Annotated in this window: 54 protein-coding genes and 3 tRNA genes (1 of these 57 running past the window's edge); 20 read left to right on the top strand and 37 right to left on the bottom strand. The window is 32.4% G+C overall.

What is annotated here, in order from left to right:
• The 3 genes from accC to AC1EUY_RS05215 all read left to right on the top strand — a co-directional run.
• On the top strand, positions 1–1,382 hold the 3' portion of the coding sequence (gene accC / locus AC1EUY_RS05225; protein WP_480194452.1) for an acetyl-CoA carboxylase biotin carboxylase subunit. It extends 67 nt beyond the left edge of the window; the window shows 1,382 of its 1,449 coding nt (coding positions 68–1,449); its start codon lies off the left edge, out of view; its stop codon occupies positions 1,380–1,382.
• The gene (locus AC1EUY_RS05220) at positions 1,372–2,913 is read left to right on the top strand and encodes an acyl-CoA carboxylase subunit beta (protein ID WP_480194451.1); all 1,542 of its coding nucleotides are present in this window, start codon (positions 1,372–1,374) and stop codon (positions 2,911–2,913) included. The genes accC and AC1EUY_RS05220 overlap by 11 nt, the downstream gene beginning before the upstream one ends.
• A 167-nt stretch (positions 2,914–3,080) precedes the next feature.
• Positions 3,081–3,476: a nuclear transport factor 2 family protein gene (locus AC1EUY_RS05215; protein ID WP_480194450.1), complete on the top strand. Its 396-nt coding sequence runs from the start codon at positions 3,081–3,083 to the stop codon at positions 3,474–3,476.
• Here the strand turns inward: AC1EUY_RS05215 and AC1EUY_RS05210 are convergent, their stop codons facing one another.
• Genes AC1EUY_RS05210 through AC1EUY_RS05185 form a run of 6 tightly spaced genes read right to left on the bottom strand, consistent with a single transcriptional unit; the run spans position 3,477 to position 9,401 of the window.
• Complete coding sequence (locus AC1EUY_RS05210) at positions 3,477–6,266, bottom strand: alpha/beta hydrolase family protein (RefSeq protein WP_480194449.1); 2,790 nt, start codon at positions 6,264–6,266, stop codon at positions 3,477–3,479.
• Positions 6,267–6,317: 51 nt separating this feature from the next.
• Positions 6,318–6,722 carry an alternative ribosome rescue aminoacyl-tRNA hydrolase ArfB gene (arfB, locus tag AC1EUY_RS05205; RefSeq protein ID WP_480194448.1) on the bottom strand — a complete coding sequence of 135 codons (405 nt, stop codon included), beginning with the start codon at positions 6,720–6,722 and terminating at the stop codon, positions 6,318–6,320.
• On the bottom strand, positions 6,712–7,377 hold the full coding sequence (locus tag AC1EUY_RS05200; protein WP_480194447.1) for an AAA family ATPase: 666 nt from the start codon (positions 7,375–7,377) through the stop codon (positions 6,712–6,714). Before AC1EUY_RS05200 ends, arfB begins: the two co-directional genes overlap by 11 nt.
• Entirely contained in the window at positions 7,338–8,048 is a 711-nt protein-coding gene (pnuC, locus tag AC1EUY_RS05195; RefSeq protein ID WP_480194446.1) for a nicotinamide riboside transporter PnuC, read from the bottom strand. The genes AC1EUY_RS05200 and pnuC overlap by 40 nt, the downstream gene beginning before the upstream one ends.
• On the bottom strand, positions 8,041–8,769 hold the full coding sequence (locus tag AC1EUY_RS05190; RefSeq protein ID WP_480194445.1) for a phosphoglycerol geranylgeranyltransferase: 729 nt from the start codon (positions 8,767–8,769) through the stop codon (positions 8,041–8,043). The genes pnuC and AC1EUY_RS05190 overlap by 8 nt, the downstream gene beginning before the upstream one ends.
• Positions 8,770–8,771: 2 nt before the next feature.
• Positions 8,772–9,401, bottom strand: a complete 630-nt coding sequence (locus tag AC1EUY_RS05185; RefSeq protein ID WP_480194444.1) for a 4'-phosphopantetheinyl transferase family protein — start codon at positions 9,399–9,401, stop codon at positions 8,772–8,774.
• A gap of 58 nt (positions 9,402–9,459) precedes the next feature.
• Here AC1EUY_RS05185 and ahcY point away from each other — a divergent pair, with 58 nt between their 5' ends.
• From ahcY to AC1EUY_RS05170, 3 genes are all read left to right on the top strand, one after another.
• Positions 9,460–10,776: an adenosylhomocysteinase gene (gene ahcY, locus AC1EUY_RS05180; RefSeq protein ID WP_480194443.1), complete on the top strand. Its 1,317-nt coding sequence runs from the start codon at positions 9,460–9,462 to the stop codon at positions 10,774–10,776.
• Between the two features lie 101 nt (positions 10,777–10,877).
• Positions 10,878–11,669, top strand: coding sequence for a universal stress protein (locus tag AC1EUY_RS05175; protein WP_480194442.1), 792 nt, complete (start codon positions 10,878–10,880; stop codon positions 11,667–11,669).
• Between the two features lie 6 nt (positions 11,670–11,675).
• A tRNA-Ala gene (locus AC1EUY_RS05170) sits at positions 11,676–11,749 on the top strand.
• A 74-nt stretch (positions 11,750–11,823) separates the two neighbouring features.
• Here the strand turns inward: AC1EUY_RS05170 and AC1EUY_RS05165 are convergent.
• The gene (locus AC1EUY_RS05165) at positions 11,824–11,949 is read right to left on the bottom strand and encodes a hypothetical protein (RefSeq protein ID WP_480194441.1); all 126 of its coding nucleotides are present in this window, start codon (positions 11,947–11,949) and stop codon (positions 11,824–11,826) included.
• Between the two features lie 249 nt (positions 11,950–12,198).
• On the opposite strand from AC1EUY_RS05165, the gene parS reads away from it, so the two are divergent.
• Positions 12,199–12,702: a type II RES/Xre toxin-antitoxin system antitoxin gene (parS, locus tag AC1EUY_RS05160; RefSeq protein ID WP_480194440.1), complete on the top strand. Its 504-nt coding sequence runs from the start codon at positions 12,199–12,201 to the stop codon at positions 12,700–12,702.
• Positions 12,699–13,160 (top strand): RES family NAD+ phosphorylase, encoded by a 462-nt coding sequence (locus AC1EUY_RS05155; protein WP_480194439.1) that lies wholly within the window; start codon positions 12,699–12,701, stop codon positions 13,158–13,160. The genes parS and AC1EUY_RS05155 overlap by 4 nt, the downstream gene beginning before the upstream one ends.
• 349 nt (positions 13,161–13,509) lie before the next feature.
• Here the strand turns inward: AC1EUY_RS05155 and AC1EUY_RS05150 are convergent, their stop codons facing one another.
• The 14 genes from AC1EUY_RS05150 to AC1EUY_RS05085 form a co-directional block, all read right to left on the bottom strand.
• Positions 13,510–15,015, bottom strand: a complete 1,506-nt coding sequence (locus AC1EUY_RS05150; RefSeq protein WP_480194438.1) for an aminotransferase class V-fold PLP-dependent enzyme — start codon at positions 15,013–15,015, stop codon at positions 13,510–13,512.
• Between the two features lie 82 nt (positions 15,016–15,097).
• Positions 15,098–16,108, bottom strand: coding sequence for a TlpA family protein disulfide reductase (locus AC1EUY_RS05145; protein ID WP_480194437.1), 1,011 nt, complete (start codon positions 16,106–16,108; stop codon positions 15,098–15,100).
• 2 nt (positions 16,109–16,110) lie between these two features.
• Complete coding sequence (locus tag AC1EUY_RS05140; RefSeq protein ID WP_480194436.1) at positions 16,111–18,120, bottom strand: protein-disulfide reductase DsbD family protein; 2,010 nt, start codon at positions 18,118–18,120, stop codon at positions 16,111–16,113.
• Between the two features lie 101 nt (positions 18,121–18,221).
• A complete protein-coding gene (locus AC1EUY_RS05135) occupies positions 18,222–19,058 on the bottom strand; it encodes an alpha/beta hydrolase family protein (RefSeq protein WP_480194435.1) in 837 nt (278 codons plus the stop codon).
• The gene (locus tag AC1EUY_RS05130; protein WP_480194434.1) at positions 19,059–21,791 is read right to left on the bottom strand and encodes a PD-(D/E)XK nuclease family protein; all 2,733 of its coding nucleotides are present in this window, start codon (positions 21,789–21,791) and stop codon (positions 19,059–19,061) included.
• A gap of 82 nt (positions 21,792–21,873) precedes the next feature.
• The gene (locus AC1EUY_RS05125) at positions 21,874–23,244 is read right to left on the bottom strand and encodes an OmpA family protein (protein ID WP_480194433.1); all 1,371 of its coding nucleotides are present in this window, start codon (positions 23,242–23,244) and stop codon (positions 21,874–21,876) included.
• A gap of 114 nt (positions 23,245–23,358) precedes the next feature.
• Complete coding sequence (locus AC1EUY_RS05120) at positions 23,359–25,503, bottom strand: peptidylprolyl isomerase (RefSeq protein WP_480194432.1); 2,145 nt, start codon at positions 25,501–25,503, stop codon at positions 23,359–23,361.
• Positions 25,504–25,598: 95 nt separating this feature from the next.
• A complete protein-coding gene (locus AC1EUY_RS05115) occupies positions 25,599–26,861 on the bottom strand; it encodes a hemolysin family protein (RefSeq protein WP_480194431.1) in 1,263 nt (420 codons plus the stop codon).
• Positions 26,862–26,865: 4 nt separating this feature from the next.
• Complete coding sequence (locus AC1EUY_RS05110; RefSeq protein ID WP_480194430.1) at positions 26,866–28,212, bottom strand: M24 family metallopeptidase; 1,347 nt, start codon at positions 28,210–28,212, stop codon at positions 26,866–26,868.
• Complete coding sequence (locus tag AC1EUY_RS05105) at positions 28,199–28,408, bottom strand: hypothetical protein (RefSeq protein WP_480194429.1); 210 nt, start codon at positions 28,406–28,408, stop codon at positions 28,199–28,201. The genes AC1EUY_RS05110 and AC1EUY_RS05105 overlap by 14 nt, the downstream gene beginning before the upstream one ends.
• A gap of 3 nt (positions 28,409–28,411) precedes the next feature.
• Positions 28,412–28,978: an LPS export ABC transporter periplasmic protein LptC gene (gene lptC, locus AC1EUY_RS05100; protein ID WP_480194428.1), complete on the bottom strand. Its 567-nt coding sequence runs from the start codon at positions 28,976–28,978 to the stop codon at positions 28,412–28,414.
• A gap of 10 nt (positions 28,979–28,988) precedes the next feature.
• Positions 28,989–30,359, bottom strand: a complete 1,371-nt coding sequence (locus tag AC1EUY_RS05095) for a hypothetical protein (protein WP_480194427.1) — start codon at positions 30,357–30,359, stop codon at positions 28,989–28,991.
• Between the two features lie 17 nt (positions 30,360–30,376).
• A complete protein-coding gene (bamG, locus tag AC1EUY_RS05090; protein WP_480194426.1) occupies positions 30,377–31,645 on the bottom strand; it encodes a BamG family beta-barrel-assembly machinery protein in 1,269 nt (422 codons plus the stop codon).
• Positions 31,642–32,367 (bottom strand): type III pantothenate kinase, encoded by a 726-nt coding sequence (locus tag AC1EUY_RS05085; protein WP_480194425.1) that lies wholly within the window; start codon positions 32,365–32,367, stop codon positions 31,642–31,644. The genes bamG and AC1EUY_RS05085 overlap by 4 nt, the downstream gene beginning before the upstream one ends.
• A gap of 100 nt (positions 32,368–32,467) precedes the next feature.
• Here AC1EUY_RS05085 and AC1EUY_RS05080 point away from each other — a divergent pair.
• Positions 32,468–32,543 (top strand) — tRNA-Phe (locus AC1EUY_RS05080).
• A gap of 36 nt (positions 32,544–32,579) precedes the next feature.
• Here AC1EUY_RS05080 and AC1EUY_RS05075 read toward each other — a convergent pair.
• The 8 genes from AC1EUY_RS05075 to AC1EUY_RS05040 form a co-directional block, all read right to left on the bottom strand.
• On the bottom strand, positions 32,580–33,437 hold the full coding sequence (locus AC1EUY_RS05075; RefSeq protein ID WP_480194424.1) for a pseudouridine synthase: 858 nt from the start codon (positions 33,435–33,437) through the stop codon (positions 32,580–32,582).
• Positions 33,438–33,480: 43 nt separating this feature from the next.
• Positions 33,481–34,431, bottom strand: a complete 951-nt coding sequence (locus tag AC1EUY_RS05070; RefSeq protein WP_480194423.1) for a carbon-nitrogen hydrolase family protein — start codon at positions 34,429–34,431, stop codon at positions 33,481–33,483.
• A gap of 1 nt (position 34,432) precedes the next feature.
• Entirely contained in the window at positions 34,433–35,368 is a 936-nt protein-coding gene (locus AC1EUY_RS05065; protein WP_480194422.1) for a geranylgeranylglycerol-phosphate geranylgeranyltransferase, read from the bottom strand.
• Between the two features lie 11 nt (positions 35,369–35,379).
• Positions 35,380–36,309: a mevalonate kinase family protein gene (locus AC1EUY_RS05060; protein ID WP_480194421.1), complete on the bottom strand. Its 930-nt coding sequence runs from the start codon at positions 36,307–36,309 to the stop codon at positions 35,380–35,382.
• A gap of 85 nt (positions 36,310–36,394) precedes the next feature.
• Complete coding sequence (locus AC1EUY_RS05055) at positions 36,395–36,976, bottom strand: toxin-antitoxin system YwqK family antitoxin (RefSeq protein ID WP_480194420.1); 582 nt, start codon at positions 36,974–36,976, stop codon at positions 36,395–36,397.
• Positions 36,977–37,121: 145 nt separating this feature from the next.
• On the bottom strand, positions 37,122–38,201 hold the full coding sequence (locus AC1EUY_RS05050) for a diphosphomevalonate decarboxylase (RefSeq protein WP_480194419.1): 1,080 nt from the start codon (positions 38,199–38,201) through the stop codon (positions 37,122–37,124).
• A gap of 32 nt (positions 38,202–38,233) precedes the next feature.
• Positions 38,234–38,950, bottom strand: a complete 717-nt coding sequence (locus AC1EUY_RS05045; RefSeq protein WP_480194418.1) for a LytR/AlgR family response regulator transcription factor — start codon at positions 38,948–38,950, stop codon at positions 38,234–38,236.
• Entirely contained in the window at positions 38,934–40,013 is a 1,080-nt protein-coding gene (locus AC1EUY_RS05040; RefSeq protein WP_480194417.1) for a sensor histidine kinase, read from the bottom strand. The genes AC1EUY_RS05045 and AC1EUY_RS05040 overlap by 17 nt, the downstream gene beginning before the upstream one ends.
• 217 nt (positions 40,014–40,230) lie before the next feature.
• Here AC1EUY_RS05040 and AC1EUY_RS05035 point away from each other — a divergent pair, with 217 nt between their 5' ends.
• Together AC1EUY_RS05035 and AC1EUY_RS05030 are read left to right on the top strand one after the other, a co-directional pair.
• Positions 40,231–40,575, top strand: coding sequence for a MotA/TolQ/ExbB proton channel family protein (locus tag AC1EUY_RS05035; RefSeq protein ID WP_480194416.1), 345 nt, complete (start codon positions 40,231–40,233; stop codon positions 40,573–40,575).
• A 61-nt stretch (positions 40,576–40,636) separates the two neighbouring features.
• Positions 40,637–40,870 carry a hypothetical protein gene (locus AC1EUY_RS05030; protein WP_480194415.1) on the top strand — a complete coding sequence of 78 codons (234 nt, stop codon included), beginning with the start codon at positions 40,637–40,639 and terminating at the stop codon, positions 40,868–40,870.
• Between the two features lie 65 nt (positions 40,871–40,935).
• Here the strand turns inward: AC1EUY_RS05030 and AC1EUY_RS05025 are convergent, their stop codons facing one another.
• Positions 40,936–41,817 carry an energy transducer TonB gene (locus tag AC1EUY_RS05025; protein WP_480194414.1) on the bottom strand — a complete coding sequence of 294 codons (882 nt, stop codon included), beginning with the start codon at positions 41,815–41,817 and terminating at the stop codon, positions 40,936–40,938.
• Positions 41,818–41,838: 21 nt separating this feature from the next.
• On the opposite strand from AC1EUY_RS05025, the gene AC1EUY_RS05020 reads away from it, so the two are divergent.
• The 4 genes from AC1EUY_RS05020 to AC1EUY_RS05005 all read left to right on the top strand — a co-directional run bounded on the left by AC1EUY_RS05020 (position 41,839) and on the right by AC1EUY_RS05005 (position 44,202).
• Positions 41,839–42,171 (top strand): ArsR/SmtB family transcription factor, encoded by a 333-nt coding sequence (locus AC1EUY_RS05020; RefSeq protein WP_480194413.1) that lies wholly within the window; start codon positions 41,839–41,841, stop codon positions 42,169–42,171.
• Between the two features lie 97 nt (positions 42,172–42,268).
• Positions 42,269–42,760 (top strand): DUF6428 family protein, encoded by a 492-nt coding sequence (locus AC1EUY_RS05015; protein ID WP_480194412.1) that lies wholly within the window; start codon positions 42,269–42,271, stop codon positions 42,758–42,760.
• A 30-nt stretch (positions 42,761–42,790) separates the two neighbouring features.
• On the top strand, positions 42,791–43,417 hold the full coding sequence (locus AC1EUY_RS05010; RefSeq protein WP_480194411.1) for a low molecular weight phosphatase family protein: 627 nt from the start codon (positions 42,791–42,793) through the stop codon (positions 43,415–43,417).
• Positions 43,418–43,419: 2 nt separating this feature from the next.
• Positions 43,420–44,202 (top strand): MIP/aquaporin family protein, encoded by a 783-nt coding sequence (locus AC1EUY_RS05005; protein WP_480194410.1) that lies wholly within the window; start codon positions 43,420–43,422, stop codon positions 44,200–44,202.
• 58 nt (positions 44,203–44,260) lie between these two features.
• Here AC1EUY_RS05005 and AC1EUY_RS05000 read toward each other — a convergent pair whose 3' ends face one another.
• From AC1EUY_RS05000 to panC, 4 genes are read right to left on the bottom strand one after another with little or no spacing between them, the layout of a single operon-like run.
• Positions 44,261–45,475: a BaiN/RdsA family NAD(P)/FAD-dependent oxidoreductase gene (locus AC1EUY_RS05000; RefSeq protein ID WP_480194409.1), complete on the bottom strand. Its 1,215-nt coding sequence runs from the start codon at positions 45,473–45,475 to the stop codon at positions 44,261–44,263.
• Positions 45,472–46,401 carry a GYDIA family GHMP kinase gene (locus AC1EUY_RS04995; protein WP_480194408.1) on the bottom strand — a complete coding sequence of 310 codons (930 nt, stop codon included), beginning with the start codon at positions 46,399–46,401 and terminating at the stop codon, positions 45,472–45,474. The genes AC1EUY_RS05000 and AC1EUY_RS04995 overlap by 4 nt, the downstream gene beginning before the upstream one ends.
• Complete coding sequence (locus AC1EUY_RS04990; protein WP_480194407.1) at positions 46,401–47,369, bottom strand: lysylphosphatidylglycerol synthase transmembrane domain-containing protein; 969 nt, start codon at positions 47,367–47,369, stop codon at positions 46,401–46,403. Before AC1EUY_RS04990 ends, AC1EUY_RS04995 begins: the two co-directional genes overlap by 1 nt.
• Positions 47,370–47,397: 28 nt before the next feature.
• Positions 47,398–48,240: a pantoate--beta-alanine ligase gene (gene panC, locus AC1EUY_RS04985; RefSeq protein WP_480194406.1), complete on the bottom strand. Its 843-nt coding sequence runs from the start codon at positions 48,238–48,240 to the stop codon at positions 47,398–47,400.
• Positions 48,241–48,344: 104 nt separating this feature from the next.
• Here panC and AC1EUY_RS04980 point away from each other — a divergent pair, with 104 nt between their 5' ends.
• The 3 genes from AC1EUY_RS04980 to glmS are packed head-to-tail and all read left to right on the top strand — an operon-like array spanning position 48,345 to position 52,593.
• Complete coding sequence (locus tag AC1EUY_RS04980) at positions 48,345–49,151, top strand: glycogen/starch synthase (RefSeq protein ID WP_480194405.1); 807 nt, start codon at positions 48,345–48,347, stop codon at positions 49,149–49,151.
• A 29-nt stretch (positions 49,152–49,180) separates the two neighbouring features.
• The gene (locus AC1EUY_RS04975) at positions 49,181–50,728 is read left to right on the top strand and encodes a DUF4270 domain-containing protein (RefSeq protein WP_480194404.1); all 1,548 of its coding nucleotides are present in this window, start codon (positions 49,181–49,183) and stop codon (positions 50,726–50,728) included.
• Positions 50,729–50,739: 11 nt separating this feature from the next.
• Positions 50,740–52,593: a glutamine--fructose-6-phosphate transaminase (isomerizing) gene (gene glmS, locus AC1EUY_RS04970; protein ID WP_480194403.1), complete on the top strand. Its 1,854-nt coding sequence runs from the start codon at positions 50,740–50,742 to the stop codon at positions 52,591–52,593.
• Here the strand turns inward: glmS and pth are convergent, their stop codons facing one another.
• From pth to AC1EUY_RS04955, 3 genes are all read right to left on the bottom strand, one after another.
• Complete coding sequence (gene pth, locus AC1EUY_RS04965; RefSeq protein ID WP_480194402.1) at positions 52,594–53,160, bottom strand: aminoacyl-tRNA hydrolase; 567 nt, start codon at positions 53,158–53,160, stop codon at positions 52,594–52,596.
• 156 nt (positions 53,161–53,316) lie between these two features.
• Positions 53,317–53,964 (bottom strand): 50S ribosomal protein L25/general stress protein Ctc, encoded by a 648-nt coding sequence (locus tag AC1EUY_RS04960; RefSeq protein ID WP_480194401.1) that lies wholly within the window; start codon positions 53,962–53,964, stop codon positions 53,317–53,319.
• Positions 53,965–53,980: 16 nt separating this feature from the next.
• On the bottom strand, positions 53,981–54,922 hold the full coding sequence (locus tag AC1EUY_RS04955) for a ribose-phosphate pyrophosphokinase (protein WP_480194400.1): 942 nt from the start codon (positions 54,920–54,922) through the stop codon (positions 53,981–53,983).
• A gap of 139 nt (positions 54,923–55,061) precedes the next feature.
• Between AC1EUY_RS04955 and AC1EUY_RS04950 the strand changes: the two genes are divergently transcribed.
• Together AC1EUY_RS04950 and AC1EUY_RS04945 are read left to right on the top strand one after the other, a co-directional pair.
• A tRNA-Leu gene (locus tag AC1EUY_RS04950) sits at positions 55,062–55,143 on the top strand.
• A gap of 100 nt (positions 55,144–55,243) precedes the next feature.
• Positions 55,244–57,604 carry a sodium-translocating pyrophosphatase gene (locus tag AC1EUY_RS04945; RefSeq protein WP_480194399.1) on the top strand — a complete coding sequence of 787 codons (2,361 nt, stop codon included), beginning with the start codon at positions 55,244–55,246 and terminating at the stop codon, positions 57,602–57,604.
• Positions 57,605–57,671 lie beyond the last annotated feature (67 nt).

The raw sequence follows: 57,671 nt of genomic DNA, 5'->3' as shown, positions 1-57,671 counted from the left end.
TGGGTATTAAAACGGTTGCTGTTTTTTCTGAAGCCGATAGAAATGCACCACATGTGCGTTTTGCAGATGAAGCCGTTTGTGTGGGACCCGCTCCTTCGAATCAGTCGTATTTATTGGGTGATAAAATTATAGAAGTTGCTAAATCACTCAATATTGATGGCATTCATCCAGGATATGGATTTTTAAGTGAGAATGCCGCTTTTGCTGAAGCGGTTGAAAAAGCAGGCATTATTTTTATTGGCCCCAAATCAAAAGCCATTAAGATAATGGGGAGCAAATTAGCAGCTAAAGAGGCTGTTAAAGACTACAATATTCCTATGGTACCAGGTATTGATGAAGCCGTTACCGATGTAGCTTACGCAGAAAAAATTGCTAAAAAAATAGGCTATCCTATTTTAATAAAAGCCTCTGCTGGTGGTGGTGGAAAAGGAATGCGCATTGTAGAAAAAGAAGCAGACATTACCGAACAAATGGAACGTGCGATCTCAGAAGCTACTTCTGCTTTTGGAGACGGCTCCGTTTTTATAGAGAAATATATTAGTTCTCCACGTCATATTGAAATTCAAGTATTGGCAGATAGCCATGGTAATACCGTGCATTTATTTGAACGAGAATGTAGTGTACAGCGCCGTCATCAAAAAGTAGTTGAAGAAGCACCTTCTAGTGTATTAACTCCCGAAATAAGAATAAAAATGGGTGAAGCTGCTGTAAAAGTGGCAAAGGCATGTGATTATTTAGGAGCGGGTACGGTTGAATTCTTATTAGATGAACATAAGAATTTCTATTTTTTAGAAATGAATACACGTTTACAAGTAGAGCATCCTGTTACGGAATTGATCACTGGTATTGACCTTGTTGAAGAACAGATTAAGATTGCTAGAGGTGAGCAATTATCCTTTAAACAAGAAGATTTAAGTATTGATGGACATGCTTTAGAATTACGTGTGTATGCAGAAGATCCGTTGAATGATTTTCTACCAAGCATCGGAACTTTAGAAGTGTATAACCCACCCAAAGGTGAAAATATTCGTGTCGATGATGGTTTTGAAGAAGGTATGGAAATTCCTATTTATTACGATCCTATGATTTCGAAACTCATAACCTATGGAAAAACACGTACTGAAGCTATAGAATTGATGAAAGATGCCATAGCCAATTATAAAGTGAAAGGAATACAAACTACATTACCTTTTGGAAAATTTGTGTGTGAGCATGAAGCCTTTACCTCTGGTAATTTTGATACACATTTTGTTAAGAAATACTATTCAAAAGAATTATTAGAAGATGCCTACAAAACAGAGGCTGAAATAGCCGCTACAATAGCTTTGAAAATGTATTTAGAAGAACAACAAACCCTAAAAGTACCAACCCGTGAAATCTAAAATAGATAAATTACAAAATAAAATTGCTAAGGCGAAATTAGGAGGCGGAGAAAAGCGAATAGATCGCCAACATCAAAAAGGAAAACTAACGGCTCGTGAGCGTATTGACTATTTATTAGATGAGGGTTCTTTTGAAGAGGTTGGTATTTTGGTAACCCATCGAACTACCGATTTTGGTATGGACAAACAACAGTTTTATGGCGATGGCGTAGTGACGGGTTATGGGACTATAGATGGGCGACTGATCTATATTTTCGCACAAGATTTTACCGTTTTTGGAGGTTCATTATCAGAAACACATGCCGAAAAGATTTGTAAGATTATGAATTTGGCTGTAAAAGTTGGCGCTCCTTTAATAGGGTTAAATGACTCTGGTGGTGCTCGTATTCAAGAAGGTGTTCGTTCGTTAGGTGGCTATGCTGATATCTTTTATAGAAATGTGCAAGCGTCTGGTGTAATACCTCAAATTTCTGCCATTATGGGACCTTGTGCGGGTGGTGCTGTATATTCTCCAGCAATGACTGACTTTACCGTGATGGTTGAAAATTCAAGCTATATGTTTGTTACAGGCCCAAATGTGGTAAAAACAGTAACCAATGAAGAAGTAACATCAGAAGAATTGGGTGGCGCAAGTACACATGCTACCAAATCAGGTGTAACACATTTAACTTCTGAAAACGATGTGCAATGTCTTGAAGACATTAAAACCTTATTGAGTTTTATGCCTCAAAATAATCAGGAAACTACCAAGAAACTATCTTATGAATTAGCTGAAGAATACCGAGAAGAATTATCAGATATTGTTCCAGAGAATGCCAATAAGCCGTATGATATGCGAAAGGTAATTAATGGTATTACAGATACAGCATCTTTCTTTGAAATCCATAAAGATTATGCCGAAAATATTGTGATTGGTTTTGCGCGTTTAGCAGGAAGAAGTATCGGCATCGTTGCCAATCAACCTATGAGTTTAGCAGGATGTTTAGATGTAAATAGTTCTAAAAAGGCAGCTCGTTTTACCCGTTTTTGCGATTGTTTTAATATTCCATTATTAGTGTTGGTTGATGTGCCTGGATTTTTACCAGGAACAGATCAAGAATGGAATGCTATTATCACTAATGGAGCTAAATTATTATATGCGTTGAGTGAAGCTACAGTACCAAGAATTAGTGTGATTACGCGAAAAGCGTATGGAGGTGCGTACGACGTGATGAATTCGAAGCATATAGGTGCCGATATGAATTTCGCTTGGCCATCAGCTGAAATTGCAGTAATGGGCGCAAAAGGAGCTAGTGAAATTATCTTTAAAAAAGAAATCGCTGAAGCGGAAAATCATGAGGCAAAATTGGCTGAAAAGGAAGCTGAATATGCTGAAAAGTTTGCAAACCCATATCGAGCGGCACAACGAGGTTTTATTGATGAAGTTATTTTGCCAGAAGAAACACGAAGAAAATTGATCAAAGCATTTGCCATGCTCGAAGGTAAAAAAGTAGATAGACCCAAACGCAAGCACGGGAATATTCCTTTATAAATTATTAGTTTACAATGTTGAGCGATAAGTTCAAGTCATTTCGAACGTATGTGAGAAATCTAAAAAACATAAAGATTTCTCAATCGAAGCCGAGCTTCTCATTTCGAAATGACTGATAATTTAGTATTGTTATTCCTACTTAGAAGAAATCAGTGAATATTTAAGTTATGAATCAATCAAAAGGATTAAAAACGTGGCATCAGTTTATCGAAAATAGAGATGTATCGTTATTGGACAAATTTCTTACTGAAGATGTAGTACTTTTTTCTCCAGTGGTTTTTACACCTATAGAAGGCAGGTTTTTTGTAAAAATGTACTTACTGGCTGCCGAACAGATTATTGCCAACGAAAGTTTTGAATATGTTAATGAAATTTCACAAGAAGACTATGCAGTCTTAGAATTTAAAACAGAAATTGATGGTGTTATCGTAGAAGGTATAGACATGATCACATTCAATCCTGAGGGCAAACTAAAATCGCTCAAAGTAATGGTACGTCCGTTAAAAGCAATGAACATTGTCCATCAGAAAATAGGCGAATTTTTAGAAAAGATGAATCAATAATTAATTCTTATCCTCTACTAATTCCAATCCTTGATTAATCCCTTTTTCTATGGCTGGAACGCCACGTTGCATCCATACTGGTTTCGGAGCCCCTTTTAAGTAATAATCAAAAAATTGTGAAAGTCTAATATTAAAATCTCTTCGGTTTTGAAATTTAAGAGGCCAATGTGGCTCATCATTATAATTTAAAAACCACGAAGGTTTACCTAAACGCCTTAAATTCACAAAGAGCTCTATACCTTGATACCATGGTACATGACCATCAGTATCGTTATGCATAATTAGTAAAGGAGTATTTACTTTGTCAAGATTAAAAATAGGTGAATTCTCTATATAACGAGCAGGATATTCCCATGGTGTACCACCAATCCTACTTTGTGTATGCTCATATTGAAATTGACGGCTAAGACCAGTCCACCAGCGAATTCCACCATACGCACTAATCATATTAGGCACCGGAGCACCCGCTTCTGCAGCTTTAAAAATAGCTGTCTTGGTCACTAAATATGCAATTTGATAACCACCCCAACTATGACCTTGTACACCAATATTATCTTTATCGATGAATCCTTTTTCAATTAAAGAAGTAACTCCAGGAATCACACAATTATAAGCACTTTCACCAGGATAACCTTCACGATAATACACATCAGGATTAAAGATTACATATCCGTTACTGGCATAATATGGATAATTAATTGTTGATCTACCAAAGGTTGGAGCCCGATGCCTATGCAAACCATTAGAACTTTTTTCGTAAAAATTAACAATCATAGGGTACTTCTTATTTGGGTCAAAATTCTCAGGCTTGACCAACATCCCTGTTAATTCTTTTCCGTCAAGAGATGTCCATTTTATCTGCTCAATAGTAGCCCAATTGTAATCGTTTTGTTGAGGATTAGCATCACTAATCTTAACTTGATTTTTAAAGCTGAGGTCAGCATATCGAATATCTGGAAACTCTTGAAATGATTCTCTAGTAAAAATAAACTCATCATTTAATTTAGCTTTTTTGGCTCTTGAATATTGATGTGGGCTTTCAACGAGCTGTTTTCCTTTATTATTTTTCGGGTTGAATTCATAAAAGCCACCATCTTTAGTGTTTTCATTAAAAGTAGATAGCAACCATTTTTTATTAGGATCTAGAAATCGCTCTTCGTCATCTAACATTACATACCTGTAAACAGTTTTCGATTCTCTACCTTTTGTTAATCTAGAGCTTTCACCAGTAGTAGGATTATACTTAAATAGATCATAACGATCATAAAGAATTAGGTATTTATCATCTTTAGTCCAACCAGCATTACCATAAGGATAAGGAGGCGTTGGACTGTCGTGTAATTCGTTGTAATAAATTTTTCCCTTAGTTAAAGGTTGGTATTTAGAATTTTTGATGTTATAGGCAAACCAAGTACTATCAATACGATTATAGCCATAAGCATAATTACCTTTTGGGCTTAAATTTACATTACCAGCAATTTTAGCAAGTATTTTTTTACGATTACCATTGACAACATTCACAATAGCATATTCTCTTGCCCATAAACCATCCCATTGACTTTCGAGTTCATAAGGTTCAGGATTATCAACTAAAGCATAATTCGCATTGCCTTCATCGGCTAATTTAATATTGGGATATTCTTGGGTAGCGAGTTGAACCAAATTTTTATTTGAGTTTAAATGAACAACTGTTTGATATGATTTCTTCTTATCATTTTTAACTTGTAATTCTTGAACTGTATAGAGCCTAGGCTCATCATAGGTCCATACTTCGACATTTACAATTTCGTCATCTATGAGTGTGGTATCTTTTACTATTGGAGGAGTTGCTAGACCAAAATATAATCTCGATTCATCTTTTGAAAAACTTGTTTTACCATCTGAAGACACTAAATATCCCTTTGGTGAAGAATTGCTATCAAGTAATTTTTTGGCTGAAGTGTTATTTTCTTTCCAGTGATATAATTCATTTGGACGTACCTGAACTTTTGTGGTATCGTTATCAACTACAAATGCAAGATTTTTACCTGAATCGCTAAAATTTAATTGATAGAATTTTGCTTTTTCAGTTTGATATATTGGTTTTAGATCTTCATTTTCTAGGTTTAACATATAAACACCAGCTTTTGCTTTGTCTTTTTCACCAGTAGTTGAAAAAGCAAAGCGCTTTCCTTCTTTAGCAAACGTAAAATGAGTGACATACTTAAATGTATCTTGCTTTTTTGTTGTGAGGTTTTTGAGCACTAAATGATATCCGTTTTCTTTTCCAACTTTTTTAGACTTGTTTTTCTTTTTTGTTAGAGTTGAATCCTTTTTTTCTTTCTTTTTTGATTTCACTTCTTCAAAAGTATAAGCAATATAACCAGACCATTTTTCTGGGATTTTGTAGGATTTTACATTGGCTATTTTAGTCAATGATTTATTGGTTAAATTAAAAAGACCTATAGAATCTTTCGGTAATTTATCTTTTTTCACCTTTTTTCGTTTCAATTCTACGATGCTATCTTTCCAAGGTTTGATAGTAAAAAATGCAAAATTAGAATCGTACGAAAATTGTCCTTGCTGCCCTCGGTCATATTCAAAAACCAATGAAGTATTGGGTCTTTTTATCTTTAAAAAGTTATCCTTTTCTCCTTTTTCCAAGGAATACATAATATAGTCACCATTTGGTGATATGGTTTGATCTTTTATGGCGTTCCAAATTTCTTTATCAGAATGATCTAAAACTTTTTTTTGGGAAAATGAAAAAATAAAAAGGCAAATAAATAGGGCGGAAATAGTAGTTTTCATAAGGAGTTAGTTCTGATGTATAAATATAATACAATTGAAACTTAAACAGAATTAGTTAAGGTTAGGTTTTTTTCGACCACTTTTCTTTTCTGATTGTTTCTTCTTTTTATCTAGCCGCTTTTTTACAGATGCTTTGGTTGGTTTTGTAGCTTTTCTTCGTTTAGGTTTTTTTAACCCTTTTTTTAAAAATTCTAATAAACGTTCAATTACTAGCTCTTTATTGCGGTGCTGACTTCGACTTTCGTCACAAAAAAGAATCAGCAGCTTATCGTTGGTAAGCTTGGTTGAAAGATTTTTGTAAAGTAGTTCTTTTTCCTCTTCAGATAAATGATAAGTATTTGCAACATCAAACGTTAATTCAATTTTTGAGGATACTTTATTCACATGTTGCCCACCTGCACCAGAACTTCTAACAGCTTTAAATTGAAGTTCTTTTCTAATGCCTTCAAAATCCATCGCCCATATTAAAGTTTTGCTGATCGATGTTTTGATGTAAGAAATGAAGGTCAAGATCTATTAATGACTCAGAAAAACTATCGAGGTCATTACGATTACTAAGTAGTTTATCAATGGCTTTTATAGCTTTTTTTAAACGTGTTTCTTTGTCTCCTTTCAATAAAATATAAGGTCTGTTGTGTTTTTTTAAAGCATTTTCAAAAGCATTAAACATTTCTAAACGTTGTTCGGGCCTATCGCGTAAGTCATCAGCCTCCCAAGGTGTGTCTATATAGGTTAGAAGATATAGATCATATTGATTTTGTTGGGCAGCTTCGTCTAATTTTGGATCTACAAATCCACCATAATATTCTTCTGAATACACTTTTGTTTCTAGAAGATCAGTATCACAAATTAAAACTTTATCAGCTTTTTTAGCAAGGGTATTCTCTAATTTTATTTGCCCGATAGCAATAGGTAAAAGATCTGAATTTTCGCAAGTCTTACGTTTATTATTCCACTTTTCTTGTAAATATTCACGAGCATATTCTGGCGCCCAAACAGTATTGTAATGACGTGAAAGTTGGATAGAAAGCGTCGTTTTTCCTGTAGATTCGGGACCAAACAATACAACTTTTATGATGTTTGCAGGTTGCTGTTTAAGCTTTTTTTCCATAAGATATATCCTTGAATAGCTAAAATTAAGAAAATTGTGTATTGAATTCCGGTAAAACCGTAACCTTTTATAAAATAAAGCGGAATAGAAACGATGTTTCCTACAATCCAGAATATCCAATGCTCTATTTTTTTATTGGCCATTAACCACATAGCCGCAAAGAAAATTCCTGTGGTAAATGTGTCTAGAAAAGGAGTGATCTTTCTAAAATTTTCTAGACTGCCCGAAAACATATTTGTAACAGCATAATTAACACTCTCTGAAAGCCCTAAATTATTAGGCATCACATTGTAATATCGATAAACAGCAATTACAAATAGCGAAGTAAAAATAAAAATACCAGTAGTTTTTGATTTGTCGCTTTTATGAGTTCTTGTAATTGGAATGTGGTGTTTATCGTCATCAATAACTTTACTCCACATATACCAACCATAAATACTCATAGCAGTGTAGTAAATGTTAATGATTAAATCGCCATAGAGATTCCATTGAGATAATAAATACACATATAAACCTGTACTAATAATGCCAGTGGGGTAAACTAAAATATTTTCTTTTTTAGCATAAAAAACACTAACAACTCCAAAAAAAGCTGCGATAAATTCTAGAACAATATTAATTGTTTCGGCATTTTTATAAGGAACAATAAAAAAATCTAGTAGTTCAGTCATTTTTTATTTCATTAAAGAATTCGTCATTTTCTTCGAAAGCGGTACCAATTACTACTATATCAGCTCCAGCTGAATAGGCATCTTTTATTTGTTGCTTAGTTTTAATACCACCACCCACAATTAAAGGAATATCAAGTTCTTTTTTCACAGAAGTGATAATACTTGGCTCTACGGGTATTGTTGCTCCTGAACCCGCTTCAAGATAGATAAGCTGTTTCCCTGAATATGCTCCTGCTACTGCCGTATTTGTTATTAATGAAATATCATTTTGAGAAATAGGCAATGTTTTGCTCACTCTCTGTACTGAAGTTTCAACGCCACCATCAATCAATAAATACCCAGTTGGTATAACCTCAATGGTAGTTCTTTGAAGTTTTGTAACTGCTTTTATATGCTGTTCAATCAAATATTCTGGATTTCTTCCTGAAAGAAGACTCAAAAAAAGAATTCCATCTGCCTCCCCAGTTATTTGAGAATAATCTCCTGGGAATAGGATAATTGGCAATTTTGTTAATCTTTTAACAGCTTTAACAACTTGTTCAGTTTTATGATAGGCATCTGTACTACCCCCAACAAAAATATGAGTTGCGATAGATTGATGTACTTTATCAAAAAAAATAGGTAAACTTTTTAGGTTAACTTTATCAGGATCAATAAGAACGGCAAGCAATTTCTCACCCGCATTCATTGCATTTGTAATGTTTTTATAAATGATTTGCATACTTAGTGTAGTGCATAAACGCAAGTAAAGCCTTCAAATTCAAGGAAATTAATAGAGTAGTTATTTATTTTTCCATTGTAGTGAATCGACCCTGTTGTTTGTAAACTATCAAATGAAAAATCAGTAATATCTATATGATTTCTAAAAAGCAATCCTGGTTTTTCATATATTTTATATAGACTTTCTTTTGCTCCCCAAACAATTGTTAATTTTCTTACGATAGCTTCATGATTTGCTAGTGTTTTATATTCTTCAAAAGGAGTGAATTTATGAGCAATTTTTACAATTTTATCTCGTTGCTTTTCAATGTCGATACCTACGGGAGTATTTTTACTCACTATGATTCCTGAAAAAATAAAAGAATGTGTTATAGATATAAACGAGCCATCTTTTAAATGCGGTTTTCCTAGATCATCATAAAATAAATCGGAATCTACATACTCAGCTTCAGCCAACAAATGGCGAACGCTCATAAAACCTCTACGATGTAGATCTGATTTCATACGATCAACACGTTCGCGGCAAGGCGGTGTAAGTACAATACCTTTTGAAAGTGTATCAAAAGATTCTTCAATCTTCCAGATATAGACTTTGGTATCTTGATTTACATCAATGGTTTTAAAAAGCGGCATATTTCTAAGTTATTCAGTATATTTGCAACCTGAATTAGTATAAAACAAAGATACAAATATGAGTACAAAAACAGTTACTTATGTGCCTTACAAAGTTAAAGACATTTCTTTAGCAAATTGGGGGAGAAAAGAAATTGAGTTGGCTGAGGCTGAAATGCCAGGTTTAATGTCATTGCGCGAAGAGTACAAAAACGAACAACCACTTAAAGGAGCGCGTATTGCGGGATGTTTGCATATGACAATTCAAACGGCGGTATTAATCGAAACACTTATAGCACTTGGTGCTGAGGTGACTTGGAGTTCGTGTAATATATTTTCTACGCAAGATCAAGCTGCCGCTGCTATTGCTGAAGCTGGGATTCCGGTGTATGCATGGAAAGGAATGAATGAAGAAGAGTTTGATTGGTGTATTGAACAAACATTGTTTTTTGGTGAAGATAGAAAACCATTAAACATGATTTTAGATGATGGAGGTGATTTAACCAACATGGTTTTAGATAAATACCCTGAATTAGCAGCTGGAATAAAAGGATTATCTGAAGAAACAACTACAGGTGTTCACAGATTATATGATCGTGTAAAAAATGGCACACTACCGATGCCAGCTATTAATGTAAATGATTCGGTAACGAAATCGAAATTTGATAATAAATACGGGTGTAGAGAATCTGCTGTAGATGCTATTAAACGTGCAACAGATTTAATGATTGCAGGTAAACGTGTTGTAGTTTGTGGTTACGGAGATGTAGGTAAAGGCACTGCTGCTTCCTTTAGAGGAGCTGGAGCAATTGTGACAGTGACAGAAATTGATCCGATATGTGCGTTACAAGCAGCTATGGATGGTTATGAAGTGAAAAAATTAGATACCGTTATCGGAAAAGCAGATATCGTGATAACAACTACGGGTAATAAAGATATCGTAGTAGGGCGTCATTTTGAGGCGATGAAAGACAAAACCATAGTTTGTAATATTGGTCATTTTGATAATGAGATAGATATGGCTTGGTTAAATGGAAAATACGGTGCTTCTAAGGTTGAAATTAAACCACAAGTTGATAAATATACTTTAAACGGAACGGATATTATTGTTTTAGCTGAAGGAAGATTGGTAAATCTAGGATGTGCTACGGGGCACCCAAGCTTTGTGATGAGTAACTCATTTACAAACCAAACATTAGCGCAAATAGAATTATGGAAGAATTCTGAAAAATATGATAATGAAGTGTATATGTTGCCAAAACATTTAGATGAAAAGGTAGCGCGTTTACACCTTGAGAAAATAGGTGTGGAGTTAGAAACTTTAAATGAAGACCAAGCTGCATATATTGGTGTTACGGTTGAAGGCCCTTATAAACCAGAATATTATAGATACTAATTTCATTGCTGCAAAAGCAGGAATCTTATGATATAAACCCTTGCTTTCGTTAGTAAGGGTTTTTAATTTTATTAAATTATCTTTGTATAAACCTGATAGAAATGAGAAATTTATTAGTTACAATAGGTACGAGTGGTAATGCTAAGAACACATTACAGTACGCAATAGATATGGCTGAGGAATTTAATGCTAAGGTATATGCTATAAAAGTATATGATAGTACTAGAATTGCTGGATCATTGAAAAATATAGATGCCGTTTTAGAAGAAACTGTAACGAATGAGGTTAATGAAATTATAACTAAAGTTGATAGGCGTGGTGTTGAGGTTGCTATTATATCTGCAAAAGGTAATCTAGTAGAGAGTATTGAAAAAATTTCTAAAGAATTAACTATTGATCTAATAGTTTCTTCTGCTAAGAGTATTTCTACTGATGAAACCTTATTTCTTGGAAAAACATCAGGTAGTATTGTTAAAGATACTTCTACACCTGTTTTGATTGTGCCTTCTCAATACAGATTTAAAAAAATATCTAAAATATTAATAGCTGTAAAATCAGGAGTGATAGAATCAGATAATGTATTAAATCCACTAATTAATTTAGTAAATAAGTTTCGTGCAAATTTAGATTTGATTCAGGTAATTACTCCAAAATCTAATAAAAAAGAACAAGAGATTAACAATAATTTAAGGGCTTTAGCGTCATCATTTACCACTACAGAGAATGCTACTATTTTTCAAGGTGTTTTAGAACATTTACATTCTACAGAGCCCGATATGTTATGTGTAATGCGTAGAAAAAGGGGATTCTTTGCTCGATTATGGCAAGATGATGCCGTTAAAAAAGCAAATTTTGAAAGTAGGCTTCCGTTGTTAATCCTAAAGGACAAATAAACATATGGGGATGTAGCTCAGCTGGCTAGAGCGCTTGACTGGCAGTCAAGAGGTCGTGGGTTCGAGTCCCATCTTCTCCACAATTTTTTATTATAAAACACACATTATGTGTGTTTTATAATTTTAAAGGGGTATAAAAAGGGGGTTATTTATATTAATATTTCTCACCAGCACCAATCGATTCACCATCTTGGTATTTATGTTTTATAACCGCTTGACATATTAAAGAACCATCGGAGTAAGTTTTACCAGTATATAAACAAGTTTTTAGTTCTTTCATTTTTTGAATTTTTCATAAGATTATATTTTTAATTATTCACAATAAAAATTAATTGAATTTAGGGGTTAAAGAATTAAGATAGGTAGTGCTCAGCTTTAGTTCATTTTCTTGAAGTTCAGTAAATTAAATTATGATTATTTTAATATAGTCGCCGTACTATATTGTTAATTGATTGATAAAAATTGATGTAATGAAATAATTATTTGTAAATTGGCGTTATTATTGTGTCAATTTACATAAATTATAATTATGGCAAAGAAAGAATCATCATCTACCTTAGAGTCGATTAATTTTGGAGAACTTAAGATTGAATCGTCTAGCAAAAAATTAATAAATGCTTTTGCTAAAACGAAATTTGTTCCTAGACTAATGACAAAAAAGTCGTTAGAACATTTGATTTCTTTAAGTAGAAAAGGTTTAACATATTCAGAATTTGAAAAGATTAGTTCAAAGCTAAACTTATCAAAAGAGGATTGGTGTAATATTTTGGATATCTCATCTAGAACATTAGATCGATATAAAAGTGAAAATAGAACTTTTGATAGTTTACCTACTGAAAAAATTTACGAAATAGATATAATCTATAAAAAAGGCATTTCAATTTTTGACACACCTGAAAAATTTCTTATTTGGCTTGAAAGCGAAAATGTAATTCTGGGCAATGAAAAACCAAAGAATTTACTTGACACCAGCTTTGGTATTGAACTACTTAAACAAGAATTAAATAAACTTGAATTTGGTTTGTTCGTATGATATGTTATAGAATTTCTCCAGAGGAATACGCAGATAGTTTAAGTGGTTATGGGGCTTATTTAAATGGGGGAAGATGGAATAGTAAAGGGGTTTCAGTTTTATATACAGCAGAATCAAGGTCATTAGCTTGTTTAGAAACACTTGTTCATTTTACTGCCACACATTTAGTTCCTAAAAATTATAAAGTTGTTACGCTATTTGTAAATGATTCTGTACACATAAATAGAATAGTTACTGAAAATTATGATGATTATCTTCAAAACAAAATTGAAAATACACAGCTAACAGGAAACTTTATGTTAAATAATGACTGTTTTGGTTTTAAAGCTCAGTCATTTATTGTAAAAAATGAGTACAATATAATGTTAAATCCAAATCATAAGGATTTTGACAAAAAAGTAAAGATTCTTGATATAGAGGATTTTAATTTAGACGGTAGGCTTTTCAAGATAAAGTAAAACATTCAAGGAATAAATAAAATCGAAAATCCTTAACGATAAACTCTAGACAAAATGTGTAATGTGTCTAGAGTTTTTTTATTTTTAATAGTACAAGAACTTCAGTATAAAAAACGATAGTTTAATATTAGATCAAATAAAATAATATCAACCTATATATAGCCCTAAATGGAATCAGAAATCATCAAAATTGGTAAGTCTAAAAGGTATTATTATAACTAATTTAACAATATAATATTTGATTAACTATAACCTCCTGTTAATCAAATATAAGTAATTAAAAAGAATTAATTAAGTATTGGAGTCCCATCTTCTCCACAATTATAAAGAGCTGGTTTTAATCAGCTCTTTATAGTTTAAACCATTCTGATACGGTTTCAATCATTTCGGCATCACCTTCTACACATTCGAACTCATTGTTTTTAGGATTGTAGGTGTAGCCTTCTTTCCATATATCAATATTTTCTACTATGAGTCGAATAGCATTACAGATAAATAGCACTTCGTCATTTGTGGTGATAGGATGTAATGATAAACGTACCCAACCTGGTTTTATCGTGAGATCTTTCTCTGAAATACCTTTCGTAATTTTTTTAGAAGAATCTTCACACAGATCGAATAGGTGATGACTATACGTACTAGCACAAGACCACCCTCCTCTAACTTGAATACCAAATCGATCATTTAACAACCTGACAATTAAATTGTAATGAATATTTTCAATACCAAAAGAAATACAACCAATACGAGGTTCTTCATTAAAACCTAATAAGTACAGACCAGGTATTTTTTTTAATTCAGTAAAACATAATTCAAGCAATTCTTCCTCACGTTTCTCAATATTATCTTCACCCATTTTTTCTTTTAAACGTATGGCTAAAGCAGCACGCATTACTTGCAAAAAGCCAGGTGTACCGCCATCTTCTTTGGTCTCAATATCATCATAATAACCATATTCGCCCCATGGATTTGTCCATTTTACGTTTCCACCACCAGGCACGTCTGGGCAATTGGTATTGTATAAATTCTTATTGAATACTAATATGCCACAAGTTCCGGGTCCACCCAAAAACTTATGCGGAGAAAAATAAATAGCATCTAATCGCTCTTCTGGATCTTTAGGATGCATGTCTATCTTTACATAAGGTGCCGAAGCAGCTAAGTCGATAAAGCAATACCCACCATGTTGATGCATCATCTTAGCTAATTGATGATACGGTGTAATGATACCTGTTACATTAGAACACCCTGTAAAAGCACCAATTTTTAAAGGTCTATTCTTATATTTCTCTAAAGCTTCTTCTAGTTTATGCGGACATACTAACTTGTGCTCATTACATGGTAAAATTACAACATCAGCGATGGTTTCCATCCAGGGTACATGATTCGAATGATGCTCCATATGCGTGATAAAAACAACAGGTCTTTCATTTTCTGGGATAGAAATTTTGTCTTTTACTGCATCAGGCCAACGTAATCCCATCACTCGGTGTAATCGAGAAAGCACATCAGTCATACCCGTACCAGCCGTTACTAGCACATCATTTTCATCAGCATTTACATGTTCTTTTATAATTTGACGAGCATGCTTGTAAGCATAGGTAGATGCTTTGCCAGTTTCACTCGAAAAAGAATGTGTATTGGCTACCATAGGGCCAATAACATTTCGCATCGTATCTTCGATAGGAGCATATAATCTACCACTAGCTATCCAATCTGCATAGATAATTTTTTGATCTCCGTTAAGAGATTTAAAATTGTGACCGTCACCAACAACATGCTTTCTAAATTGTTGAAAATAGGTCTCTAGAGATTTAGGTTTTGTAATATCTTGTTTTTTAATAGTAGTTTTCATGATTTGAAATTATGACATAAAAAAAACACTTTGGTAAAATTAACCAAAGTGTTTTGAATACTGTAAAAAGCACCTATTTATTTTAGATTTTCAAATCATCGAATAATTTTACCAATTTAGGATCAGAGGGTCTGGGCGCATCCGCAGAAACAATCTTTCCCTGTGGATCTAATAGAATAAAACGAGGAATACCGTTTACCTTATAAGCATCAACAAAGCTTTGATCTTCGTTAGCATATAACTGAATTCCAGTTAATTCTTTTTCTTTGACCATTTTTTTCCATTTGTCATACGCACTTTTACGGTCTAAAGAAATACTTACAAAGGCAATGTTTTTACCATGAAAGTCTTTTTCAACTTGTTTTAAATACGGTATTTCAACTTTACACGGACCACACCAAGTAGCCCATAAATCGATATACACATATTTGCCTTTTAAATCATCTAATGAAATTTCTCCACCCGCATAATTTTCATAATTGGTAAACGTAGGTGATTGGGTTCCTTCACTTAAGACAGTTGCCAAATAATGCTTTTGTTCATATATGTTATTGATGAAACTTTTTAACCCATCAAAATTTTTCTTTTGATCGGCAATAAAAGTAGAATCTAAATCATTAGCTGTTTCTAGCTTATTTAGAAAATCATCAGTTAAAGAATTTACTTTTTCATTAAACTTTGTACGTTCTAATTTAAATAGTGAATTGTCTTCAAATATCTTTTCTTGAACCAGTGTTGCTTCAGCAAGTTTATTATTTGCTTTAGAACCCACACCTGTGAATTTTAAAGACGTATCAAATGCAGTTGCATCTATGCTCATATTAATATCATCTCCATTCTTTACGTAAATATTTAAATATTCTTTTCCATCAAAAACCGAAAAGTAACTCTCATTTGCTTTTAACGTATCTTTAAAAGTACCATCATCATTTACTTTTATTACTTTTTTATACTGAATTTTAGGATTTAATACTACTAAAGAATCAGAGTTTTTATTAGTGATTTTCCCTGAGAAAGTCACATAATCTTTAGGTTCTTGTTTACAAGAAACAATTACCATAGCCATAACAGCTATATAAATTACTTTTTTCATTATTACTTATTTTTATTCTTAAAATTACTGATACCTTCTTTTAACCATGTGAGGTACGCATCTATATTTGGATTGTACGCAGAATACTCATTTAAATTTTCACCATTATGATCTAACAATACATAATAGGGCTGCGCATTTGCTTTATATTTTTTTATTTGAAAATCACTCCATTTTTGCCCTATAGATTTAATATTCTTACCCGTAGTTTCAGAAATATATTGTTCATTTTCTGGAAGCGCTCTTTTATCATCAACATACAAAGAAATGAGTACAATGTCGTTTTTTAAAATATCTAAAACCTTAGATTCTGACCAAACACGTTCTTCCATTTTACGGCAATTTACACAAGCATGACCAGTAAAATCTAATAAAACAGGCTTTCCTTCTTTTTTAGCATATTCCATTCCTGTATTATAATCTAAAAAAGTGATGATATCATGAGGTCCATATTTTGCGCCTTCAGGTAGTTTTTGTTTTGCTGATATACCACCAGATTTTACATAACCTACCCCATGTGGAGATTCGCTATATTGCATTGGTGGTGGGAAACCACTAATAAACTTTAACGGTGCACCCCATAAACCAGGAATTAGATAAATTGTAAACACTAATGTGGTGATTCCTAATAATAAACGACCTACTGAAATATGTGTTAACGGTGAATCATGAGGTAGTCGAATCTTTCCGAGTAGATATAACGCCATGACTCCAAAAATAGCAATCCAAATTGCTAAAAACACTTCTCTTTCTAGCCAATGTAATTGCAATACTAAATCTGCATTTGACAAGAATTTAAACGCAAATGCTAATTCTAAGAAACCTAGAACTACCTTAACTGTATTTAACCAACCTCCAGATTTAGGTAAAGAGTTTAACCACCCTGGGAAAGCAGCAAACAAAGCAAAAGGCAACGCTATGGCTAATGAAAACCCTAGCATACCAATAATTGGAGCGATGCCTCCTTTTGAAGCAGCTTCAACAAGTAAAGTACCCACAATAGGTCCCGTACACGAAAAAGAAACGATTGCAAGCGCTAAAGCCATAAAGAAAATACCGATGAGTCCACCGCGATCGGCTTGAGCATCAATTTTAGTTCCCCAAGAACTCGGTAATGTTATTTCGAAAGCGCCTAAAAATGAAATCGCAAAAACTACTAACAATAAGAAGAAAACAATATTAAAAATTACATTGGTTGACAGGGCATTTAAAGAATCAGCTCCAAAAATAGCTACCACAAGAGAACCTAGTAAAACATAAATTATTATGATTGATAAACCATAAATAATAGCATTTCGAATACCAGCAGCTTTGTTTTTACTCTGTTTTGTAAAGAAACTCACCGTCATAGGAATCATTGGAAACACACATGGAGTCAACAGCGCAGCAAATCCTGATAAAAAAGCAATAAGAAAGATACTTAACAATCCTCTACTTTCTTCTTTTTTCTTTAAAGTACTTACTTTTTCATTTTCTAATGCATCCTTTGAATCAGCTGTAAGATCATCTTTATTTTTTACTGTAGTATTTTCTGAGGTTATCGGAGTTGTTGAAGCTTTACCTTGAACCGAAAAACTTAGTTCGACCTCAGTAGGTGGTAAGCAATTAGTATCATCACATACCATAAATTCAACCGTCTCATTGATGGCTATTTTATCATCAGTTCGTAATCGAATACGTTGTTTAAACGTAGCCTTATCTTCAAAGTATTTGATGTTCATTTCAAATACTTTATCAAACTCTTCATGACCCTTATCTTCTTTGGTACTACCTACAAGTGCATACTTACCTTCAATATTTTTAAAGCTAAAAGTGGTGGGTATTGGACCATCTTCAGGAATGCTTTGCGAGTACAAGTGCCATCCTTCATCTATCGTAGCTGTAGCAATAAGGTCAAATTCAGAATCAGAAATCTTTTCTACAGTAGTTTCCCATTGTACTGGCTCAAAAATTTGTGAGAAAGAAAAAACACTTGAAAATAGCAGTAGTAAGGCTATATTTAATTGTTTCATTAACTAAATTTTTTGTTCACAATTAACATTTTAGGCGTATTGATAGCGTAAACATTACAATTAGTGTTATAATTAATTACAAAGGTCAAAAGTAGCTGATTTTAAATAAATTCGATGGTTTTTTCTACCACTTTTTGCAAAGGATTTGTTAAAAAAGAAGCAGTCCATGGATGCTTAGTACCAAACGTATGTGATCCATTTTCAACAATGATCAATTCACTTTTAGAGTTCCATTTATGAATTGATTTTGCTTCCCTAATTTTAATGGCTTCATCATTATCACCATGAATAATCAAATGAGGAATGCTAATTCTTTTTGTTGCCTTTTCTATATTTAATCGCTCTTCATTTGCTTTGAAATTTTCATAAAATTGATAGTTATGAGGCATCATTTGCTTAGTTCTACCATTCATTACATATTTAACACCCTCTTTTTTCCATTCTTCAAGATTACCAATAGTTACTGTTCTTTTACCAAAGTCACTTACACTTGCCCATGTAATTAACTTAGTAATTCTAGGGTCTTCAGAGGCTTTTATGGTGACGATGCCACCACCTCTAGAATGTCCAATAAGTATAATTTGATTCTTCCTAATTTCATTTTCAAATTGCGTTTCCTGTAGTATCCAATTAATTACAGAATCTAAATCATCAAGTTCTTTTGTATAGTTATTTTCTGCAAAAGCGTCAAGATCTGGAAAATCGATAGGTTGCTCAGGCGTACCACCATTGTGTGAAAAGTTGAATTTTAGAAAAAAGAAGTCTTGCCTAGCAAATTGTTCGGCTACCAAGTTCCAACAACCCCAATCTTTAAAACCTTTATAGCCGTGAGCAAAAATTACCAAAGGTTTTTTTGCATTATTTCTTTTAAAAAAAGTGTCAACTAGAATTGGGCGATTATGTTTACCCGATATACTATGGTTTTTAATGATTTCCATTTATACCTTTGTTGTTAGTTTTTCTTCAAAAGGAATCTCTATATCAAAAATTTCTAATACCAATTTTTTTAATTGTCTTTCAAATTCAAGTAATGTATCTTCGGTTATAAGTGTTTCTTTTTTAGCATTATACCCCTCTCGATCTTTTTTAGTAAATTTTAAAAACCCGGCATTTAGGTTTTTAAAAGAAATAATACCTGCTTCTATAGGAAGAGCTACTTGATTACTATGATACATTAAATATGTGTAGGCTAACACTTGAAAGGATTTACTGTAGTTGTCATAATCTGTGAGTAGGTCTTCCCAGTGCACCAACGAGACTTTCTTTTGGTCAACCTTTCCTGTTTTATAGTCAATAATACGAGTTGTACCATTCAATTCATCGATTCGATCTATTTCACCTTTTAGACAAATTGTTCTGCCTAATTCTTCTATAAAAATTTCGGTTTCTACTTTATGTTCTAGAGCGATTATTTTGATTGCATTTTCTTTGTCGATAAGATTTCGCTCTTTATCTAAAAAATTATTGATATACTGCTTTGCTATATTGAAGATCATCAAATTTTTTCCTGTAGAAATATCTCCATTTTTATATTCTTCTTCGAATTTCCTTTTAACCTCAATGTTGATTTTCGACCTCATTGTAGTAATATCCTCGCTAGCAAGTATCTTTCCTTTAAAAGGTATGTAAAGTGTTTCTAGTGTTTTGTGAATAATGGTTCCTAAGGTATTTACAGCAAGGGTTTCTTCTAGTTCATCAACCTCCTTTACTCGCAATACTTTTTGCTTATAAAAATCAATTGGGTTATATATATATGAAGTCAGTGTGGTAGGAGAGAAGCCTTTACTAGCTAAAGCTTCTAATACTTTGAGAATAGACTCATTCTTTTTAATAACCTTAGGAAGAATTTTCGAAGCTTTTACTTTAGGACTTACAATATAATTCTGTATTTCTTCAGACTTACTCATTTCTAGTTGTGTAATAAAACGACTTTTCTCTCCTGAGCCGTATTGGTCATTTTCGGTATTATATAGTAGGTAAATGTTTTTTGCTCTTTGTAAGAGTCTATAAAAATGATACGAAAATATGGCATCTTTTTCCTGATAGGTAGGAAGTCCAATTTCTCTTTTTACATCGTAAGGAATAAATGAATTTTCTGATCTTCCAGAGGGTAAAATACCTTCATTTACAGATGTTATTATTACCGTTTCAAAATCGAGAACACGGGTTTCTAAAACACCCATTAATTGTAAACCTGATAGCGGTTCTCCTTTAAATGACAATTTCTCACTTTGTAGTAACTGCACATAAAATTGAAATAAAGTCTTGAGGTCTTTTATATAGCCATATTCTTTATTCAATGTATCTAGTTCACTAAAAATAGTTTTTATTTTAAATAGAAATTCTTTTTCAATTTGATTGTTGGTTGCTGTTTTGAGTATTTCGATTACGTCTGAACAAGTATGCAATAAAACAGAAGCATCATCTGAGTTTATAGAAGAAAAAATGAGCAGTATCGATTTAACTTCTTCATTATCTCTAGTTATTTTTGATAAAGTTTCATATGTTAGGCAGGAATAGTTATTTTTAATAATTTCATTAATTAAAGAATCACTTTTATAAATACCTTTTATTGAGGGGTGGTTTAAAATCTTCAGTACCTCTTTATAGTAATAGCGACCATTTTTAGCATTGATATGGAGCTTGAAAATATGATGAAAAAGTTTACTAATTCCCATGTTTTTTAAGTCATATCCCATAGTAATATTCACATTTTTAACATCTTCTGACAAAGAATTAAGAGCTAAAGGGAGTAAAGATTCATCGGCTAAAACTAATGCAGTATTTTGAAAATTATTTTTTATCTCTTTAGAGAGAATCTCACCAACATACTTTAATTGACTGTTATTTTTTGGTGTACCAATAATGTGAATATTTTTAGATTCTTTGAAATGATTTTTAATCCATTTAAAAGGTTGTTTTTCGTAGTATTTCCAATTCTTCAAGTATTTATTTAAGAATATAGAAGTTTGATTGTTATTAAAATAAAATTCATCAGCATCCCAGTAGATAGATGCAAGCTCATTATCAAGTAATTGCTTTATAATTATTTCTTCTGAAGTATTTAGTGCGTTGAAACCAATGAATATGAACTTTTTATTATTATTGTTTTCAATGTATAAAGAAATGTTTTCTACCGCTTCTCTATAAAGCATTCCTTGATATCCTAATTTTTTATTTAATAACCGCTCATATAAAGTAGTATAATAAAGGTGTAGCTTATTAAAAAATGAAAAATAGTTTTTAGTAAAATGGGTTTCTTTACCAATTTCCCAGTTCTCAATTCTGTCGATATTTTGTAAGTAAGTAAAAATATAGTTAGAATTGACTCTATGACGATCTATTTCGTTAAAATCTTGTAAAGCTATATGCGCCCACTTAGAAAAATTATCAAATGTTTCAACTTTATCCTTTTCGGTATGTTCTGAATAAACAGTATAAAATTCGAATAGAAGCTTTGTTGAATCTATTGAAGTAAGTGAAGACAGCTCTTCTATAAAATCTTCTATACTTAAAATTTCCGGAAAAAGAATAGCTTTTTTGACTTTTGCTTTTATTTCTTTTTTTAAGAAAACACCAGCTCTTTTACTAGGTAAGATAAATGTATATTCAGAAATAGAATAATTTTTCAGTAAAAGGTCATCAAGCACATCGCCAATAAATGTTTGCATAGAACTAAAATACAAATATTTGAATATAAAAAAAGCCGTACTTTATTATAGTACGGCTTTTAAGATTTGTTTGAAATCTAATTTAGTCAGCTAAATTAATTTCAGTTCTTCTATTTTTAGCTCTACCGCTTCTCGTTCTGTTAGAAGCAATTGGATTTGCTTCACCAAAACCTTTAGCAGATAACCTTGAAGCGCTAACACCCTTAGATACTAAATAATCAAGTACTGCTTGCGCTCTTTTTTCAGATAATCCTTGATTTAGAGTTTCAGAACCAACACTATCAGTATGACCTTCAATACTGAAGTTAGAATCTTTAAATTCTTTCATAATATCAGCTATTAAATCAAGTTTCTCAGTTACACCTACTCTAAATGAATCCTTACCTGAGTTAAAGTAGATAGCTTTTGCAAAATCGTCTAATTTAGCTTTAGCTTCTTCTGTAATGATTACTAAAGGACAACCTTGATTAGAAGCAGGACCTACTTCATTAATACAGTTATCATCTTTATCTAATACGCCATCACCGTCAGTATCTGGCCATGGGCAACCTTTGTTTTCAGCAGGACCAGCAGTATCTTTACATTCATCATCTTTATCATAAACACCGTCACCATCAGCATCTGGGCAACCGTTATTAGCAGCAGTACCAGCATCGTTTGGACATTGATCATCTTTATCTGCTACGCCATCACCGTCGGCATCTGGGCAACCATTTAAAGCTGCCAAACCAGCTACTTCTGGACATGCATCGTCACTATCTTTTATACCATCACCATCCGTATCAGGACAACCATTGAATGCTTCTAAACCAAATACTTCAGGACATTCGTCATCTTTATCGTAAATACCATCTTTATCAGTATCTTTTCCACCAAATTTAATAACTAAACCTAAAGCGTGTTGAAAATGAGGTAAAACACGATCCTCATCAAATGAGTGCTTGTAAGTAGATTGTAAGTTCACACCAACAAAATCAGTGAACATTACGTTGAAACCAGCTCCACCGTTAAAAGTACCAGCACCTAGTTCATCTATCCACGTATAACCACCCCCAACAGAGACGTAAGGATCAAACCATTTAGATTTACCAAATAGATTATTCAAATTATAACGTATATCTAAATCTCCCGCATAGTAAGAAAGATCATTGGCTGGAATATCACCGAATTGCTCAATTCTATTTAAAGAACCAGCTAACCCTAATGAAAAACCATCACCTAAATAACGACCAACTCTAACTCTTGAAATAGAAGGTAAAATATTATAGTGATCTTTAACGTTAAAAAATTCATCAAACCATTTGCCTTGACCAGCTGAAGTTTGGTTAGTTGGATATGTATCGACTGCATTAATACCGAAGTCAATTGACCAAGGATTGTTTTCATCTTGTGCGTTTATGCTAAAAGAAGCAAAGACTGCCAAAACAAAAATTAATTTCTTTAAATGTTTCATGTTTAATAGTTTTAATTTATAGTTTCTGTTAAAAAATCTATTTACAAATTTAATTTTTATAACTGCAAATATAAAAAATCTTAATAATTATAGTGTTCTAGTGTAAATTTAATTTTAATAAAATATTGCACGGTTATCTTCAATAGTTGCTGTCTTCTTTAAAGCGTTGTAAGAATTATTGGATTTATTCTTTAAATCTCTGCTAAGATTACTAGCAAAGCTATTGAAATTTTCAAGTTTAGCTGGTGCTTCTACTTTATTTATCTTTATAGCGAAAACAGCATTATTACTTCTAATATCATATTGTTTGTCCTTTTCTAATAAGGTCAAGGTATTTATTAATTCAGGCACACGACCAACTCCAGGCAACGTAGGAGTATTTAATGTAACAGCTCTACTAGAAGATATATTAGTTTTATACGCATTAGCTACTTGTTGTAAGGATTTACCTGCTATTTCATCCATGATGATTTGAGCTTTCTTATCATTCATTAACTTACTTCTAATCTTAGATTTATCATTACCAATAGATAATCCTTTTTTAATTTTCTTATCAAGTTTTACAACTGCATATCCATTATCGATGTCAAACCTCTTAATATCATCTACATCTGTATCTTTTTCAAAAGCCCATCGTACAATTTCTCTTTGATTACCCAGTATAGATATTCTTTCGTCAAGTTCTTTTATTGAATAAATTGGCATTACTGTATATCCTTTTTCTTTACCAAGTTCTACCATGTCTTTAGTATTAGAGAGATCAGATGCAAAAGTTTCTGCTTCTTCAAAAATAGCATTTTCGGTTGCTTCTGAAGCTTCTATTTTTCTTGTGAAAGTTGCCAGCTGAAGGGCTTTTTGTTTATTCTTTTGACCTTCAATTTCGATAATATGAAAACCAAAATCGGTTTTTACAACTCCCAAATCTCCCACATTTCCTTCAAAAGTGAAATCTCTAAATTCTGGAACCATTTGATTATAAGGATACCAATCATACTTACCTCCCTTGGCAATACTCGCTTTATCTGAAGAATATTCTTTAACGAAATCTTCAAATTTTGATTTATTTATTTTTAAAATAGTAAGCAAACTATCTGCTGTCTTTTTTGCTTCTTCTTGTGTTTTAGTAATGCTAGCATCTGCACCTCTAGCACCTAGAAAAGGAATTAAAATATGTCTAGATTTTACCGAGTCAGGTAATTGTTTTACATCAACTACTTTTGTTAACTTGTAGTATTCACCATCCTTATAAGAGCCATAAACATCACCTTTATTAAAAGAAAAAATGGTATCAGCTAGTGGTTTTACCATTCTAGCTTTTGTGTAATATGCCATATCTAAAGGCGTATCTGAACCATTTTCAGTAAAAAATCTTGCGTAATCGCTTGTATTTTTTAATCCAACAATATTTACATTACCTTTAGTCGCAGACGAATATTCTTCTCTATCATTAATTAATTTTGCAACCTCAGCTTTTATAGCAGCTTCGTCTTCTGGAGTAGCTTTTATATCAAACTTTACAAATGTTAAATTTCTAGCAGCTTCAAACTTAAACTCATCACGATGACTTTTAACATAATCTTTAATTTCATCATCGGTTACCGTTGCTAAACTATCAGAAATTTTTGTGAAAGGAATGTGAACATACTCTAAATCTAGTTTAGTATTTTTAGAAATATAATCTCGTTCACCTTCAACTAAAGTTGCACCTAAGCCCGCTTTTATTAAATTAGAGTAGGTGTTAAGCTCAAGATTCGTTTTTAAATTACGTTCGTAATTCAACCAACCCAACCATTGTGCTTTACTTTGCTCATCATCACTCGCGCTTTCTTCAAGTGTAGCGATATATTCTTTTAATTTATCTTCATCAAAAAGACCAGCTTCATTCTTAAATTGTGGACTATTCTGAATAAATGGTTGCTTCAAAACTTCATCCCATATATCTTTTTCTCCGACAACAATTCCAGATTTTTTTAATTGAGTTTCATATACTTTCTCTCTTACTAAATTATCCCAAGCAGTTTTAACACTTTGCAATTGTGAGCCACGGTTATTATTTCTGGTTCTTTGTTGGTCAACCAATTCAGCAAATTCTTCACGTGAAATAGATTCACCATTAATTTCACCAATTATGTTTGTGTTTTTATTAAATAACGGACTGTTAGCATCAAATAAACCAGTAAGTACAAAAGCAAATAAAGCCATTGCAATAATGATAATTAAGAATACCGAACGTTCTCTAATCTTTCCTAAAATAGCCATTCTTCTTTTCGTTTAAATAAATTAGTGTGCGAAAATACAATTTACCTTGAAATAAAAAAAAGATAATCTACAGGAAATTACCTAAGAATACAATGCTATTCTTCTTTGTATAAAACCTTTAGATAAATGTCTTCAATCTTAGATGAAGAAACTTGTTTTATTAAAAATTGAAAGTTGTCTATTTCAACAATTTCATCTTGCTCAGGAATGTTTTCAGTATAATTTGTAATAAGTCCACCAATAGTTTCGTAGGCATCATCTTCTGGGAGCGATAGATTATACGCTTCATTTACGTAATCTACTTCTAGACGCGCAGAGAATTCAAATTCGCGATCGTTTATTTTATGTTCAAGTAGTTCGGTAGTATCATGTTCATCTTCAATCTCTCCAAATAATTCTTCAATAATGTCTTCTATAGTAATTAATCCCGAGGTACCGCCGTATTCGTCTAAAACTATGGCAACACTTTTCCTTTTTTTAGTTAATCCGTTAAGAATATCGTTAATCATCATCGTTTCGGGCACAAATTCTATGGGTACAATAATGGAGCGAATATTTTTAGGCTTTTTAAACAATTCAAAAACATGTACGTAACCAATAATGTCGTCTAGTGAATCTTTATATACCATGATTTTTGATAGCCCAGTTTCTATAAATAATTTTTTAAGATTTGTTAATGTTTCGCTAACATCAATGGCAATGATTTCTGTGCGCGGAATCATTGCTTCTCTTGCTTTTACATCATGAAAATCTAATGCATTTTGAAATATTTGAATTTCTGAGTCTATATCTTCTTCATCTGAAGTTTCTAATTGTTCTGTAATATAATTTCCCAATTCAATTTTACTAAATTCTAGTTGTGCTTCATCTTTTGTAGTATTAAAAAATACATTTAATATGAAATCAGAAATGGCAGCAATAAAACCTGAAAAAAAGTAAAACACTAAAAAGAAGAAATACGCAGGTAATGCAAAGAATTTTAAAGCTTCGTTAGCATAAATTCTAAAAATGGCTTTTGGTAAAAATTCTGCTGTTATCAATATAATGAGTGTAGATATTATAGTTTGTAATAGTAAGACAACAAATGCATTTGAAATAATTGGTATAATGTAGGGCGTAAGTAATTCACCCATAAAGTAGCCATAGACTACTAATGCAACATTATTTCCCACCAACATTGTGGTGATGAATTTTGATGGATTTTCGGTAAGTCGGGTTAATATTCTAGCAAGCCATCCTTCGTTTTTCTTCTCAATTTCAATATGCATTTTATTAGAAGAGATAAAAGCAATTTCCATACCTGAGAAAAAAGCAGATAGTAAAATAGATATGACAATAATACTTATTTGTAATACCATCGAATTACTTAGCTTTTACAGGAATTATTGCTTCTTGTCGTCCTGCGATATAAGTGAAACCATTTTCATCAAAATACCCTGGTTCTTCTAACATGATTCTTATGTCTCTATTCCATTCTTTTATATGCACCGTTGTGTTTAGCTCGATAGCATATGCCGTTTTGTAATGAATAGGATAATCACCGTTTACTGGAACGCCTTGTTGAGAATCCCACATACCGATAGTTGTTCCTGATGAATGCCCATAGAGCCCTAAAGGATGCGTGTAAATGGATGGCCTCAAACCTTCTTTTTTTGCTTCTGAGAGGGATTCTAATAGAAGCCCATTTCCAGTTTTTCCTTCAGCGAAATTAGTAGTAAGAATGTCTTGAAGACGATTTCCTTTTTTTAATGCTTCTTTCAAGAAAGTTGGTACTTCAGATTCATTATCTTTTAATACATAAGCGTGCTGTTGACAATCTGTATTAAGTCTAAGGTATGTTATACCAAAGTCACAATGTAATAAATCTCCTTTTTGGATGATGTTTTCTCCTGGTCTTTTAGAAAAAGAAGTAATATGACTACCTAATTTTTCACTACTACGCTGAATATCTACCGTTGGATGGAACCAAGTTTTTAAACCAAGATCATTTAATTTTTGCCTTAGAAACCAAACTACATCTTCGGTAGATGTTACACCTGGTTTTATGGTTTTATTTGAAAAGGCTTCAGCAATAATATCATGTGTTAATTTTGAAAGCTGCTTAAAATATACCATTTCTTTCTCGGTACGAGTCTCAATCCAAGCAATGGCTAACTTTTCAGCAGATACAATTTTGCTTTTATATTTTTCTGGTAAGTTTTTGGTGAACCAATCATAATCTGTTTTTACCAAACCATCGGCTATACCAAAATATTTTGAAGTGTTTAATGCAATTTTAGAAGGTTCTCTATCTTTTATAATTTTTAATAGTGCTTTCCATTGATCGGGTTCCTCTTCTTTTTTCCAAGCAGATTGTATGTTTTCACCAACATTATATCTAGCAACCGCCAGTTTTTCAATGCTATTCTTTTCTTTATTTCTATAAAAAACAAGAATGGTTCTTCGTCGAGCATTCAACCAAGTTGATGGGAGCATCGTTCGTAGCACGGGGTCTTCATTATATTCTCTAGAAATCAATACCCACATATCGATATCTGTTTGATTCATTAACTTTGGGAGCAAATTATCAAACCGATCCTTTAATATTTCATCTTCAACTTTTGCTCTATCCTTTAAGGGTAAAATTTGAGAAGAAGTTTGAATTGTAAAAAAAACGAATAGTATAAGAAAAAGAAAGTGTTTAAAAACTAAGGGTCTATTTTTCATCATTTTTATTTTTTCTGCGCTCCTCATAACGAATTCTAAATCTTCGTTTAAAGTATAGCATAATGACTAAAAGTACAGAAAAAAACAGAAATATATAAGCCTTATTTCTATCAATATCCCAGCGTTGAATGGCTGAATAGATTGAAAAAATAATAAGACCGATATAAGCTATTTCAGAAAATCGTAAATATTTGTTCATAAATTATTCGTTTTCGTTTACATAAACGGCACCACTAATATTTTTCATAGTAATTTTCGTAAGATCTTCGTTAGATTCAAAGCCTCTACCGTTTATGGTGTCAGTTTTTGTTATTAGTTTGAATTTTTTTTCGGTATAAATATAGTGCGTACTTTGATCCCAATATAACTGCTCAGTATATAATTTAGAATTGTCTTTATGATTCGTAATAACCACGTTGCCCATTACTTCAGAAATAGAGGTTTTGCTGTAAGTTCTGGCATAATCGGCAATAAGTGTTGTTGAATCTTTATCGTCAAAAGAAGTAATTTGTATCCCTTTGGGGAATTCTTGATAAGGATGATTTTCTCTATTTCTAAAATCGTACAGCAATGGTGTGATGAGTCTAGTTTTTACAAAGCCAGAATCTGTGTGAATCATATTTATGTTTTTCGCTTCAGCCACAGGTAGATTTTTATCGGCTAAAAAATCTTGTACTTCTTTTATATCATTACCACATGAAAAAAACATTGCTGCTAGAAAAAGAGCAGCAATGTTTAAAATTAATATATGTTGAACTGATTTTAACATCAGTATATTTTTATGGTATTCTCACCGTTTCACCAATCCAGCAACCTACTCGATGCGAAGCCCCAGATTTTAAACCTAATTGAAATATTAATTTTTTAGAAGGTCCATTAGCTTTATAGCTGCTATAATATTTACCAGCAGCTTTCGACAAACTAGGATCTACTCTTTTAGCCTGTAATGCTTTATTAGCAGCAGCTATATATACCATTCTTTTGGTAAACTCATCATTTCCACAACTGTTTACACTCGCAGCATAGGCTCTTGCAATTAATAAATAGGCCTTACCCATACTTGGTTGATATTGTAGTGCTTCTCTAGCATATTTAGCAGCTTGAGAAGGACTTCTTCTAACCCACGTAGTTCCGATATTGTATAAAAGCTTAGCCTTTTTATAAGGATCAGTTTCTAAATCAACTGCTTTTTTTCTATAGGTTGTTGCCTCCCCTTTTTTACCTCGGTCTTCAAGTACTTTTGCATAATATACATAGGCGTCTGCAGACGGTTCAGCATTTACATAGGCTTCAACTAATTTAGGAAATATAGGATCATCAGTACATTCTTTGGCATTTAACCTCGAAGCTGCTCTTCGCAACCATTTTGCATCTGTTTTATGTTCTTCAAAGCCTTTATTGTATAATGGTATTAACCTATCACAAGTTGCAACCGTACCTAATATATTATCAAAAATACCTTCTACTTGACCAAGACCTATTAAATTGAGTGTATCAATTCGCATTTCTTTAGCCTCTTTTTTAGATAAAGTAGCACCACTATCTAATTTGCCCTGCAATTTATCTTTTGACTTGATATATCCATCCATTTTTGTATTCACAGCCTCCATACCATCATCATAAGTATCAAAAACCATTTGCGTATTAGTGTCTTTATTTCGCTCAGTAACAGCTTTAAAATATTTAGCTAAATTTTTAATACTCATGGCTGAAGGATCCGTTTTAAAAGCTTTCTCTAATTTTTCAAAAACTTTATCGTCAGACATACCACGATCTTCTAAAGAACCAGCCCAGTCACTATAAACTTTTCCTAAATTATCAGGGAAATGTTGGATTCTCATTTCATACACTCTATCAATAAGCTTACTCTCAGTTTCTTTTGCAGCACCAGTCGCTTTTTTATATCGATCTTCTGCAACTTTTAAACCTCTACTATAAATTAACTTTGATGCTTTCGGGCAATTATCCATAACCCATAACCAAGGCTCATAAGCATTATCAAAATTTCCTCCTTTAGCAGCTTCGTTGAATAATGATAACTGAATTTTACATTTATCAGGTTGAGCACCATATTTATCTTGTGCATATGTTTGATTAATTCCTACCGTAAATAATAAACCTAGTAGTAAATATGTAACATTTCTCTTCATTTTGGTTATTTTTATTATTAATTTAATTTTTGCTTTCTAAACCACCTGTCTGTTAGTGAAAATGCGACTCTAAAGTTAAGATAATTTTCTCTAACCAGATTGTTAGTTGTTTCTCCGCGTTGGCCTAATTCAATTCCTAAATTTATATTCGATAATTGTTTGCCAATCGGTAAGCCTACCCCAAAAGACATGCCAAAATCATTAATTGATGTATTATTTACAAGTAATCCTAACTCTTGGTATTTAAAACCTAACCTATAAGTAATTCGCTGCCAGTAGTTTGAAATAGAATTTATTTTTGGTGTATAAAATCCTCCAACAGAGATTCGGTTAGATTTATCGTATTGAAATGTTGCATTCTGTGTTAATTGTTCTTTAAATGATAATGCATCTTGAAATTCGTATTCTATACCAGCATACCAATTATTCTCTTTTCCAATACCAGCACTAAGGGTAGTTTTCGTAGGGATTGTAATGGTATTTTTAAATGATTGATTAATTGTTGTATCCTTATGTTGTTGAGATGTGGGATTAGGAATGTTTTCAGTTGAAATACGAAAACGCCTTCCTTCATCTGATAATTCATTCTCTAATTCAACTACTAAACCAGCTTTTAAAGCTATTTTTTCGTTCAACTTTCCAACATATTGAATACCTCCTTTTACTCGCAATGCTCTCACATCAGAGTCAGTTTTTTCTAGCGTAGCTAAAGGTATTCCGTTACGTCTATTTAATAAACTATTTTCTATACTCCCAAAAATATAAGAACCTTCTATGCCAGCGCTAAAATTTTTGCCTATTTTATGTCCAAAACCAACAAAAACACTATTTGTTCCTCCTTCTCCAGTAAATAAATTAATAGCAGTTAATTGATTATTGGTATCGAATATTTCTTGACTTAATGAATACCCAACTGTAGAAAAGGGTTTAATACCAAATGATACTCCTGCCTTTTGACCTATTGGAAACCCAATTGCTAAATACGAAAAAGAAGCATTAGACCCAGAAGCTTTATTCGAACCATCATTTAATTGTATTGCTCTATTTTGACCTGCCAAGCTATAATTAGTAAATCTTAAATGTGCTAAAGCAGCAGGATTTGTAAAGTTTAATAAATACGTGCTATTAAAAGCTCCTCCAACTTCTCCCATACCCATTTCTTCTACTGTTTTTGTATTGGAGTTCTCGCCAATACCAAAAATAGAATAAGGTGAGTTATTTGTTCTCTGAGCAAAAATAGTTAGAGAAATTAGTAGAAAAAGTAATCCTATTATTTTTTTTATCATTCGTCTGTATTGTGTATCAAAATACTATTCAATCCTTCCAACAAAAAATTTGGATTGGCAAATATGCTACTTTTTAGCTTTTTAGCCAAGAAATTTGTGTTACCGCCTGTTAAAACTACTGTTAAAGTTGAATATTTGTTTTCGTATTGTGTTATCACACCTTTAATTTCCTGAATAACACCATTTAAAACACCCGATAATATAGATTCGTTTGTGTTCTTTCCGATCACAGAAAATGTGTCTATTTCTAACAAAGGTAAGTTAGCAGTATAGTCATGTAATGCTTTAAATCTAATATTAATGCCTGGAGCGATTGCCCCTCCTTTATATTCATTTTTTTTATTTAGAAAGTCATAGGTAATACAGGTACCAGCATCAATAATTAATACATTCTCTTTTGGTCTATCTTGAGCTGCTGCAGCAACAAGAGCAATTCTATCGACTCCTAAAGTTGAGGGTGTTTTATAATTATTTTTAAAAGGTACTTTAGTTTTATGATCAAGAACAATGATTTTTTTGCTATGCTCAAATAAGTTGTTGTCAATAATATCAGGTTGACCTACCGATGAAATAATGACATTTTTTACAGCATATTTAGCTAAAATTTTTGCAATCTCTTTATTCGTTTTTTCATGAGATGAAATGCGTAATTCTTCAATTTTTTTGTCTTTAAAAATTGCTATTTTACTTCTAGTATTACCAATGTCGATGATTAAATTCATACCTGAATGAAAAGTTGTAAATTTACAAAAGCAAAATTTATAAATTTATCTTTGTCAATTTTAAAAATGAATATATATTTGCATCCGCATTTATGCAATTGGTGCCTTAGCTCAGTTGGTAGAGCAAAGGACTGAAAATCCTTGTGTCCCTGGTTCGATTCCTGGAGGCACCACCACTAAAAAGCCGATCAAATTTGATCGGCTTTTTTGGTTTATATCATTTTTAAGTTATTGACTTCTTGTTGGGTAAGGTGTCTCCAATGGCCTCTTGGTAAATTTTTCTTCGTCAACTCAGCAAATAACACCCGATCTAATTTGGTTACTTTATATCCAAAATACTCAAAAATTTTATGAACTATTCTATTTCTACCAGAGTGAATTTCAATACCCACTTCAGTTTTGGGTTGATTCTCTATATATGAAACGGCGTCTATAAAAACCATTTTACCTTCAAGTATAAAACCTTCTGAAATTTTCTGAAGGTCTTTCATAGCTAATTTCTTATCTAAAGAAACCTGATACAATTTTTTAAAAGGTACTTTAGGTTGTGTTAGCTTTTTAGCAATATCACCATCATTCGTAAATAATAATAGTCCTGTGGTATTACGATCTAGTCTTCCAACTGGATACAAACGTTCTTTCGTTGCTCCAGCAATTAACTCCATTACCGTTTTTCTACCTCGTTCATCTTCGCTATTCGTAATATAATTTTTTGGTTTATTGAGCAGCACATATCGCTTAGTTTCAGGACTGATTAAAGATCCATCAAATCGCACTTCATCACCTGGTTTTACCTGATATCCCATCTCAGTAATAACTCTACCATTTACAGTAGCACTACCAGATTGTATATACGTATCTGCTTCACGCCTTGAACAAATACCAGCATTGGCTATGTATTTATTTAAACGAATAGTATCTGAAGCTGTTTTCTTAGTAGTGTCTGAAGATTTTCGCGAATCCTTTTTGAAGCTAGGTTTGCCTTTGCTAAACGTTTTCTTTTTTGAATTTGTAGTTCGAGAAGTACCGCTGGCGTGTCGTCCTCTCGACGATGATTTTTTAGTTGCCATTTATTAAATTTTGCGCAAAGATACTTCTAAAACTAATTGAACACTACTCTTTTATAGAAATAGTTGATTGTCGTTTAGTATTTAAGATCAATTTTGTAACATCAGGTCGAGAATAGTGACCAACAGGATCAAAATTTTGACGTTCTTCAAATACCCGATTGAAATCTAAAGTCTCAATAATCAATCCTTCTTTATGTAGTTGTGGTTCGATAATCCATTCACCATCAGGACCTGCAATACAACTTCCTCCGTTTGCTAAAATTTTTGGTGATTTTTCTAATATTTTATCTAAATGAGGAGTGTCTTTTGGGAAATCATTTTTTGTCATTAAGCTAGAAACAGAAATAACATACGATCTTGATTCTCTAGCAATGAAACGGGTAATATCTTTGGTATTGTGATCGCTACCAGGCCAAACAGCAATATGTAAGTTTTCTCCTTGCCCATAAAGTGATGCTCTTGGTAGCGGCATCCAGTTTTCCCAACAGTTTAACCCTCCAACAGTGAATTGTTTTAACGAATGTACTTGTAAACCGTTACCATCACCTGGTGCCCAAGTTAGGCGTTCATCATAAGTAGGTTGTAATTTTCTATGCACAGATTTAATTTCACCAGTTTGATTAATATAAACCAAAGAGGCATAAATACTATGCCCTCCTCGGTCTAAAGGTCTTTCGATAATACCTAGGTATATTGCTATTTTATACTTAATGGATAGTTTACAAATAGCATCAAGATCCCCTTGTTCTATAGTAATTGAATTACGAACATAATGTGCGTGAATTTCTTTGTTAACTGTTGTATTCCATTCTGCTCCTCCTGTAAGTGCCAACCAAAAAGGATAACCAGGAACTAACCCTTCACCAAAAACAATTAACTCGCATTTATTTGCTGCAGCTTCAATAATTGCATTTTTAACTTTTTTTAAAGTTTCAATTTTATTCAACCAAACGGGAGCAATTTGGGCAAGAGCTACTTTTAATTGATTATCCATTTTATAAAATACGTTTTATTAGTACTGATGTATCGATCAAAGCTAAGCTAAATACACCTAAAATTATAATGAACTTTATGATATTATGAAGTAGCAAATAGTTTTTTTTAGTATTGCTAGACCAAAGCTTAAAAAGAAAAAATATAAAGACAATACCACTTACATAAAAATAGTATTTCATATAACCCATTTCTGGGTATTTCCATAAAAAATAAGTAGGCACAAGTGCTAAGAGAATGAGTGAGCTTATTAACTTTTTTGTATATGCAACACCATAGGTAATAGGGACGGTTTTATAGTTTTGCAAAAGATCACCTTTTAGATTTTCTAATCCTTTTATAAGTTCTTTAATTAGAAGTATAATTCCTAAAAATAAGGCATGTACAAAGATAATTTTAGAGAAATTACGGTAGTAAACGAAAATTACGAAAAAAGGTAATAATGATAATAGGGTTGATCCTATTAATCCTGTTAAAGGATATCTTTTCAATTTATGTGAATAAAACCATATCAAAAAAATATAAATAGCAAAAAACCCAGCTGCTTTCCACGAAACAAAAAACCCTAGCGTAAAGCCCAAAAAATTCAAAAAGAAATAAATATTAAGCTTGGTTTTTTGGTTGACAATATTATCGATCTTCGATTTTACGGGACGATTGATTTTATCTTTCTCTGAATCGTAAAAATTATTAATAATATAACCAGCAGCAACTACACAGGCTGTAGCTAGTACCACTAAAAAAAGATCAATATCGAATAGAATTTCTGGTAGTGATTTCTTAGGTGAAAAAATAAAGATTGCCGCTAAATATTGTGCAGTAATTAATACTAAAACATTATAACCTCTTACAACAGAAAGTAAACTAAAAAATTTATATAGTATGTTATACTTTTTTTTAGAATTGTCGCTTTGGGCTTTGACTTGCACATTTTCCATGTGAAACTGGTTTAGAATCTATATACCAGTTCTAATTTGTAGTCTTTAAGAAGCTCTTTTGCTTTTTTGTAGTCTTGCGTGAAGCCAAGTATATAACCACCACCACCAGATCCGCATAATTTTAGATAATAATCATTACTATCGATACCTTTTTGCCAAACGTTATGAAATCGTTGTGGAATCATCGGTTTAAAATTATCTAAAACTACTTTAGAAAGTTTTTTTACGTTCCCAAATAGTGATTTTATATTACCATGTAAAAAATCATCAATGCAGGCATCTGTATGTCTTGCAAAATCTTCGTTGAGCATTTTTCTAAAGCCTTCATTCTTCATTTTATTCATAAAGATATTTACCATGGGTTCTGTTTCGCCAACCTGTTGAGAATCTAACAAGAATACGGCACCTTTTCCTTCTTTTTGAGAAGGAATACCTGTAGGTTCTAAATTATCTTTTGAATTTATAAGAATAGGTAAACTTAAATAACTGTTTAGTGGGTCTAGCCCTGAACTTTTCCCATGAAAGAAAGATTCCATTGACGAGAATATAGCTTTTAGCTTCAATAATTTTTCACGCGTTAAGTTTTCTAAAACAGTAATTTTTTGATCAGCATACTTATCATAAATCGCTGCTACTAAGGCGCCTGAACTACCAACCCCATAGCCTTGAGGGATACTAGAATCGAAGTACATACCACTATCTATATCTCTTTTAAGATCGTGCAATCGAAACGAAACCAAATCAGATTTATCTAATTCAGTTAAGTATTCATAAAAATTTAAAAGATTTTCATTAGATTTTTTAGCAACACCTGTAAGGGTATTGGTCATTTTTAATGCCCCTTTATATGAATTATAGGGAATTGCTAAGCCCTTAGAATCTTTTATAATTCCATATTCGCCGAACAATAAAATTTTTGCATAAAATAAGGGTCCCTTCATATATTTAATAAGTGGTTTTCAATAACATAACGCAAATATAATAGATTCTGTTGTAAATTAAATTTCTAACTAGTTAAAAAAGTTACTATTCATCTTCAATTCCGCTATAATAATGCATTGTCCATCTGCCTACTTTTTTACCTTTTTTGTATTTACCTTCACCTTTAATCCTTCCATCCTCATGATATTCTTTCCAATCACCTTCACGTTCACCATTTTTATATTGCCCTTCTTCATGTTTTTTAGAATTTTCATAGAAGCTTATCCAAGGTCCTTCAATTTTTCCGTTTTTATAACTATACTGACTTTTTAAAGGACCACTTTCATGGTAATTTTTTCGATCACCTTCTAAAATGTTGTCTTTGTAATTTACCGTTTGTAAAATATTACCATTTTCATGATACCAAGTGACGGTACCATTAAAAAATTCTGAATCGGCAGCATTAGACCATGCTTCCATTTGTTTTTTACCAGAAATGTAGTAATCTATAAGCCAAAAGCCATTGTCTTTAGGTAATGGGCTAGGTCTGTAATAAGAAGCGATATTTTTTGAGGCTACATTCCAATTGGCATCATACCAAATAGTATCTTTTTCTGATTGTGCTGTGATTTCAGAATTTAAAAAGGATAAACATCCTGTAAGTAAAAGTGAGATAAAAGTTTTCATAATGTTGAGATTTAGTATTTGAATTAGGCAACAAACATCTCTACCAGCTTTTTTAGCTGCCTTTTTTATGTAGAGGTTATTGATCTCTAAATCTTCAACATTTTAATGGTAGGGCACATTAAAATTTTATAATGAGCTTTTCTATTTACATCGGCTTTGCCCCCAAGCCCACTCTATCACAAATATAGTGATTATTTTTACAAAATTCAATTAATTCGTTGACAATGAAGTGGTGAACTTTTTCTTTTTCTTTTTCAGGATAAAGAACATGAACATTTGCACCAGCATCTAAGGTGAAGCAAACATGTGTATTCGTTTTTGATCTAAAATTCCAAATTTTATGTATGATTTGAAGTGTGTTTGGTTTCATTAAAATAAAATAAGGATTACTGGTCATCATCATAGCATGTAATGTCAGTGCCTCGCTTTCAACAATCTCGATGAATGCTTTTAAGTCACCATTTTGAAGCACCTTGCTTATTTTTTCAATATTTTCATTTGCTTGTTTAAAACGTTCTTCAGCAAATGGATGATGATGCATTAAATCATGACCCACAGTACTAGAAACTTGTTTTTCGCCTTTATCTACTAACAGAATAGTATCGTGGTAATTTTTAAAGTTGTTGTGTACTTTATGCGGAAATTCAACACCAAATAAATCTGAACTTCCTTTTAAGTGAGCATGTTGACCCCAAACAACCAAATTTCCTTTAATACTTCTCGCTGCACTACCTGAACCTAAACGTGCTAAAAAGGAAGCTTTTTTAAAGAATAATTCATCAGACATTTCAGGATGTAAAGCCTTTTCCATACTCATTATGCATAGGGCAAGCGCTGCCATACCACTGGCTGATGATGCGATACCACTACTGTGCGGAAAAGAGTTATGGGTTTTTATGACTAAATCATAGTCATTTAAAAAAGATGAGTATTCTTCAATCCTATCTAAGAATGCTTTTATTTTTGGCTTGAAATCATCTTTTTTTTCTGTTTCAAAATAAATTTCAAATTCAGCATTAGAGGATGCTTTCTCTTTAAACTCTAATGTTGTAATTGTATGGCAAGCATCTAATGTGAAACTGATAGAGGTATTTTTTGGCAATTGCATACCATGTTTTCCCCAATATTTAACTAAAGCAATATTGCTAGGCGTTTTCCAAGTAAAGCTGCCGTTTTCTAAAGTTTTGTGATTATCTGACTTGTAAATAAATTCGTTAAGATTCAAACGTATGGTTTTGTGCAAAGATATTATTTCACTTATAAATTTTCCAATTTATTTAAAACTGCTGTTTTATAAGTTCTACTTATCGGGATTGCTTTTTGGCTGATTTCAATAAATTCGTTCGTAAAAGACTGAATTTTTGCTATCGAAACGATATAAGAACGATGAATTCTTAAAAAATGATCTGAAGGTAATTTAGACTCGATAACACTAATTTTTTCACGGGTTATAATGGTTTTAGTGTCTAGATGAATTTTAATATAATCACTTAAACTTTCAATATAATTAATGTTATTAAAATCTATCTTCACCATTTTTCTGTCAGCGCGAACAAACAAAAACTCATTCTTATCTGATGTTACTAAAAACTTTTCGTGAGAACTTATAGCAGGTAATTCTTTATTGAGCTTATGAATGGCTTGTAATAAACGTTCAAAAGATATGGGTTTAAGTAGATAGTCAACCGCTTCAAGGTTGAAGCCATCAACAGCATATTCACGATAAGCAGTGGTAAAAATGATCTGATTATTTTTATTTAATGATTTTGCCAGCGATAAACCAGAAACCTCAGGCATATTAATATCTAAAAAAACCAGATCTATAACCTGACTGTTTAAAATAGAATACGCTTCTAACGCATTTTTACATAAAGCTATAATCTCAATAAAATCAATTTTTTGTAAATGTGTTTTCAAGATTTCACGCGCCATGGGCTCATCATCAACTACAATACATTTAATTATTTTCTTCATATTGTAATTGTTTTAGGTTCTTAATTCTTAAAATGACTTTATATTGATTTTTAAGTTGTCTAGTATCTAATGAGTAGTTATTAGGATATAACATAGCCAAACGTTTTTTACTATTTTCAAGACCAATACCTTTAGATATTTCTAAATCTTTTATAGACGAATTAATAATCTTAAAGTATAGCATATTGTTTACTATTTTTAAATCAATAGAAACAGTTAGTTTCCCATTAATTATAGTACCGTGTTTAAAGCTGTTTTCTACAAAAGGAATTAATAACATAGGAGCAATTTGTATATTTTTATTATCAATGTCTTTAGTGATACATACCTCTAAAGTATCATGAAAACGCATTTTTTCAAGTGCTACATAATCTTCGAGGTGTTTAACTTCGTCTTGTAAAAAAACTTGTGGTTTATCTACTTGGTATAATATATAATCTAGTAAGTTTGATAATTTCAATATCATTTCTGGAGCCTCATCACCTTTTTTAAGGGCATATCCATAAATAGTATTTAAAGAGTTAAATAAGAAATGCGGATGAATTTGCATTTTTAAAAATTTCAACTCTTGTTCTTTAAGCCTTAGTTGTGTTTGTAAGATCTTATTTTTTAGGCTTTCATTCGAGACTACAGATTTATAATTGTGCAGTATTAAACTTATAAAAGCTACGATGAGTACTACAAAAAAGACTCCTAGAATAATAAAGGGTAGCGTTTTTGTTAACGGAGAAGTATTTTCGGCTTTTAAGTTTTCTGTATAAACCAATCCGTAAAGAATAGACAGAATGATTGCAAAGACCGAAAGTATAAATGTATAGATACTATATAATATAAACAATCTATATTTTTTGGTCATTAAATAATTGGGAATCAAATAATAAATTAAAAAATAACTAATTGCGATACTTACAGGCATTAAAAATACAGAGAAGTGATTTATGTATTCTGTATTTGTGCTTCCATAACCTAAAAAATATGCATAGAAAAAGTAGATAATTACCCAGAAAACGATATGTCCTATAATTGGTAAAATATAGTTGGTTATGAGCACTCTTTTTTCCATGATGTTGCAAGATGCATATATTTATTAATCTAGTATAATTTGAACGATAGAATTCAGAATAAAGGTCGTATTTAACAAATTTTATACTTTTTTTGTAAAAGGATAAGAAAACAGTTGAATAGGTCTTAATTTTTGTAAACGGTCGAAATTAAAATTGAGTGAAGCATCAATGAAATAGATTTGATGTATTAATAATAAAAATTCAATTATGTATCTAATGTCAAATTTATTAAATGAGGGTGGGCCTCTTTTTATGTACACAACACTCATTATCTTAATAGCAATTATTGTATTTTTAGTTAAAGCATTTCTAAAGCCTGAGGAGAATACAAAAGCAGTTGGTTTGATAAAACATTTAAGCTTGTTTGTATTGGTGTGGGGGTTTTTAGGTCAAATGCTCGGACTCATTGGCGCTTTCGATTCAATAGAAGCTTCTAGTAATGTTTCGCCACATATTCTTGCGGCTGGATTAAAAGTAGCACTTTTATCGCCAACTTTTGGTATGGTAGTGTTTTTGATAGCTAGGCTCGGATTGATAGGTCTAACACTTACTAAAAAATAAACTAATTCAAAATAGTTGTTTAAGATATCCTTTTCTGAATTGAGAAGGATATCTTTGTATTGTGGAAAGAAAAATAAAACTCATCTGGGATTTTCGAGGGCCTGCTGCTCAGAAAACAGCCGAACACCATGTAGTGCATTTAAAAGAATATGCACAAATAGAAAATCTTAACACATACCAAATAGCAGTCGAAATAACTTCTGAAGTTATTTCAATGGCATTTATGGTTGTCGATGAAAAAGATATGCTTTTAGTACGAGATGCTTTAAAACCCCACAGGGGAGAAGTTGCTTGATTTTAGATAGACGACCTAATCAGACAAAAAGGATTTGACAATTATAAATTAAGATAAATTTGTCATTATTCTAGTCTATATGTAATAGGTATTCTAAACCTTGTTTTAACGGGTTTACCATTTAAAATAGCAGGATTCCATGCAGGCATTTGCTTTAACTTTTTTATTGCTTTTTTTTCAAAATTATGTGAGGGGTGGCTAATTGGAATGAATTCTGTCAATTTTCCAGATTCATCGACAATAAACTGTATGGTGATTTTTTTATCTACACCAAGCATCAGAGCCAATCCTGGATAGTTAATAGTACTAGTTAAATTTTGATAGAAATTTTGTAAACCTTCTTTAGGGTAGGCACGTTTATCTACTTTACGAAAAATGGTATCATTTTTACTATTTCTAATATAGTACGACTCTATTTCTATGGAATCTTTAAATACTTGAAAAAAAATTTCATTTGTTTTTGGATAATTCTTAACAAAGGTTCCGCTTCCTTTTACTAATAGAGAATCACCTTTTTCATTCCAAACTTGTATGTATTTTGTTGAATTTTCTTTGTAAAATTCTCTTCGTATTAATTTTTCCCTTTTATTATAATAATCAACAACACCATATCTGTTTTGTGTTTCTAAACTATCGAATTGGTGGTATTGATTACTAGCATTATACCTAATGAAGGCATCTAAATTTTTTAAATTCGAAAATCCATAGAACTTTCCTTTTCTATAAATTTTATTCTTCTTATAATCTTCTGTTTTGACGATACTATCTTTTATAAAATATATCCGTTTGTTTCCTATGTCCTTAAACGGACTTCTTTTATGGAAGCTTCGGTCAAAAAAAGCAACTTCTTGAGCGTAAATGTTAAGTATGAATAGTATAAATAGTGAAGAAGCAATAAGTTTCATGGCAATAATTTTTTCAAAAATAATGGTTTTATTTAAAAACATATCGTATATTTGCGATGAACTATGAATAAAACATTACAACATATAGAATATTCTGAAGAATCTACTGAGTTGGCGCGTTATGCGAAGGCATTAGGGCATCCTGTTCGATTGGTAATTCTAAAACATTTAAGCAATCAGAGTTGTTGCTATACAGGTGATTTGGTTGACCAACTTCCTTTAGCGCAATCGACTATTTCGCAGCATTTAAAAGAATTAAAAGATGCTGGCTTGATTGAAGGAGAAGTAAATCCACCGAAAATTCGCTATTGTATCCATCAAAAAAATTGGCAAAAAGCAAAAGATTTATTTGCTACACTATTTAAAGAAGATTTTAAGGCTATTAAATGTTGTTAGGCTATTTTTTTGAATTTAACCATCGTAAAATTACGATTATAATATAAAACACAGACTAAAGAAATAACAAATAGAATAAATAAATTAATTTATTATTATGAAAACACAAGAATTTTTGAATGTATTAAAAGAAAATTCTAATAAAGAATTACTTTTTGAATATCGTGACGGTGAATTTGTTAGAGCAAATTATCATATTACCGAAGTTAAAAACACAAGCATTAAATCGGTCGATTGCGGTGGTAGAAGTGATGCTTGGAATGAAACAATTATCCAATTATGGGAAAGTCCGAAAGAAATTGATAAACGTAATTTTATGCAAGCAGGTAAAGCGTTATCTATACTTGAAAAAGTGAGTGAAATTCACCCATTAGATGAAAATGCAGCAACTAAATTTGAATATAGTAATGCAAATTTTCATAAAGCCAGTTTAGAAATTAATAACATTGAGGTAACTTTAGATAAAGTGCTAATTAAGTTATTTGTGCCTAAGACAGATTGTAAAGCAAAAGATGAATGTGGTGTTCCCGAAACTGTACTTGCTGATACTGCTGACGGATGCTGTACGCCTAATTCAGGTTGTTGCTAAATCAATTTCTTACGTAAAGAATAACTTAATATGAAGAGAAAAAATAAACTTTTAAGAGAGCTTAGAGAGTTAATAGCATCTATTGATGTAAATACCATTAGTAAAGAACGAAAAGAAGTATTACAACCCTTAATTCATTACATTCAAAACAAAGTTGACGTAAAAGTTGATGTTCGGTTAAATTTTATATGCACTCATAATTCTCGAAGGAGTCATTTAGCACAGATCTGGGCGCAAACCATGGCTAGACATTTTAAAGTTCGTTATGTACATTGTTATTCTGGAGGAACAGAAGCAACGGCACTTTTTCCAATGGTGGTGGAGACCTTAAAAAATAATGGATTTCAAATAAGTACAATTGCTCATTGTGAAAATCCAGTATATGCAATCAAATTTGCAAAAAGCGCCCATCCCGTTATAGGGTTTTCAAAAGTGTATGATCATGATTTTAATCCTAAATCAAGATTTATTGCAGTAATGGTTTGTTCAGAAGCGGAAGAGAATTGTCCGTTTATTGACAAAGCAGAAAAAAGAATTTCAATTACTTATGAAGACCCCAAAACTTTTGATGGTACTGAATTACAAGTAGAAAAATACCTAGAACGTAGTATGCAAATAGCTACAGAAATGAAATACGTTTTTTCAAAAATAAAATAGACGTGAATGCCTTAAAAGAATACTTTGGTGAGTTTCTAGGTACTTTATTATTGGTCTTTTTTGGTTGTGGAGCTGTAGCGGTTTCGGTAGTTTTCGGAGCCTTAGATTTGTTAGGTGTTGCTATTATTTTTGGATTAGGTGTTGCGATGGCCATATTCGCTGTTAGAAGTTTATGCCCAGCTCATTTGAATCCTGCAGTAAGTATTGCTATGTTTTTTAATAAACAACTTACAGCCAAAAAGCTTCCTTTGTATTTGATAGCACAATTTTTAGGCGCGCTCTTGGGTTCAGTAATCCTGTATTTCGTTTTCGCGGAAGCGATTAGTAGCTATGAACAGCTAAATGGTATTATACGTGGGAGCAATGATTCATACAGATCAGCCATGATGTTTGGAGAATATTTTCCGAATCCTAGTTTTGAAGATAGATTCTCAGTTTCTCATCTTCAAGCTTGTTTTATGGAAGGTATAGGTACTTTTATTTTAGTATTTGTAATCTTTAGACTAACCGGAAAACCTAAACAGGTGAATAACTTTACTCCACTTTTAATAGGGTTAACAGTCACAGTTTTGATTTGCTTAATTGCTCCCTTTACACAAGGAGGGTTTAATCCGGCTCGAGATTTTTCACCCAGAGTAGTTGCTTACTTTGCTGGATGGAATTCAGCGGCTTTTCCAGCTGTGTCATTTAGTTTTTTTACGGTTTATATCTTATCACCTGTTGTGGGTGGAACATTAGCTGCTTTCTTTAACAAGTTTTTAGTGCCGTCATTACGAACGAAGTGAAGTAATCTATTTTAAGAGATTGCCATATCAAATCAAAGATTTGCTTCGCAATGACGTGCTAGTCAATAGCAATTGCTTTTCCAGAAATATAACCACCTGTCCAAGCATTTTGAAAATTAAATCCACCTGTTACAGCATCTATATTCAATACTTCGCCAGCAAAGAATAAATTTTTATGAAGTTTACTCTCAAATCTTTTAAAATTCACTTCTTTTAAATCAATACCTCCAGCGGTGACAAACTCTTCTTTAAAAGTTGACTTTCCATTCGCATTAAAAATGGTGTTTGTTAATTGATTTGTTAGACTTTCTAGTTGTTTATTACTTATATCGGCCCAATTTTGATTTGGATCGATTTGAGAAGCATTGACTAGATTTTCCCATAATCGCTTGGGAATTTCTTGAAAAGGTGACTTTTGAACAACCTGCTTTTTAGTGTGTTGCAGTTTACTACTTTTCAAAAATTCTAATACTTCATTTTTAGATTTAGAAACCCAATTAACAAGTACATTGTATTGATAGTTTTTCTCTGCCAGAAATAATGCTCCAAAAGCAGATAGTTTAAGCACTGCAGGGCCACTAATTCCCCAATGCGTAATAAGTAAAGGTCCTGAACTGATATAATCTGAACTTACAAGTTGTACTGTAGCGTTTGGTACAGATACGCCTGGAATTGCTTTAATTCTTGAATCATTAATTTTAAATGTGAATAAGGAAGGAATAGGAGGTATAATACGATGACCTAAATCTGACAAAATACCCCAAAATTTGTTACTACTACCTGTTGCAATAACCAGTTTATCAGTTTTATACTCTTGTAAATCTGTTTTTACCACAAATTGCTCCTCTTGTTTTGATATATTCTTGACATTTTGATTCAGTAGTAATTCAACTCCAGCTACTTGGGCACTATTTACCAAACAATCAACAATGGTTTGAGAAGAATTTGAAACAGGAAATACACGATTATCTTCTTCAATTTTAAGTTTAACATCACGATCTTCAAACCATTGCATGGTATCGCCTGTCATAAATTGATGAAATGGGCCTAGCAATTCTTTTTTTCCTCTGGGATAGAATTCAACCAGTTCTTTTGGGTCAAAACAAGCATGGGTTACATTGCATCTACCGCCACCAGAAATTTTCACTTTTTGAAGTACTTTATTACTTTTTTCAAGAATGGTTACCTGTAGATTAGGGTTTGTTTCAGCAATGTTTATGGCTGTAAAGAAACCAGCTGCACCACCTCCGATAACAATTACTTGCTGTTTCATAAAACCATTTCTTGATACGGAATCACAGTTTGAAAACCTTTATTTTTAAAATACTTAGATGTTTTATTATTACCAGTTGCCAATATAAAATCACCACCCCAGGCGCCAAGGCTTTTTGTTTGCCCAAAGTAATCAGAAAATAAAACTTGTTGAATTGGTTTTTGATCGATTACTGAAGAAATAATGCGTTCATGCTCTCGTAAGATTATTTCAAAATCTTTCAGTGTTTTTGTTTTTAAAATCTCATTTGTCAATGTCGAAATATCTTCTACTAAAGTATGCTTGTTACCCTCAAATTTTTGATAATGAGCTATACCTTCCCTACTATTTTGTTTTTTGTTGAGGTGAATAAAGAAAAGTTGCGCTTTAAAATCGGGATTGAATAAAACAGACCGCACAGTCGGTTTTTCATCTAATAATTGATAGCATATTGGTGTATTATTTTGCGCACATGCAATGTCGTAAGCACTCCCTTTAAAAGTTTCGAATTGCAATTCGAAAGCATCTATTTGTGCCCATTGGGCAATATTATTTACCAAGGTTGATGAGGAACCAAGACCCCAATCTCTTCGGAAATCAAGAATTGTCTTTACATACCACCCAGTTTTATTTGTAAGAAAGTGAGGATTGTAATTTTTTGCTTTTAAAAGAATTTCTTGTAATCTTAAAGCTAGTGAATCACTACCATCTTCCTTATTTGAGTTAAAAGTTTCAGAAATGATTCTCAGTTTTGGTAAGTCAAACGCTACCTGTAACCATTGATTACCTTTTTCATCAAAACTTTCCCAAATTAGTTTCGGTTCTTTTATAGCTTGAATAGTTAGAGATTGTCCTTTTTGAGTGGGTAGTGCCAGTGACTTAGCTCCGTCAAGTACCAAATACTCACCAGTGAGTAACAATTTGCCGTTACTGTAGAACCTTGTCATTAACTCTGTTTTCTATTATAAATAGGTAGTAATATCATAGATAAACCGCCAAAAGCAATTACCATTAAGGTTTGGGCAGTCCACATAATCCATCCGAAAGCATTTGCTGGATTTTCTGCGACACCATATAAAGTCAATGCACTCGCCACAAAAACGGGGTAGGTGCCTAAACCTCCATTTGTTAAAGCCATACTTAAACCACCAACAACAAAACCTACAATAATGGCAGAAAAAGGTAAGTTTGAAGTCTCAGGGATGGCAAAAGTTGCCGCATAAAACATAGCTACATACATTACCCAAATAAAAATGGTATGAAAAATAAAAGCCCACTTGTTTTTCATTTTTGTAATACTAAGGGCACCTTCTATAAGTCCATTAAAAAAAGTTTTTACTCGAAGTAAAAATCCACTTTTAGCTTTTTGAATACGTCTTAAAATTATCAAACCAAGAACAATAATTCCAAACAAAATAAGTATAGATGTTAGACGATTAGAATCTTCTTTAAAAAGATAACTTTTAATTAATTCTGCTTGAGAAACAAAAGCTACTCCGATAATGAATAATAACAATATGATGTCTGCAATACGTTCTGCTACAATGGTTCCTATGGCTTTTTCAAACGGAATATTTTCATATTTTGAAATTGCAGTTCCACGGGCAATATCACCAGCTCTAGGTAATGCTAAATTCACCAAATATGCCATTAAAACAGTCATAAAACTATTGGCAAATTTAGGACGATACCCAAGAGGTTTTAATAAAAATTGCCAACGGTATGCTCTTGAAAAATGACTTAAAATTCCAAATAATAACGACAAAGCTACCCACCAGTAATTTGCCGTTTTAAATGAATTTATAATATCATTTTTATCCTTTGGCGTTAATTGAGCCAAAAAATACCAAATAATACCAATACCAATAGCTATGGGTATTAATGCAAAAAGTACTTTTTTTAGTTTTGGATTCAATAGGTATAAATTTCGCCAGCAAAAGTAATTAATTTAAGGCTATATTATCGATTAGTCGAATTTGTCCTGCATACGCTGCAATAAACGCTCTATATTTATTTTTTTTCTGTTTTCTGCGAGCAGTTTTTAAAGTTTTTGCATTAGCGATTTCAAAATATTCGAGTTCGAGGTCTGGATTGTTTTTAAACTCTTTAGTTGCCCATTTCGTAATCTCTGGTATCGATTTTTTATTAAAATCAGCTTTAGATTGTTTGAGTATTTTGTAAATAAAAGGTGCTGCTTGCCTGTGTTTTTTAGTTAATCGAGTGTTGCGTGAACTCATTGCTAACCCATCATTTTCTCGATAAATAGCACAACCAATTACTTTTACTGATAAATGGTGTTTTTCTACCATTTTTTTAATGATTTGTAGTTGTTGAAAATCTTTTTCACCAAAATAAGCTTTGTCTGGTTTTACAATTTCAAAAAGTCGTTTTACAATAGTTCCTACGCCATCGAAATGCCCTTTTCTGTGTTTTCCTTCCATTTCATATTCTAATCGATCAAAATAAAACCGCTTTGATTTTATGTTTTCAGGATAAATATCCTTTACTGATGGCGCAAAAACAAGATCACATTTTATAGTTTTAAGAAGATCTACATCTGCTTCAAGCGTACGCGGGTATTTTTCTAAATCAGAAATATTGTCAAATTGAGTAGGGTTCACAAAAATGCTGACTACAACAATTTTATTTTCTTTTTTGGCTTTTTGTATTAATGATAAATGACCTTTATGAAGTGCTCCCATAGTAGGAACAAATCCAACAGAATAATTTTTCTTTTTTTTTGAGAGATAATTTTGTAGTTTCAGGGTTGTGCGAAAAACCTCCATGAAAGAATGTTAATTACTAGTTAAAAGCGGGTAAACTTACTACTTTTAGACCTAAAAGTGCTTAATTTTTTGTACTTTTGCATACCCATAACTAGAATGGATTTATGAAAGATAAGAGAATATTGTATGTTTCTTCTGAGGTTATCCCCTATTTGCCAGAGAACGAAACTGCCACAACTTCTTTTGAGGTAGCAAAAAACATGCACAATAATGGGGCACAGATTAGAATATTTATGCCCAGGTTTGGAGTAATAAATGAACGCAGACATCAACTACATGAAGTAATTAGATTGTCTGGAATGAATTTAATAATTAATGACATGGATATGCCTTTGATTATTAAAGTGGCTTCAATACCAAAAGAAAGGATGCAAGTTTACTTTATTGATAATGAAGAGTATTTTAAACGTAAGGCATTATATACCGATGAAAATGGTACATTATTTTCAGATAATGACGAACGTGCCATATTTTTTGCTAAAGGAGTCATTGAAACTGTAAAAAAATTGAATTGGTCACCAGATATTATTCATGTGCATGGATGGATGGCTTCACTTTTACCATTATATCTTAGAGAGTATTATAAAAATGATCCTTTATTTTCAGAAAGTAAAATAGTAACTTCTATTTATAACAATGAATTTAATGGTACTCTAGGAGAAAAAATGATAGAGAAAATTCAATTTGATTCTATATCTGAAGATAAACTACAATCTTTAAATAAATCAAGTCATACAAACCTTTTAAAAATTGCAATAGAGAATTCTGATGCAGTGATTAAGGCAAGTGAAGATTTACCAAAAGAGATCGTAGATCACATAACGGCTTCTAATACTCCAGCATTAGAATATCAACCACTTGATGATTTTTCTGAAGCTTATTCCAACTTTTACCTAACCCAAGTTTTATAGATTAATTTTTATAATAGATAGATTTATTTATGACAACTAAATTTTTGAACAGTTTAAAAGCTGTAGTTGTATTTTGTTTTGTCTTATTTAGCATTATTTCTTGCGAAAAAGATTTTGAAAATATAGGAGTGAATATTGTTGATAATAATTTATTCAATACAGATTTTGAAGACTTTAATGTTATTGCAAATACTAATAATGTTAAAGCTTCGAGAGTCGATGGATTAACTACTAGAAATCTTGGAGTTTTAATTGATGAAAAAGATAATTTTGGAAAATTAGAAGCATCTTTAATAAGTCAATTAGGCTTACCAGCTAATGGGGTTGATTTTGGCTTAAACCCTGTTTTAGATACTGTTATTTTAGAAATTCCTTATTTTGCTACTCGTAATAGTGAAAATAATGAAAACGGTGGCGTCGATTTTACCCTTGATTCTATCTTTGGTGACCGAGAAACAGAATTTAAATTAAAAGTTGCTAGGCTTACTACATTTTTAAATACGTTAGATCCGAACAACCCTACTGATAATAAAAGATATTATTCTAATGAATTGTATAATACTTCTGATGTGTTATTTTATGATACTTTTAAACCCAATAAAAATGATACAGTTCTTATAATAAAAAGGCCATTTTTTACTGAACAAGAAAGTCTAGATACAATATTTAGAGAGAATAGGGCACCTTCAATTAAATTACCGTTAGATGAAGATATAATAACTCAGATTTTAATTACGAACGCCACTTCTAGTGATTTATCTTCAGTAACTAATTTCTCTAATTATTTTCGTGGGATAAAAATTTCTCCCGAAGAAATAAATGATAAAGGAGGTTCTTTAATGACTCTTAATACTGCTGGGGCTAATATAACAGTGTATTATACAAACGAAGTGCTTACTAATGAAAGTGATGAAGATTTGAACGGCAATGGTACTACAAATGATCAAAATGTACCAGTAAAGACAAAGCAGACACTAATATTACCCTTGTCTGGAGTTTCATCAAGTAACTACAATAGAGATTATACGGGTGCTGAAGTCTTGAATTTTGCTGATAAAAATTTCGACGCTGGTTCAGATAAAATTTTTGTTCAGGGATCTGCTGGTAGTAATGCTGAAATTACTTTATTTGATGGAATTGATCTTGATGAATACAGAAATAGAAATTGGCTAATTAATGGTGCGATCTTAGATTTATACATTCAAGATTCTTCCTCTATAGGTGTGCCCAGTAGATTATATCTTTATAAAGAAGATAATACTGTTATAAAAGATGTAATCTCAGAAGCACAAGTCTTAGGTATTGGAGGTTTTTTACAAAATGATGATGATGGTAAACCTGAAAGATATCGTTTCTTTATTACAGACTATATTTCGGATCTATTAGCCGAAAATAGTACATTAGAAAATTCTAAACTCATATTAAAAGCATATCATCCAACAGATAACGTACTTTCATTTACAGATACTATTACTAGAGATTTTAGTTGGAATGTAAAAGGTGTTGTTTTAAAAGGAAATCTTCCCGTGGATGATAATGAGAGAATTCAATTGAGAATCTACTATACAGAAAACTAAAAAACATTGCTATGTGTGGAATAACTGGATATATAGGTCATAGAGAAGCTTTTCCAATAATAATTAATGGTTTGCAGCGCCTCGAATATAGAGGATATGATAGTGCCGGAATTGTACTTTATGATGGTGACGATTTTAAACTGTCTAAAACTAAAGGTAAGGTCAGCGATTTACTTGAACGAGTTGATAATGAAATAACTACTAGTGGTACTATTGGTATCGGTCATACACGTTGGGCAACCCATGGTGTACCCAATGATGTGAATTCACATCCGCATGTTTCTAATTCTGGAGATTTAGTAATCGTTCATAATGGTATTATTGAAAACTATGATACCATTAAAAAAGAGCTTATTAAACGTGGTTATACTTTTACAAGTGATACCGACACAGAAGTTTTAATAAATCTTATTGAGGAAGTTAAAAGACAAAACAATGTAAAATTAGGAAAAGCTGTGCAAATTGCTTTACAACAAGTTATTGGAGCTTACGCAATTGCTGTTTTTGATAAAAATAAACCTAATGAAATTGTTGTTGCACGCTTAGGAAGTCCAATAGCGATTGGTATTGGTAAAGATAAAGAAGAATATTTTGTAGCTTCAGATGCTTCTCCATTTATAGAATACACAAAAGATGCGGTTTATCTAGAAGACGAAGAAATAGCAATCATTAGAGTTGGAAAAGATATTAAGGTTAGGAGAATTAAAGATGATGCTTTGGTGACTCCTGAAGTTCAAGAACTTCAAATGAATTTGGAGCAGATAGAAAAAGGTGGTTACGACCATTTTATGTTGAAAGAAATTCATGAACAACCAAGAGCAATTACAGATACGTATAGAGGACGTTTGCTACTTAAACAAGCTATTATTAAAATGGCTGGTGTAGAAGATAATATGAAAAAGTTTTTAAATGCTGATCGTATTATAATCGTTGCTTGCGGTACTTCTTGGCATGCAGGGTTAGTAGCCGAATACATTTTTGAAGAATTCGCCAGAATACCAGTTGAAGTAGAGTATGCATCTGAATTTAGATATAGAAACCCGATTATTACTGAAAAAGATGTTCTAATAGCGATATCTCAATCTGGTGAAACGGCTGATACGTTGGCTGCTATAAAATTGGCAAAATCTAAAGGAGCTTTTGTTTTTGGTGTCTGTAATGTGGTTGGTTCTTCTATTGCGAGAGAAACAGATGCAGGTGCTTACACGCATGCAGGTCCAGAAATAGGAGTGGCTTCTACAAAAGCATTTACAACACAAATTACTGTATTAAGTTTAATCGCTTTACGATTAGCTAGAGCAAAAGGCACTATGTCTAGTTCTGATTATAGATTACACTTACAAGAGTTAGAATTAATACCTGGTAAAGTTGAGAAACTTTTAGCTGTTGATGATCACGTTCAAGAAATTTCAAAAGTGTATAAAGATGCTTCGAATTTCTTGTATTTAGGAAGAGGATTCAATTTTCCAGTAGCTTTAGAGGGTGCTTTAAAATTAAAAGAGATATCATATATACACGCTGAAGGGTATCCTGCTGCAGAAATGAAACATGGTCCTATTGCTTTGATTGATGAAAACATGCCTATTGTAGTGATTGCGACTAGAAAAGGACATTATGAAAAAGTGGTAAGTAATATTCAAGAAATAAAATCTAGAAAGGGGCAACTTATTGCAGTTGTTACAGAAGGAGATGAGCAAGTAAAAGAAATTGCTGATCACGTAATAGAAATACCAGAGACTGAGGAAGCCTTTACGCCTTTACTAACTACAATACCATTACAATTATTATCGTACCATATTGCGGTAATGAGAGGATGTAATGTAGATCAGCCAAGAAATTTGGCAAAATCAGTTACGGTAGAGTAGTTATTTTCCGTTAAAAGTATTCATGGTATTTGTTAAACCAGCGGTACCAAAAGATTTAATTACCTGAACTGCTTTTTCAAGACGTTCAGGTAATTTTTTTTGTTCTTCTTCATTCCATGTACCTAATACATAGTCAACTTGTCGTCCTTTTGAAAATTCATCACTTATACCAAATCGAAAGCGTGCATACTTTTGTGTATTTAATACCAGATTTATACTCTTAAGCCCATTGTGCCCACCATCACTTCCTTTTGCTTTTAATCTAATAGTTCCAAAAGCAATATTTAGATCGTCTGTGATAACTAAAATATTTTCAAGAGCGATTTTTTCTTTATCCATCCAATACTTGACTGCTTTACCGCTTAAATTCATAAAAGTTGAGGGTTTTAATAGAATAAAGGTTCTTCCTTTAAATCTAAATTTTGCGATATCACCTAATTTTTGAGTTTCAAAATTTATTGTTTCTATTTTAGCTAGTTCATCTAGAATCTTAAAACCAATATTATGACGCGTTTCGTCGTATGTTGAGCCAATATTTCCTAAACCGACAATAAGATATTTTTTCATAAGTTTTTCGGTAGTAATTTTCTTCCTAAACAGGGTTTTAAAAAAAGAAACAATACGTTGCATTACACAAATATACTATAACTGTTAAACTAAAAAAGCTCCGCGTTTATAGCGAAGCTTTTCTTGTAATTAATTATATGAATTAAAGACTGCTGTTTATTCAGCAGCGCCTTCCGCAGGTGCAGCAGCACCTTCCGCAGCTGCCTCAGTAGCACCTTCTTCAGTTTCATCTTCATCTTCATCGTCAGCAGTAACAATAGCAGCTCTTGCCATCCTTACTTGACATACTACCATATTTTCTGGATGTAGAATAGAATATTCATCATTTGATACATCAGAAACATATACTTTATCACCAATCTTTAATTTAGAAATATCAGCTGTGATAAAATCAGGTAAATTAGCAGGTAAAGCACGTACTTTTAAGTGTCTATTAGGAAAGCGTAATATACCACCAGCAATTACACCAGGTGCGTTTCCTTCTAAACTCACAGGAATATTCATGGTAACTTCCTTATCATCAAATAATTGGTAGAAATCTACATGCAGAATTTTATCGGTCACTGGGTGAAATTGAATATCTTGCATAATAGCGGCATATTTTTGCCCATCTAGCTCAATTGACGCTGTGTAAACATTTGGAGTGTACACTAAATTTCTAAATGCTAATTCATCTGCTGAAAAGTGTATTGGTTTTTCTCCTCCGTATAACACGCAAGGAACCTTTCCAGCATTACGTAAGGCTTTCGTTGATGACTTACCCACGCTTTCTCTTTGAGATCCGTTGATCGTAATTGATTTCATTACTTGTTTAAGTTTTTTACATTAAAAATTGATCACTTATCGACTTGTTACTCTGTACTTTATGCATAACATCAGCGAATAAGGGCGCGCAAGTTACAACTTTTATTTTAGATAATGGTTTTTTTAAGGGTATTGTATCTGTGATTATGAGTTCTTCTAATTGAGATTTTTCAATTCTATCGTAAGCTTCTCCTGATAATACAGCATGTGTACATATTGCGCGTACACTTTTTGCTCCTCGTTCCATCATTAAATCAGCAGCTTTGGTAAGAGTTCCTGCAGTATCAATCATATCATCAACTAAGATCACATTTCTACCTTCTACATTACCAATAAGCTCCATATGAGAAATCACATTCGCTTTTTTCCGCTGTTTGTAACAAATTACAACCTCGCTTTCTAAAAATTTTGAGTACGCGTACGCTCTTTTAGAACCTCCCATATCTGGTGATGCTATAGTGATATCGTCTAATTGCATCTTTTTTATTTCTGGTAAAAAGATAGTTGAAGCATATAAATGATCAACAGGTTTTTCAAAAAAACCTTGAATTTGATCGGCGTGTAAGTCCATGGTGATAATTCTAGTAGCACCTGCAGATTCTAACAATTTTGCAATCATTTTAGCTGCTATGGGCACACGAGGTTTGTCTTTTCTATCTTGACGTGCCCATCCGAAATAAGGAATTACAGCTGTAATATGCCTTGCCGAAGCGCGTTTAGCTGCGTCAATCATTAAAAGCATTTCCATCAAATTATCTGAAGGAGGGATAGAAGAACCAACGATAAAAATTCTACGACCTCGAATAGATTCTTCAAATGATACCTGAAATTCACCATCACTAAAGATATTTTTTCTAGATTTTCCTAATTTTCCACCATACGCTTCTGCAATTTTTTGGGCTAAGATTTCAGATTGTTCACAGGCAAAAAGTTTAGGTTTGGGTACTTTTTGTTTCATGTTGTTATGTTGTGTTGAAAGGTTTTTGTGTTGCAGACAAAAGTAAAAATTATTTAAGAAGTGTACGGCTCATATTTGAATATTTTAAATGGGTTCTAAAAATATTTTTTTAGATTTGCAGCCCATTTTTATACCAAATGCTCGAGTGGCGGAATTGGTAGACGCGCTGGATTCAAAATCCAGTTCTTTCGGGAGTGTGGGTTCGATTCCCACCTCGAGTACAAACCTTGCGTAAAAGCAAGGTTTTTTTATTTTTTTAATCTCCTTAGTTTTGTTACTTTTGCACGGCTTAAAACAAAAGTTAACTTAATACTATATAGAATGGAATCAAACATAATCTTAGTGCCAATTGCATTTGCGATTTTAGGCTTAGTTTTTATGATGATAAAAATGGCTTGGGTGAAAAAACAAGCTGCTGGAAATGAAAAAATGCAAAGCATTTCTAAAGCGATTAAAGAAGGTGCATTGGCCTTTTTAGGAGCTGAGTATCGTTTGCTTTTTATATTCGTTGTCATTGCATCTGCTGCTTTATTCGGAATTTCTACAATAGAAGGTGTTCAAACACACTGGATGATCGTACCAGCGTTTATAATAGGAGCTGTTTTCTCTGCTTTAGCTGGAAATGTAGGTATGCGCATCGCTACAGAAGCAAATGCTCGTACAGCCGAGGCCGCAAAGACGAGTTTACCACAAGCACTAAAAGTATCTTTTGGAGGCGGAACCGTAATGGGCTTAGGTGTTGCAGGATTAGCAGTATTGGGGTTGAGTTTATTATTCTGGTTCTTCTTGGGTCAATTTATGGGACAAGAAGGTGGTTTTTATGGTAATATGACGGTCGTTTTAGAAACACTAGCAGGATTTTCACTAGGAGCTGAATCTATTGCTTTGTTCGCGCGTGTAGGTGGAGGAATTTACACAAAAGCCGCAGATGTAGGTGCAGATTTAGTAGGTAAAGTTGAAGCAGGTATCCCTGAAGACGATCCTCGTAACCCAGCTACAATTGCTGATAACGTTGGTGATAATGTTGGTGATGTTGCAGGTATGGGAGCCGATTTATTCGGTTCGTATGTTGCTACCGTATTAGCAGCAATGGTATTAGGTAATTATATTATTAAAGATATGTCGGCGACGACTCAGTTTACAGATGCTTTTAATAATATGGGACCTATTTTATTACCACTAGTAATAGCAGGTGTTGGTATTTTAGCTTCGATTATAGGAACGTTCTTAGTAAAAATAAAGAACAATGATGCTAAAGAGAAACAGGTACAAGCAGCTTTAGATATGGGTAACTGGGTGGCCATTGCTATCACATTAGCTGCAAGTTATTTTTTAATTACTTGGATGTTACCAGAAACGATGCAGATGAACTTTTTTGGTGAAGGTCTAAAAGATGTTTCATCAATGAATGTATTTTGGGCTGCCTGTATAGGTTTAGCAGTAGGAGCCTTAATCTCTATGGTTACTGCCTATTATACAAGTTTAGGTAAAAAACCAGTGTTAGACATTGTTCAAAATAGTTCTACAGGCGCAGCAACCAATATTATTGCGGGCTTAGCTGTAGGAATGAAATCTACTTTTGCTTCTGTAATTTTATTTGCAGCGGCAATTTACGGCTCGTATGCTTTAGCAGGATTTTATGGTGTGGCATTAGCGGCTTCAGCAATGATGGCGACAACAGCAATGCAATTAGCTATTGACGCATTTGGACCAATTGCTGATAATGCAGGAGGTGTTGCTGAAATGAGTGAATTAGAACCTCACGTTCGTGAGCGTACAGATATATTAGATTCTGTTGGTAATACAACAGCAGCTGTAGGTAAAGGGTTTGCAATTGCTTCTGCTGCATTAACAGCGTTGGCATTGTTTGCAGCCTATGTTACTTTTACAGGAATTGATGGAATTAACATTTTTAAAGCTGATGTTTTAGCTATGCTATTTGTAGGAGGAATGATCCCAGTAATATTTTCTGCATTGGCAATGCAATCGGTTGGTAAAGCTGCGATGGAAATGGTAGAAGAAGTTCGTCGTCAGTTCAGAGAAATTCCAGGAATTATGGAAGGTACTGGAACTCCAGAATATGCGAAGTGTGTTGATATTTCTACGAAAGCTGCTCTAAAAGAAATGATTTTACCAGGTTTAATTACGATTATTACACCAATTATTATTGGATTATTATTCGGCGCTGAACCATTAGGAGGCTATATGGCAGGAGTTTGTGTTTCTGGTGTTATGTGGGCTATTTTTCAAAACAATGCTGGTGGTGCTTGGGATAATGCGAAGAAATCTTTTGAAGCAGGTGTAGAGATCAATGGAGAAATGACGTACAAAGGGTCAGATGCACATAAAGCAGCAGTAACTGGTGATACAGTTGGAGATCCTTTTAAAGATACTTCTGGACCTTCTATGAATATCTTAATTAAACTTACGTGTTTAGTTGGTTTGGTAATAGCTCCAATCTTAGGAGGACATACTTCTGAGGAAGCACATGCAACAGTTACTACAGAAATTAATCAAACGGTTGCTGATACTACTGAAATGAAAGTATTGGTAAAAAAAGGGAATGGAGAAAAAAACGCAACGGTTATTACCACTACAGAAGTTAATGGTAAAAAAGATGTGACTGTTGAAACTGTTGAAGGTGATGAGGTAGATAACTTAATAGCTGAGCATAAGGAATAATTATTTTTAAAAATATAATTTATGAAAAGCGCAAACCATTTGGTTTGTGCTTTTTCTTTTAGACACT

Source organism: Maritimimonas sp. 2210JD6-3, from assembly GCF_056591795.1.
This window is presented reverse-complemented; position numbering and strand designations above follow the sequence as displayed.

Excerpts from the sequence above, each read along its gene's own strand:
- AC1EUY_RS05215 (WP_480194450.1), top strand. The coding sequence starts at position 3,081 with ATGAATCAATCAAAAGGATTAAAAACGTGGCATCAGTTTATCGAAAAT.
- AC1EUY_RS05210 (WP_480194449.1), bottom strand. The coding sequence starts at position 6,266 with ATGAAAACTACTATTTCCGCCCTATTTATTTGCCTTTTTATTTTTTCA.
- arfB (WP_480194448.1), bottom strand. The coding sequence starts at position 6,722 with ATGGATTTTGAAGGCATTAGAAAAGAACTTCAATTTAAAGCTGTTAGA.
- AC1EUY_RS05200 (WP_480194447.1), bottom strand. The coding sequence starts at position 7,377 with ATGGAAAAAAAGCTTAAACAGCAACCTGCAAACATCATAAAAGTTGTA.
- pnuC (WP_480194446.1), bottom strand. The coding sequence starts at position 8,048 with ATGACTGAACTACTAGATTTTTTTATTGTTCCTTATAAAAATGCCGAA.
- AC1EUY_RS05190 (WP_480194445.1), bottom strand. The coding sequence starts at position 8,769 with ATGCAAATCATTTATAAAAACATTACAAATGCAATGAATGCGGGTGAG.
- AC1EUY_RS05185 (WP_480194444.1), bottom strand. The coding sequence starts at position 9,401 with ATGCCGCTTTTTAAAACCATTGATGTAAATCAAGATACCAAAGTCTAT.
- ahcY (WP_480194443.1), top strand. The coding sequence starts at position 9,460 with ATGAGTACAAAAACAGTTACTTATGTGCCTTACAAAGTTAAAGACATT.
- AC1EUY_RS05175 (WP_480194442.1), top strand. The coding sequence starts at position 10,878 with ATGAGAAATTTATTAGTTACAATAGGTACGAGTGGTAATGCTAAGAAC.
- AC1EUY_RS05165 (WP_480194441.1), bottom strand. The coding sequence starts at position 11,949 with ATGAAAGAACTAAAAACTTGTTTATATACTGGTAAAACTTACTCCGAT.
- parS (WP_480194440.1), top strand. The coding sequence starts at position 12,199 with ATGGCAAAGAAAGAATCATCATCTACCTTAGAGTCGATTAATTTTGGA.
- AC1EUY_RS05155 (WP_480194439.1), top strand. The coding sequence starts at position 12,699 with ATGATATGTTATAGAATTTCTCCAGAGGAATACGCAGATAGTTTAAGT.
- AC1EUY_RS05150 (WP_480194438.1), bottom strand. The coding sequence starts at position 15,015 with ATGAAAACTACTATTAAAAAACAAGATATTACAAAACCTAAATCTCTA.
- AC1EUY_RS05145 (WP_480194437.1), bottom strand. The coding sequence starts at position 16,108 with ATGAAAAAAGTAATTTATATAGCTGTTATGGCTATGGTAATTGTTTCT.
- AC1EUY_RS05140 (WP_480194436.1), bottom strand. The coding sequence starts at position 18,120 with ATGAAACAATTAAATATAGCCTTACTACTGCTATTTTCAAGTGTTTTT.
- AC1EUY_RS05135 (WP_480194435.1), bottom strand. The coding sequence starts at position 19,058 with ATGGAAATCATTAAAAACCATAGTATATCGGGTAAACATAATCGCCCA.
- AC1EUY_RS05130 (WP_480194434.1), bottom strand. The coding sequence starts at position 21,791 with ATGCAAACATTTATTGGCGATGTGCTTGATGACCTTTTACTGAAAAAT.
- AC1EUY_RS05125 (WP_480194433.1), bottom strand. The coding sequence starts at position 23,244 with ATGAAACATTTAAAGAAATTAATTTTTGTTTTGGCAGTCTTTGCTTCT.
- AC1EUY_RS05120 (WP_480194432.1), bottom strand. The coding sequence starts at position 25,503 with ATGGCTATTTTAGGAAAGATTAGAGAACGTTCGGTATTCTTAATTATC.
- AC1EUY_RS05115 (WP_480194431.1), bottom strand. The coding sequence starts at position 26,861 with ATGGTATTACAAATAAGTATTATTGTCATATCTATTTTACTATCTGCT.
- AC1EUY_RS05110 (WP_480194430.1), bottom strand. The coding sequence starts at position 28,212 with ATGATGAAAAATAGACCCTTAGTTTTTAAACACTTTCTTTTTCTTATA.
- AC1EUY_RS05105 (WP_480194429.1), bottom strand. The coding sequence starts at position 28,408 with ATGAACAAATATTTACGATTTTCTGAAATAGCTTATATCGGTCTTATT.
- lptC (WP_480194428.1), bottom strand. The coding sequence starts at position 28,978 with ATGTTAAAATCAGTTCAACATATATTAATTTTAAACATTGCTGCTCTT.
- AC1EUY_RS05095 (WP_480194427.1), bottom strand. The coding sequence starts at position 30,359 with ATGAAGAGAAATGTTACATATTTACTACTAGGTTTATTATTTACGGTA.
- bamG (WP_480194426.1), bottom strand. The coding sequence starts at position 31,645 with ATGATAAAAAAAATAATAGGATTACTTTTTCTACTAATTTCTCTAACT.
- AC1EUY_RS05085 (WP_480194425.1), bottom strand. The coding sequence starts at position 32,367 with ATGAATTTAATCATCGACATTGGTAATACTAGAAGTAAAATAGCAATT.
- AC1EUY_RS05075 (WP_480194424.1), bottom strand. The coding sequence starts at position 33,437 with ATGGCAACTAAAAAATCATCGTCGAGAGGACGACACGCCAGCGGTACT.
- AC1EUY_RS05070 (WP_480194423.1), bottom strand. The coding sequence starts at position 34,431 with ATGGATAATCAATTAAAAGTAGCTCTTGCCCAAATTGCTCCCGTTTGG.
- AC1EUY_RS05065 (WP_480194422.1), bottom strand. The coding sequence starts at position 35,368 with ATGGAAAATGTGCAAGTCAAAGCCCAAAGCGACAATTCTAAAAAAAAG.
- AC1EUY_RS05060 (WP_480194421.1), bottom strand. The coding sequence starts at position 36,309 with ATGAAGGGACCCTTATTTTATGCAAAAATTTTATTGTTCGGCGAATAT.
- AC1EUY_RS05055 (WP_480194420.1), bottom strand. The coding sequence starts at position 36,976 with ATGAAAACTTTTATCTCACTTTTACTTACAGGATGTTTATCCTTTTTA.
- AC1EUY_RS05045 (WP_480194418.1), bottom strand. The coding sequence starts at position 38,950 with ATGAAGAAAATAATTAAATGTATTGTAGTTGATGATGAGCCCATGGCG.
- AC1EUY_RS05040 (WP_480194417.1), bottom strand. The coding sequence starts at position 40,013 with ATGGAAAAAAGAGTGCTCATAACCAACTATATTTTACCAATTATAGGA.
- AC1EUY_RS05035 (WP_480194416.1), top strand. The coding sequence starts at position 40,231 with ATGTCAAATTTATTAAATGAGGGTGGGCCTCTTTTTATGTACACAACA.
- AC1EUY_RS05025 (WP_480194414.1), bottom strand. The coding sequence starts at position 41,817 with ATGTTTTTAAATAAAACCATTATTTTTGAAAAAATTATTGCCATGAAA.
- AC1EUY_RS05020 (WP_480194413.1), top strand. The coding sequence starts at position 41,839 with ATGAATAAAACATTACAACATATAGAATATTCTGAAGAATCTACTGAG.
- AC1EUY_RS05015 (WP_480194412.1), top strand. The coding sequence starts at position 42,269 with ATGAAAACACAAGAATTTTTGAATGTATTAAAAGAAAATTCTAATAAA.
- AC1EUY_RS05010 (WP_480194411.1), top strand. The coding sequence starts at position 42,791 with ATGAAGAGAAAAAATAAACTTTTAAGAGAGCTTAGAGAGTTAATAGCA.
- AC1EUY_RS05000 (WP_480194409.1), bottom strand. The coding sequence starts at position 45,475 with ATGAAACAGCAAGTAATTGTTATCGGAGGTGGTGCAGCTGGTTTCTTT.
- AC1EUY_RS04995 (WP_480194408.1), bottom strand. The coding sequence starts at position 46,401 with ATGACAAGGTTCTACAGTAACGGCAAATTGTTACTCACTGGTGAGTAT.
- panC (WP_480194406.1), bottom strand. The coding sequence starts at position 48,240 with ATGGAGGTTTTTCGCACAACCCTGAAACTACAAAATTATCTCTCAAAA.
- AC1EUY_RS04980 (WP_480194405.1), top strand. The coding sequence starts at position 48,345 with ATGAAAGATAAGAGAATATTGTATGTTTCTTCTGAGGTTATCCCCTAT.
- AC1EUY_RS04975 (WP_480194404.1), top strand. The coding sequence starts at position 49,181 with ATGACAACTAAATTTTTGAACAGTTTAAAAGCTGTAGTTGTATTTTGT.
- glmS (WP_480194403.1), top strand. The coding sequence starts at position 50,740 with ATGTGTGGAATAACTGGATATATAGGTCATAGAGAAGCTTTTCCAATA.
- pth (WP_480194402.1), bottom strand. The coding sequence starts at position 53,160 with ATGAAAAAATATCTTATTGTCGGTTTAGGAAATATTGGCTCAACATAC.
- AC1EUY_RS04960 (WP_480194401.1), bottom strand. The coding sequence starts at position 53,964 with ATGAAATCAATTACGATCAACGGATCTCAAAGAGAAAGCGTGGGTAAG.
- AC1EUY_RS04955 (WP_480194400.1), bottom strand. The coding sequence starts at position 54,922 with ATGAAACAAAAAGTACCCAAACCTAAACTTTTTGCCTGTGAACAATCT.
- AC1EUY_RS04945 (WP_480194399.1), top strand. The coding sequence starts at position 55,244 with ATGGAATCAAACATAATCTTAGTGCCAATTGCATTTGCGATTTTAGGC.